A 57,671-nucleotide genomic window follows, 5' to 3' on the forward strand; every position below is an offset into this window, starting at 1 on the left:
GGCTTGCCCGACAAAGCGAAGGTGGAAGCGCTCAAAGCGTGGGAGTGCTGGAAGGTGAACGGCGAATTCAGCCTGGAACTGCTGCGGGCCTTTTCCTCCATGTGTCATGGCAAAGGCTTGCCCGACAAAGCGAAGGTGGAAGCGTTCGTTCAATGGCTACCCTCGGATGAAAATAAGAATATTCTGAAACTTTCTTGCCGAATATTTGCAAGTTTTGGTTTGCCCTCAGGAGAAAAACTGACTGAAAATGAGAAAACACTTCGCCAATGTCTTAATCAGCATGGTTGTACCACTGAACATGGAGACGACAATAGTGATGAAGATCTTTTAGAATCGAGTCAAATGAAAGCACTGGCTCTGTTCTTCTCCGGGCCCGCAACATGGCGCATGAAAATTGCCGAATTCCAACAATATCTGGCTGCCCACAAGAGTCCTCGAAATGACAGAGTGGCTGTTCGTGCTGCGCTGAAATCATTGCTACCGATATTGGCTATCCATGGAGGAACTGGTATCCAGTTCTGGATTGAAAAATATCGTGAAAATCCACGCTGCAAAGGAGTACTCACTAAGGCATTATCCATTCCTGCACCACTGGCTTTAACAAAATTTGCACTAACGCAACTCCCTGAATCTGAGAGGCAGGAATACCTTGAACTTTGCAGAAACCTGAAGCCAGCCCCAACTCAGGAACAGTGGTATGCATTAAAACCACTTTGCCAACAGCTTGGCCAACGATTTGACTTCACGCAATCTAAACGCACGATGCTGGAGATTCTCTGGCAACAATCAGAAGATAACCGCTCAAAATACGCGGATAAGATGGATGAGCTATTCAAAACCTTGCCCACCATCTCACAGTGGCGCGGGTTACATCGGGTGCTTGGACAACACAAAATGCAGCAATTCATGGATGCCTGTCTTGACTATCAGGCTACACCTGAAACCGCTCCTGATGTCACGATTCAGCAACGGTTGCTGGAAGGAATGCTGCTCACAAACCACTCTCTACCTGAACAAGAGAAAATACCGGATCTCTGCTTTTCAAACCGAGCGTCAACAGATGATAAAAGAGGTGTGATGGTCGGTGGTGATCCCGCCATGTCGGGCCAGGAACGCCTGTGGCGCTTTATCACGGCCATGTTAATTGAGCTTGAACAAACAGAATATCAATTCAAGAATCAAAGACTAACCGTTTTGCCAGCCGATGGCGATCCGGTTGTACTCCAAAATCCAGAGTTTACCCTCAGAGATACCGGCTTTGTTATAAAGAACTGGACATTGCAACAGTTAACCGCCTTTTTCAAGGCAACCGAGTTCACAGAACAATGGTATAAAAAGCCTCAGGACAAGCGTAATCCCTATGCGATCAGGCTTGAGGCAAAATTAGCCCAAATGCAAGCGAGAACCAAAGAGCCCAAGAAAGCCAAGCCTAAAAAAATACCACAACTGGTGGCACCCTCTCTGATTATCAGTCTAATCAATTGCAATAAACCATTAAAGCCTGCGGTCTGGTCATCTCTTGAACACTATGCCAGCAGCGGCCAGCTAAACGCCCGTTTATGCACGGCGCTCAGCCCGGTTATCAAAGATGATAAAGACGGCATTGTTCCAGACCTCGTTAAGAAAGCGGTAGTTGCAAAGTTGGAACAGATTGAGGCAGCAAAAACGCCAGTAGTAACATCAATCCCTCAGCAAGGACTTCCAGCAAGGGCAAGCATACCAACTCAAGGGAACCAGGTTTCCAACAGTCGCATTCAAGGGCCGCTATCTGACTTTGACGCGGCAATGGAAGCTCTGGATCGTTTTCGCGAATTGGGAAATGCAGAACTTGAACTGCTGGAACCCCACCGAAGCCGAATGACTTATGTTGAATTAAGCACTGCTATCTGCAAAATGAGCTACGCAGTGGATTCAGAAACACGGAAAGAATGGAATGAAGCCAGCGAGAAAAGGAGAAGAGACCCACTTGGGCTTGATGAAATAGTGGAATGGGATTTTGATTCATTGGCGACATTGGATTCATTGGCGACAGAGTCAGAACTGGTCAACAACGATGACTGGATGGAAGAGTTCCTACAAGGGCTGTGATATGCATTCACACGTTGCCGGTGAAAAACACCTTCTATAACCCATATTCCAGAGGATGACACCAGTTCTTTAAAGGTGAACCCCAAGGTTCTCGCAAGCTTCTCATGTGCAAACACATCTCACAGCCAGACTGCCTGACAAAACAGGTCAGCCTTGTTTGATACCGGCTGCCTGGAACTTTACCGGGCTGACCAGGTCAGTTCTATTGTTGTCATCACCAGACGATTCTCCAACACTGGAAACAGGTAATCCCCGAAGAAACCATGCAGTCACCTTCCTCCTCAGTAACCGCAGACACGGCATCCCCGTTAACATCCACTGAAGCCAGAAGGCACCGGCCAGCAAGCAACCGAAAACAAAAAAGAAAGCGATCCATGTCAGGTTACCAGGTGGAACAGACAACAACGGGCACTGGAACATTTCCACCGCATCAACTGCAATCTGAATCCGGGCCCATCCCATCCATAAAGCGCAGGCGTGTTACTGACAACAGCAGGAGTATTGTGTGTTCTGCAACTTCGCTACCTGCTAATCCGGAGCCAATGGAGACCGAACCGGCCATGCCTGCTGACGCAGCTTCCAGGCTTCCGGGAGTGATCAGTTCCCTATCAAGAAACCTACCAACAGTCAGCGACAACAGGCTATTAACTGGCAATGAACATACCTCAGCGATGGTGCAGGTCATGCCTGAACCAATGAAGGATGTACCGCTCACTACAGAAATTAGTGAAACATCAATTTCAGAATTTTCTGTAAGCCAGCAAAATGAACTGCGAACACATTTAAATAATCAAGAAATTCAAGCAATATTAACGAATGCCGGGACTCTTCTGAAAAACCTCAAAGACAGGAAAATCCAGTTAGCGCGAGACAGGGGAAAGCCGCCCGCACATTCCCTCTTTTCCAAGTTAAAAAACTTCAGCATTGTTAAAGATTCCCAGACTTTCAAAGGCTATTTTGCCAAGGCCAACACGTTCTTTTTAGCTGTCAATCCCCAGCAGATTACCAATACCAGCTGCCTTACCAGCATGCTCTACTCGAAGACTCAGATAAAAAAGTTTGCAGAAGAAAGCGAGGAAAACATTCAGGCGGTTGCTGCTAACCCATGCTTGAAACAGATTGCCTCCATGTGTCATGGCAAAGGCTTTCCCGACAAAGCGAAGGTGAAAGCGTTCGTGGCGTGGGAGTGCTGGAAGGTGAACGGCGAATTCAGCCTGGAACTACTGCGGGCCTTTTCCTCCATGTATCATGGCAAAGGCTTGCCCGACAAAGCGAAGGTGGAAGCGCTCAAAGCGTGGGAGTGCTGGAAGGTGAACGGCGAATTCAGCCTGGAACTGCTGAGGGCCTTTTCCTCCATGATGAGCAGTAGGGGCTTGCCCGACAAAGCGAAGGTGGAAGCGCTCAAAGCGTGGGAGTGCTGGAAGGTGAACGGCGAATTCAGCCTGGAACTGCTGCGGGCCTTTTCCTCCATGATGAGCAGTAGGGGCTTGCCCGACAAAGCGAAGGTGGAAGCGCTCAAAGCGTGGGAGTGCTGGAAGGTGAACGGCGAATTCAGCCTGGAACTGCTGCGGGCCTTTTCCTCCATGTGTCATGGCAAAGGCTTGCCCGACAAAGCGAAGGTGGAAGCGCTCAAAGCGTGGGAGTGCTGGAAGGTGAACGGCGAATTCAGCCTGGAACTGCTGCGGGCCTTTTCCTCCATGTGTCATGGCAAAGGCTTGCCCGACAAAGCGAAGGTGGAAGCGCTCAAAGCGTGGGAGTGCTGGAAGGTGAACGGCGAATTCAGCCTGGAACTGCTGCGGGCCTTTTCCTCCATGATGAGCAGTAGGGGCTTGCCCGACAAAGCGAAGGTGGAAGCGCTCAAAGCGTGGGAGTGCTGGAAGGTGAACGGCGAATTCAGCCTGGAACTGCTGCGGGCCTTTTCCTCCATGTGTCATGGCAAAGGCTTGCCCGACAAAGCGAAGGTGGAAGCGCTCAAAGCGTGGGAGTGCTGGAAGGTGAACGGCGAATTCAGCCTGGAACTGCTGCGGGCCTTTTCCTCCATGTGTCATGGCAAAGGCTTGCCTGACAAAGCGAAGGTGGAAGCGCTCAAAGCGTGGGAGTGCTGGAAGGTGAACGGCGAATTCAGCCTGGAACTGCTGCGGGCCTTTTCCTCCATGTGTCATGGCAAAGGCTTGCCCGACAAAGCGAAGGTGGAAGCGTTCGTTCAATGGCTACCCTCGGATGAAAATAAGAATATTCTGAAACTTTCTTGCCGAATATTTGCAAGTTTTGGTTTGCCCTCAGGAGAAAAACTGACTGAAAATGAGAAAACACTTCGCCAATGTCTTAATCAGCATGGTTGTACCACTGAACATGGAGACGACAATAGTGATGAAGATCTTTTAGAATCGAGTCAAATGAAAGCACTGGCTCTGTTCTTCTCCGGGCCCGCAAAATGGCGCATGAAAATTGCCGAATTCCAACAATATCTGGCTGCTCACAAGAGTCCTCGAAATGACAGAGTGGCTGTTCGTGCTGCGCTGAAATCATTGCTACCGATATTGGCTATCCATGGAGGAACTGGTATCCCGTTCTGGATTGAAAAATATCGTGAAAATCCACGCTGCAAAGGAGTACTCACTAAGGCATTAGCCATTCCTGCACCACTGGCTTTAACAAAATTTGCACTAACGCAACTCCCTGAATCTGAGATGCAGGAATACCTTGAACTTTGCAGAAACCTGAAGCCAGCCCCGACTCAGGAACAGTGGTATGCATTAAAACCACTTTGCCAACAGCTTGGCCAGCGATTTGACTTCACGCAATCTAAACGCACGATGCTGGAGATTCTCTGGCAACAATCAGAAGCAGAAGATAACCGCTCAAAATACGCGGATAAGATGGATGAGCTATTCAAAACCTTGCCCACCATCTCACAGTGGCGCGGGTTACATCGGGTGCTTGGACAACACAAAATGCAGCAATTCATGGATGCCTGTCTTGACTATCAGGCTACCCCTGAAACCGCTCCTGATGTCACGATTCAGCAACGGTTGCTGGAAGGAATGCTGCTCACAAACCACTCTCTACCGGAACAAGAGAAAATACCGGATCTCTGCTTTTCAAATCGAGTGTCAACAGATGATAAAAGAGGGGTGATGGTCGGTGGTGATCCCGCCATGTCGGGCCAGGAACGCCTGTGGCGCTTTATCACGGCCATGTTAATTGAGCTTGAACAAACAGAATATCAATTCAAGAATCAAAGACTAACCGTTTTGCCAGACGATGGCGATCCGGTTGTACTCCAAAATCCAGAGTTTACCCTCAGAGATACCGGCTTTGTTATAAAGAACTGGACATTGCAACAGTTAACCGCCTTTTTCAAGGCAACCGAGTTCACAGAACAATGGTATAAAAAGCCTCAGGACAAGCGCGATCTCTATGCGATCAGGCTTGAGGCAAAATTAGCCCAAATGAAAGCGAGAACCAAAGAGCCCAAGAAAGCCAAGCCGAAAAAAATACCACACCTGGTGGCACCCTCTCTGATTATCAGTCTAATCAATTGCAATAAACCATTAAAGCCTGCGGTCTGGTCATCTCTTGAACACTATGCCAGCAGCGGCCAGCTAAACGCCCGTTTATGCACGGCACTCAGCCCGGTTATCAAAGATGATAAAGACGGCATTGTTCCAGACCTCGTTAAGAAAGCGGTGGTTGCAAAGTTGGAACAGATTGAGGCAGCAAAAACGCCAGTAGTAACATCAATCCCTCTGCAAGGACTTCCAGCAGGGGCAAGCATACCAACTCAAGGGAACCAGGTTGCCAACAGTCGCATTCAAGGGCCGCTATCTGACTTTGACGCGGCAATGGAAGCTCTGGATCATTTTCGCGAATTGGGAAATGCAGAACTTGAACTGCTGGAACCCCACCGAAGCCGAATGACTTATGTTGAATTAAGCACTGCTATCTGCAAAATGAGCTACGCAGTGGATTCAGAAACACGGAAAGAATGGAATGAAGCCAGCGAGAAAAGGAGAAGAGACCCACTTGGGCTTGATGAAATAGTGGAATGGGATTTTGATTCATTGGCGACAGAGTCAGAACTGGTCAACAACGATGACTGGATGGAAGAGTTCCTACAAGGGCTGTGATATGCATTCACACGTTGCCGGTGAAAAACACCTTCTATAACCCATATTCCAGAGGATGACACCCGTTCTTTAAAGGTGAACCCCAAGGTTCTCGCAAGCTTCTCATGTGCAAACACATCTCACAGCCAGACTGCCTGACAAAACAGGTCAGCCTTGTTTGATACCGGCTGCCTGGAACTTTACCGGGCTGACCAGGTCAGTTCTATTGTTGTCATCCCCAGACGATTCTCCAACTGGAAACAGGTAATCCCCGAAGAAACCATGCAGTCACCTTCCTCCTCAGTAACCGCAGACACGGCATCCCCGTTAACATCCACTGAAGCCGGAAGGCACCGGCCAGCAAACAGCCGAAAACAAGGAAGAAAGCGATCCATGTCAGGTTACCAGGTGGAACAGACAACAACGGGCACTGGAACATTTCCACCGCATCAACTGCAATCTGAATCCGGGCCCATCCCATCCATAAAGCGCAGGCGTGTTACTGACAACAGCAGGAGTATTGTGTGTTCTGCAACTTCGCTACCTGCTAATCCGGAGCCAATGGAGACCGAACCGGCCATGCCTGCTGACGCAGCTTCCAGGCTTCCGGGAGTGATCAGTTCCCTATCAAGAAATCTACCAACAGTCAGCGACAACAGGCTATTACCTGGCAATGAACATACCTCAGCGATGGTGCAGGTCATGCCTGAACCAATGAAGGATGTACCGCTCACTACAGAAATTAACAGTGGAACATCAATTTCAGAATTTTCTGTAAGCCAGCAAAATGAACTGCGAACACATTTCAATAATCAAGAAATTCAAGCAATATTAACGAATGCCGGGGCTCTTCTGAAAAACCTCAAAGACAGGAAAATCCAGTTAGCGCGAGACAGGGGAAAGCCGCCCGCACATTCCCTCTTTTCCAAGGTAAAAAACTTCAGCATTGTTAAAGATTCTCAGGTTTTCAAAGGCTATTTTGCCAAGGCCAACACGTTCTTTTTAGCTGTCAATCCCCAGCAGATTACCAATACCAGCTGCCTTACCAGCATGCTCTACTCGAAGACTCAGATAAAAAAGTTTGCAGAAGAAAGCGAGGAAAACATTCAGGCGGTTGCTGCTAACCCATGCTTGAAACAGATTGCCTCCATGTGTAATGGCAAAGGCTTGCCCGACAAAGCAAAGGTGGAAGCGTTCGTGGCGTGGGAGTGCTGGAAGGTGAACGGCGAATTCAGCCTGGAACTGCTGCGGGCCTTTTCCTCCATGTGTAATGGCAAAGGCTTGCCCGACAAAGCGAAGGTGGAAGCGTTCGTGGCGTGGGAGTGCTGGAAGGTGAACGGCGAATTCAGCCTGGAACTGCTGCGGGCCTTTTCCTCCATGATGAGCAGTAGGGGCTTGCCCGATAAAGCGAAGGTGGAAGCGTTCGTGGCGTGGGAGTGCTGGAAGGTGAACGGCGAATTCAGCCTGGAACTGCTGCAGGCCTTTTCCTCCATGATGAGCAGTAGGGGCTTGCCCGACAAAGCGAAGGTGGAAGCGCTCAAAGCGTGGGAGTGCTGGAAGGTGAACGGCGAATTCAGCCTGGAACTGCTGCGGGCCTTTTCCTCCATGATGAGCAGTAGGGGCTTGCCCGACAAAGCAAAGGTGGAAGCGTTCGAGGCGTGGGAGTGCTGGAAGGTGAACGGCGAATTCAGCCTGGAACTGCTGCGGGCCTTTTCCTCCATGATGAGCAGTAGGGGCTTGCCCGACAAAGCGAAGGTGGAAGCGCTCAAAGCGTGGGAGTGCTGGAAGGTGAACGGCGAATTCAGCCTGGAACTGCTGCGGGCCTTTTCCTCCATGATGAGCAGTAGGGGCTTGCCCGACCAAGCGAAGGTGGAAGCGTTCGTGGCGTGGGAGTGCTGGAAGGTGAACGGCGAATTCAGCCTGGTACTGCTGCGGGCCTTATCCTCCATGTGTAATGGCAAAGGCTTGCCCGATAAAGCGAAGGTGGAAGCGCTCAAAGCGTGGGAGTGCTGGAAGGTGAACGGCGAATTCAGCCTGGAACTGCTGCGGGCCTTTTCCTCCATGTGTAATGGCAAAGGCTTGCCCGACAAAGCGAAGGTGGAAGCGCTCAAAGCGTGGGAGTGCTGGAAGGTGAACGGCGAATTCAGCCTGGAACTGCTGCGGGCCTTTTCCTCCATGATGAGCCGTAGGGGCTTGCCCGACAAAGCGAAGGTGGAAGCGCTCAAAGCGTGGGAGTGCTGGAAGGTGAACGGCGAATTCAGCCTGGAACTGCTGCGGGCCTTTTCCTCCATGATGAGCAGTAGGGGCTTGCCCGATAAAGCGAAGGTGGAAGCGCTCAAAGCGTGGGAGTGCTGGAAGGTGAACGGCGAATTCAGCCTGGAACTGCTGCGGGCCTTTTCCTCCATGATGAGCAGTAGGGGCTTGCCCGATAAAGCGAAGGTGGAAGCGCTCAAAGCGTGGGAGTGCTGGAAGGTGAACGGCGAATTCAGCCTGGAACTGCTGCGGGCCTTTTCCTCCATGTGTCACGGCAAAGGCTTGCCCGACAAAGCGAAAGTGGAAGCGCTCAAAGCGTGGGAGTGCTGGAAGGTGAACGGCGAATTCAGCCTGGAACTGCTGCGGGCCTTTTCCTCCATGTGTAATGGCAAAGGCTTGCCCGACAAAGCGAAGGTGGAAGCGCTCAAAGCGTGGGAGTGCTGGAAGGTGAACGGCGAATTCAGCCTGGAACTGCTGCGGGCCTTTTCCTCCATGATGTGCAGTAGGGGCTTGCCCGACAAAGCGAAGGTGGAAGCGCTTACAGCGTGGGAGTGCTGGAAGGTGAACGGCGAATTCAGCCTGGAACTGCTGCGGGCCTTTTCCTCCATGATGAGCAGTAGGGGCTTGCCCGATAAAGCGAAGGTGGAAGCGCTCACAGCGTGGGAGTGCTGGAAGGTGAACGGCGAATTCAGCCTGGAACTGCTGCGGGCCTTTTCCTCCATGTGTCACGGCAAAGGCTTGCCCGACAAAGCGAAGGTGGAAGCGCTCAAAGCGTGGGAGTGCTGGAAAGTGAACGGCGAATTCTGCCTGGAACTGCTGCGGGCCTTTTCCTCCATGTGTAATGGCAAAGGCTTACCCGACAAAGCGAAGGTGGAAGCGCTCAAAGCGTGGGAGTGCTGGAAGGTGAACGGCGAATTCAGCCTGGAACTGCTGCGGGCCTTTTCCTCCATGATGAGCAGTAGGGGCTTGCCCGACAGAGCGAAGGTGGAAGCGCTCAAAGCGTGGGAGTGCTGGAAGGTGAACGGCGAATTCAGCCTGGAACTGCTGCGGGCCTTTTCCTCCATGATGAGCAGTAGGGGCTTGCCCGACAAAGCGAAGGTGGAAGCGCTCAAAGCGTGGGAGTGCTGGAAGGTGAACGGCGAATTCAGCCTGGAACTGCTGCGGGCCTTTTCCTCCATGATGAGCAGTAGGGGCTTGCCCGACAAAGCGAAGGTGGAAGCGCTCAAAGCGTGGGAGTGCTGGAAGGTGAACGGCGAATTCAGCCTGGAACTGCTGCGGACTTTTTCCTCCATGTGTCATGGCAAAGGTTTGCCCGACAAAGCGAAGGTGGAAGCGTTCGTTCAATGGCTACCCTCGGATGAAAATAAGAATATTCTGAAACTTTCTTGCCGAATATTTGCAAGTTTTGGTTTGCCCTCAGGAGAAAAACTGACTGAAAATGAGAAAACACTTCGCCAATGTCTTAATCAGCATGGTTGTACCACTGAACATGGAGACGACAATAGTGATGAAGATCTTTTAGAATCGAGTCAAATGAAAGCACTGGCTCTGTTCTTCTCCGGGCCCGCAAAATGGCGCATGAAAATTGCCGAATTCCAACAATATCTGGCTGCTCACAAGAGTCCTCGAAATGACAGAGTGGCTGTTCGTGCTGCGCTGAAATCATTGCTACCGATATTGGCTATCCATGGAGGAACTGGTATCCAGTTCTGGATTGAAAAATATCGTGAAAATCCACGCTGCAAAGGAGTACTCACTAAAGCATTAGCCATTCCTGCACCACTGGCTTTAACAAAATTTGCACTAACGCAACTCCCTGAATCTGAGAGGCAGGAATACCTTGGACTTTGCAGAAACCTGAAGCCAGCCCCGACTCAGGAACAGTGGTATGCATTAAAACCACTTTGCCAACAGCTTGGCCAGCGATTTGACTTCATGCAATCCAAACGCACGATGCTGGAGATTCTCTGGCAACAATCAGAAGATAACCGCTCAAAATACGCGGATAAGATGGATGAGCTATTCAAAACCTTGCCCACCATCTCACAGTGGCGCGGGTTACATCGGGGGCTTGGACAACACAAAATGCAGCAATTCATGGATGCCTGTCTTGACTATCAGGCTACCCCTGAAACCGCTCCTGATGTCAGGATTCAGCAACGGTTGCTGGAAGGAATGCTGCTCACCAACCACGCTCTACCTGAACAAGAGACAATACCGGATCTCTGCTTTTCAAACCGAGTGTCAACAGATGATAAAAGAGGGGTGATGGTCGGTGGTGATCCCGCCATGTCGGGCCAGGAACGCCTGTGGCGCTTTATCACGGCCATGTTAATTGAGCTTGAACAAACAGAATATCAATTCAAGAATCACAGACTAACCGTTTTGCCAGACGATGGCGATCCGGTTGTACTCCAAAATCCAGAGTTTATCCTCAGAGATACCGGCTTTGTTATAAAGAACTGGACATTGCAACAGTTAACCGCCTTTTTCAAGGCAACCGAGTTCACAGAACAATGGTATAAAAAGCCTCAGGACAAGCGCGATCCCTATGCGATCAGGCTTGAGGCAAAATTAGCCCAAATGAAAGCAAGAACCGAAGAGCCCAAGAAAGCCAAGCCGAAAAAAATACCACACCTGGTGGCACCCTCTATGATTATCAGTCTAATCAATTGCAATAAACCATTAAAGGCTGCGGTCTGGTCATCTCTTGAACACTATGCCAGCAGCGGCCAGCTAAACGCCCGTTTATGCACAGCACTCAGCCCGGTTATCAAAGATGATAAAGACGGCATGGTTCCAGACCTCGTTAAGAAAGCGGTGGTTGCAAAGTTGGAACAGATTGAGGCAGCAAAAACGCCAGTAGTAACATCAATCCCTCAGCAAGGACTTCCAGCAAGGGCAAGCATACCAACTCAAGGGAACCAGGTTTCCAACAGTCGCATTCAAGGGCCGCTACCTGACTTTGACGCGGCAATGGAAGCCCTGGATCGTTTTCGCGAATTGGGAAATGCAGAACTTGAACTGCTGGAACCCCACCGAAGACGAATGACTTATGTTGAATTAAGCACTGCTATCTGCAAAATGAGCTACGCAGTGGATTCAGAAACACGGAAAGAATGGAATGAAGCCAGCGAGAAAAGGAGAAGAGACCCACTTGGGCTTGATGAAATAGTGGAATGGGATTTGGATTCATGGGCGACATTGGATTCATTGGCGACAGAGTCAGAACTGGTCAACAACGATGACTGGATGGAAGAGTTCCTACAAGGGCTGTGATATGCATTAAGAATGCCATTCGCCCCTTGACTGTGGGACGCCGCAACTGGCTGTTTGCCGATACCCCTGATGGTGCCCGGGCCAGCGCCATTTATTACAGCCTGATCGAAAGTGCCAAAGACAATGGACTGGAGCCTTTCGAGTACATTTGTTACGTACTGGAGGAACTGCCGTATGCGGATACGGTTGAGAAGCTGGAAGCACTCCTGCCCTGGAATGTAAAAGTCAGCGGTGCGCTATCCCGTAACACATCTCACAGCCAGACTGCCTGACAAAACAGGTCAGCCTTGCCTGATACCGGCTGCCTGGAACTTTACCGGGCTGACCAGGTCAGTTCTATTGTTGTCATCCCCAGACGATTCTCCAACACTGGAAACAGGTAATCCCCGAAGAAACCATGCAGTCACCTTCCTCCTCAGTAACCGCAGACACGGCATCCCCGTTAACATCCACTGAAGCCGGAAGGCACCGGCCAGCAAACAGCCGAAAACAAGAAAGAAAGCGATCCATGTCAGGTTACCAGGTGGAACAGACAACAACGGGCACTGGAACATTTCCACCGCATCAACTGCAATCTGAATCCGGGCCCATCCCATCCATAAAGCGCAGGCGTGTTACTGACAACAGCAGGAGTATTGTGTGTTCTGCAACTTCGCTACCTGCTAATCCGGAGCCAATGGAGACCGAACCGGCCATGCCTGCTGACGCAGCTTCCAGGCTTCCGGGAGTGATCAGTTCCCTATCAAGAAATCTACCAACAGTCAGCGACAACAGGCTATTAACTGGCAATGAACATACCTCAGCGATGGTGCAGGTCATGCCTGAACCAATGAAGGATGTACCGCTCACTACAGAAATTAACAGTGAAACATCAATTTCAGAATTTTCTGTAAGCCAGCAAAATGAACTGCGAACACATTTAAATAATCAAGAAATTCAAGCAATATTAACGAATGCCGGGACTCTTCTGAAAAACCTCAAAGACAGGAAAATCCAGTTAGCGCGAGACAGGGGAAAGCCGCCCGCACATTCCCTCTTTTCCAAGTTAAAAAACTTCAGCATTGTTAAAGATTCTCAGACTTTCAAAGGCTATTTTGCCAAGGCCAACACGTTCTTTTTAGCTGTCAATCCCCAGCAGATTACAAATACCAGCTGCCTTACCAGCATGCTCAAGTCGAAGACTCAGATAAAAAAGTTTGCAGAAGAAAGCGAGGAAAACATTCAGGCGGTTGCTGCTAACCCATGCTTGAAACAGATTGCCTCCATGTGTCATTGCAAAGGCTTGCCCGACAAAGCGAAGGTGGAAGCGTTCGTGGCGTGGGAGTGCTGGAAGGTGAACAGCGAATTCAGCCTGGAACTGCTGCGGGCCTTTTCCTCCATGTGTAATGGCAAAGGCTTGCCCGACAAAGCGAATGTGGAAGCGCTCAAAGCGTGGGAGTGCTGGAAGGTGAACGGCGAATTCTGCCTGGAACTGCTGCGGGCCTTTTCCTCCATGTGTCATGGCAAAGGCTTGCCCGACCAAGCGAAGGTGGAAGCGTTCGTGGCGTGGGAGTGCTGGAAGGTGAACGGCGAATTCAGCCTGGAACTGCTGCGGGCCTTTTCCTCCATGATGAGCAGTAGGGGCTTGCCCGACAAAGCGAAGGTGGAAGCGTTCGTGGCGTGGGAGTGCTGGAAGGTGAACGGCGAATTCAGCCTGGAACTGCTGCGGGCCTTTTCCTCCATGTGTCATGGCAAAGGCTTGCCCGACAAAGCGAAGGTGGAAGCGCTCAAAGCGTGGCAGTGCTGGAAGGTGAACGGCGAATTCAGCCTGGAACTGCTGCGGGCCTTTTCCTCCATGATGAGCAGTAGGGGCTTGCCCGACAAAGCGAAGGTGGAAGCGCTCAAAGCGTGGGAGTGCTGGAAGGTGAACGGCGAATTCTGCCTGGAACTGCTGCGGGCCTTTTCCTCCATGTGTAATGGCAAAGGCTTGCCCGACAAAGCGAAGGTGGAAGCGCTCAAAGCGTGGGAGTGCTGGAAGGTGAACGGCGAATTCAGCCTGGAACTGCTGCGGGCCTTTTCCTCCATGTGTCATGGCAAAGGCTTGCCCGACAAAGCGAAGGTGGAAGCGCTCAAAGCGTGGGAGTGCTGGAAGGTGAACGGCGAATTCAGCCTGGAACTGCTGCGGGCCTTTTCCTCCATGTGTCATGGCAAAGGCTTGCCCGACAAAGCGAAGGTGGAAGCGTTCGTGGCGTGGGAGTGCTGGAAGGTGAACGGCGAATTCAGCCTGGAACTGCTGCGGGCCTTTTCCTCCATGATGAGCAGTAGGGGCTTGCCCGACAAAGCGAAGGTGGAAGCGTTCGTGGCGTGGGAGTGCTGGAAGGTGAACGGCGAATTCAGCCTGGAACTGCTGCGGGCCTTTTCCTCCATGATGAGCAGTAGGGGCTTGCCCGACAAAGCGAAGGTGGAAGCGTTCGTGGCGTGGGAGTGCTGGAAGGTGAACGGCGAATTCAGCCTGGAACTGCTGCGGGCCTTTTCCTCCATGTGTAATGGCAAAGGCTTGCCCGACAAAGCGAAGGTGGAAGCGCTCAAAGCGTGGGAGTGCTGGAAGGTGAACGGCGAATTCAGCCTGGAACTGCTGCGAGCCTTTTCCTCCATGTGTAATGGCAACGGCTTGCCCGACAAAGCGAAGGTGGAAGCGTTCGTGGCGTGGGAGTGCTGGAAGGTGAACGGCGAATTCAGCCTGGAACTGCTGCGGGCCTTCTCCTCCATGTGTAATGGCAAAGGCTTGCCCGACAAAGCGAAGGTGGAAGCGCTCAAAGCGTGGGAGTGCTGGAAGGTGAACGGCGAATTCAGCCTGGAACTGCTGCGGGCCTTTTCCTCCATGTGTAATGGCAAAGGCTTGCCCGACAAAGCGAAGGTGGAAGCGCTCGTGGCGTGGGAGTGCTGGAAGGTGAACGGCGAATTCAGCCTGGAACTGCTGCGGGCCTTTTCCTCCATGTGTCATGGCAAAGGCTTGCCCGACAAAGCGAAGGTGGAAGCGCTCAAAGCGTGGGAGTGCTGGAAGGTGAACGGCGAATTCAGCCTGGAACTGCTGCGGGCCTTTTCCTCCATGTGTAATGGCAAAGGCTTGCCCGACAAAGCGAAGGTGGAAGCGCTCAAAGCGTGGGAGTGCTGGAAGGTGAACGGCGAATTCAGCCTGGAACTGCTGCGGGCCTTTTCCTCCATGTGTAATGGCAAAGGCATGCCCGACAAAGCGAAGGTAGAAGCGTTCGTGGCGTGGGAGTGCTGGAAGATGAACGGCGAATTCAGCCTGGAACTGCTGCGGGCCTTTTCCTCCATGTGTAATGGCAAAGGCATGCCCGACAAAGCGAAGGTGGAAGCGTTCGTGGCGTGGGAGTGCTGGAAGGTGAACGGCGAATTCAGCCTGGAACTGCTGCGGGCCTTTTCCTCCATGTGTAATGGCAAAGGCTTGCCAGACAAAGCAAAGGTGGAAGCGTTCGTTCAATGGCTACCCTCGGATGAAAATAAGAATATTCTGAAACTTTCTTGCCGAATATTTGTAAGTTTTGGTTTGCCCTCAGGAGAAAAACTGACTGAAAATGAGAAAACACTTCGCCAATGTCTTAATCAGCATGGTTGTACCACTGAACATGGAGACGACAATAGTGATGAAGATCTTTTAGAATCGAGTCAAATGAAAGCACTGGCTCTGTTCTTCTCCGGGCCCGCAAAATGGCGCATGAAAATTGCCGAATTCCAACAATATCTGGCTGCCCACAAGAGTCCTCGAAATGACAGAGTGGCTGTTCGTGCTGCGCTGAAATCATTGCTACCGATATTGGCTATCCATGGAGGAACTGGTATCCAGTTCTGGATTGAAAAATATCGTGAAAATCCACGCTGCAAAGGAGTACTCACTCAGGCATTATCCATTCCTGCACCACTGGCTTTAACAAAATTTGCACTAACGCAACTCCCTGAATCTGAGAGGCAGGAATACCTTGAACTTTGCAGAAACCTGAAGCCAGCCCCGACTCAGGAACAGTGGTATGCATTAAAACCACTTTGCCAACAGCTTGGCCAGCGATTTGACTTCACGCAATCCAAACGCACGATGCTGGAGATTCTCTGGCAACAATCAGAAGATAACCGCTCAAAATACGCGGATAAGATGGATGAGCTATTCAAAACCTTGCCCACCATCTCACAGTGGCGCGGGTTACATCGGGTGCTTGGACAACACAAAATGCAGCAATTCATGGATGCCTGTCTTGACTATCAGGCTACACCTGAAACCGCTCCTGATGTCACGATTCAGCAACGGTTGCTGGCAGGAATGCTGCTCACAAACCACGCTCTACCTGAACAAGAGAAAATACCGGATCTCTGCTTTTCAAACCGAGTGTCAACAGGTGATAAAAGAGGGGTGATGGTCGGTGGTGATCCCGCCATGTCGGGCCAGGAACGCCTGTGGCGCTTTATCACGGCCATGTTAATTGAGCTTGAACAAACAGAATATCAAGTCAAGAATCAAAGACTAACCGTTTTGCCAGCCGATGGCGATCCGGTTGTACTCCAAAATCCAGAGTTTACCCTCAGAGATACCGGCTTTGTTATAAAGAACTGGACATTGCAACAGTTAACCGCCTTTTTCAAGGCAACCGAGTTCACAGAACAATGGTATAAAAAGCCTCAGGACAAGCGCGATCCCTATGCGATCAGGCTTGAGGCAAAATTAGCCCAAATGAAAGCGAGAACCAAAGAGCCCAAGAAAGCCGAGCCTAAAAAAATACCATACCTGGTGGCACCCTCTCTGATTATCAGTCTAATCAATTGCAATAAACCATTAAAGCCTGCGGTCTGGTCATCTCTTGAACACTATGCCAGCAGCGGCCAGCTAAACGCCCGTTTATGCACGGCACTCAGCCCGGTTATCAAAGATGATAAAGACGGCATTGTTCCAGACCTCGTTAAGAAAGCGGTGGTTGCAAAGTTGGAACAGATTGAGGCAGCAAAAACGCCAGTAGTAACATCAATCCCTCAGCAAGGACTTCCAGCAGGGGCAGGCATACCAACTCAAGGGAACCAGGTTTCCAACAGTCGCATTCAAGGGCCGCTATCTGACTTTGACGCGGCAATGGAAGCTCTGGATCGTTTTCGCGAATTGGGAAATGCAGAACTTGAACTGCTGGAACCCCACCGAAGCCGAATGACTTATGTTGAATTAAGCACTGCTATCTGCAAAATGAGCTACGCAGTGGATTCAGGAACACGGAAAGAATGGAATGAAGCCAGCGATAAAAGGAGAAGAGACCCACTTGGGCTTGATGAAATAGTGGAATGGGATTTGGATTCATGGGCGACATTGGATTCATTGGCGACAGAGTCAGAACTGGTCAACAACGATGACTGGATGGAAGAGTTCCTACAAGGGCTGTGATATGCATTCACACGTTGCAGGTGAAAAACACCTTCTATCCCGGATATTTCATAAATAAGAGCAGGTTCCACCCAATCACTTGATATGATTGGGTCGACCAAAAGAAAGCTTCGGAAGAAGCAAGCCGGAACCTGCTATGGCGAAACATACACAAGAAACCCTTCGTTTTCACCCTGTTAATGGTAAAACTGTCAGAGCTGATTTTAACGGAGGAGAGTTGCCCTCCGATTTTGGCGCGCTGTTACTGCGTGAAATGGCCATTCGCAGTGAGCTAATTCCCCGGCTCGTCAAGGCAATCCAGGACAAACGACATCAATTCTGTATTGACCATTCCATGCAGGATCTTCTGACGCAAAGAGTGCTGCAAATGGCCTGCGGTTATCAGGATGCCAATGACAGCAACCATTTGCGTAAGGACCCCATGTTCAAGCTGGCTGTCGGTCGCAGTCCTCTGAATGCCGAGACCCATCTGGCATCAGCCCCCACATTTACACGACTCGGGAAGGGCTTGTCCCGCAGGGGTTAAGGTGGTGGAGTATAAAGACCGTGTTAAGTTACATCTGCCCAGCAGCAACCCAATGAAAGTGTTGCTGCAACGAGTGACAGAGGCTTTTGCTGCTTTGCCTGTCCTCAAACCGGGATAAGAGACACAACTTTTAAGTTGGCAGGCGTTTTATTGAATCAGCTGAAAGAGGTTGAGGGTTCAGTGCCCATGGTGTCAGGCAAATCGGTATGTTTTTTGACAAAAAGCCATGGCGGGACACAATATCACCGCAGAGAAATACGCTGCTACGATCTGACAGGCTATGTTTGTTCAAAAAAAATTAATCATTCGAGCTGTAGCAGCGTTTATGAAATATGCGGGCCAGGCAGATTTATCACGAAAAGCAGGTTATCGGGGAATCAACACATAAAGCTTACCGGGTTCCTGCTGTGGCCCGGCAATCAAGGCTGCATCGTTGCCAGCGCCCATATAGATATCTCCCCGGACGGGACCCTTTATGGCACTGCCGGTATCCTGGGCAACCATCAGCTGCTGGAATTTCTCTCCGGTGGCGGTGAGGCGGGTATCGAGCCATACCGGCAGGCCGAGGGGGATATAAGATGGATCCACAGCCAGTGTTCTTTTCGGGGCAGCAGGCACACCCTGAGCGGTGATGGCACCTTCCTCAGAAAAACTGAAAAAGATGTAGCGAGGGTTCTGGTTGAGCAGCCATTCCCGTTGGTCCGGATGGTTTTCCAGCCATGACTGGATGGTTTGCATGGATACTTCTTCAAGTTCCCCCTTCTGTTTCAGTATCCTCCCAATGGCCACGTAGTTGTGGCCATTATTACCGGCGTAGCCAACATGAATAATGTTACCGTCAGGCAGTTCTACATTCCCTGATCCTTGAATCTGCAGGAAGAACTTATCAACAGGGCTGCTCAGCCACAGGAGCACATCGCTGGCTTTCGCTGTCTGTTGATTGATTTCTGCCCGACTGCCATAGGGTTTCAGGAAGCCTTTCTCAACCCGCCCAACCAGTCCCGGGCCACTGAGTCCAAAGTCAGCCTGGCGAACCTTGACCAGATCGTGGGGCAGTTTCAGTAACGGGATTGGGTAATCTTCCGATGGTTTCAGACTGCCGGGAATAACCGGGGAGTAATAAGCGGTAAACAGGCCTTGTTTCTGGGGAGAGAGCTGGACAGGCGTAAAGTTTTGCTCAAAAAAGGTTTTCAGTTGACGGTCGGGGGTTTGCATCAGCTCCTTACACAGCAATTGCCATTGCTGGTAGTTACCCCAGGGGCTGTTGTCGGTCAGCACCGAACGGTTCAGATGCTGGCAACTGTTCAGCAACGCCGGTCTTACGGCAATGGCCTGTTGCTGGCTCCAGCCCTCCAGCTCACTGAATGTTACCGGCTGTCGTTCCGACGCTTTGGTCAACAGCCCGCAACCACTGAATAACAGAGAGCACAGAAGGGGAATAAACCTGAAAACGTTGCCGGTGACTGACTTGGAAAAACCGGAGGTAGCGTGTTTGAAGTGCTGGAATGCAAAGGTCACGTTGAGTGCTTCTGGTTGAGAACGGTGAATTAGAGGAAGGTGCTGAATCAGCTTGCCTATTAAACCATATTTTTTGGCCTGTTGTGCAGGCAACTGCTTGCACAGTTGCCCAGATAGCCGGGGCGTTCTCAATTTCCCATGTGACCAGAACGCCCCCTGATCACTCTTTATACTACGTCGAGTTGTTAAGAAACAACAGGCTCTGGCATACCACTCATCAATTTGCCCACTTCCTGATCAATGTAATAGAGGAATTTAATATTGAGACTCAGGCAAATGAACCACCATGCCGTCCATTTCATCAGTGACGACAACCTGGCAGCTCAGCCTGCTGGTTGCTCTCGGCTCACGGACAACATCCAGCATTTCCTGCTCCATGCCTTCAGCCGGACCGACCATCTCAATCCACCCTTCATCAATATAACAGTGGCAGGTGGCACAGGAGCAGGCACCACCACACTCTGCGAGGATGCCATCGATCATGTTATCAACGGCACCCTGCATCAAAGTACTACCTGAGTCGATGTCGGCTTCATACTGGTTGCCGTCGTGAGTAACAAACTGAATCAGAGGCATGGGAGTCCTTTATTGTCTTTTTATTGCTGTTTCACTCTATCGGACTCACCACGGAAAGAAAAGTGACCGCCTGCCAGACAAACCGCCCGGACATTATTTGTTGTATATACCGGGCGTTTCAAAGGGTCCATCACAGCCAAGCTCAGGATGCTTGCCCGGATGAGAGAGAAAGAACTCATGCATTCTGGCAAAGTCCGAGGGAATATCTCCGGACATGGACATAGGCGCACCCATAATGACCTTGCGCTGCTGAAAATCGAAGGCAATGGGTACAACCGGAACGTTGGCACCATTCGCTATATGATAAAAACCGGTTTTCCACTTTTGCACCTTTGACCGGGTGCCCTCAGGTGCGATAGCCAGCACGAAGTGGTCACTGCTGTTGATCTCTGCGATGGCCTGATCAACCCGGTTGATGGATTTATCACGCTCAATGGGAATACCGCCAAGCCGATGCATCAACACACTCAGGGGCCAGAAAAACAGCGAGTGCTTGGCAAAAAACCGGACACGTATACGGGTTACCAGCTTAACCGCAACGCCGATAACAAAATCCCAGTTTGATGTGTGATGAGCGACGATGATCACGTATTTATTGAGGTGTTCCGGCAGGTTTCCCTCAATTTTCCATCCGCCAAGTAACCACAGGACAAAGTGCCCCAGGCCTGTCTTGAACCGGTTTTTGGGAAGGTAGTTGCTGGTGAAGGACGATTGCATAGTTAACTTGCTAAAGCAGGAAAGCGCGGCAGTATGTCACTTTTGTTGCACTTCGTCAGTCGGTAAATACCTTGTTAAACTTGTACATGGTTTCAATGAGTTTGACGTGTACAATCTCCGTTCACCCTGAGCGTCCTTCGGCTCCGCTCAGGATGCACGGACGAAGGGTGCTTGGCACGATATCAGAGTCCGGAGTTTCCGCCCTTCGACAGGCTCAGGACGAACGGAGTGCGGAGGCACGACAACCCATCAAACTCATTGAAATGGTGTACCAGGGCGCTTCCCCAGATCAACAATCCTGAAGCCAGCCATTACGGACAGACTGATCAATCTGTTCAAGAACATAACACCACAGTTTGGGGGCCAGGTGCTCCAGATACTGATTCCGTTTCAACACCTGACTGCGGGTAACCTGATACTTTGCCCAGGTACCACCCTCACTGTCCATATTCTGGATTACGGGTAACAGGCAGTCCATGGCTTTGGCGAAGCGGGCATCCGGGCTGTGTACCTGCTCAAATTCAAGCCAGAGCGCCCTGAACTCATCGGCCTGCTCCTGTGGCAATAGCCCGAACAGGCGCTCTGCCGCTGCCATTTCTTTAGTTGCCTGACCGGCCAGCTCGGTAGCCGCAGCAAACGCAAATGTATCTCCGGCATCAATTTCCACAATATCGTGGAGCAGCAGCATCTTGATCACCCGGCCAATATCAACCGGCTCTTCAGCGTACTCTTGCAGGGTCATCGCCTGCACCGCTATATGCCAGCTATGTTCGGCACTGTTCTCCTGTCGGCTGTTATCAGGCTTTACCATGGTTTTTCGATAAACCGCCTTGAGTTTATCCAGCTCCTTGATAAAAGCCAGTTGCTGTCCAAGCCTTGAGGAAATAACAGACATAAATTTTGAACCATATTACTAATATTGCGTCTAAGAACATAAAGCCTAACAGAACACTAAGCCAGCAACTAACCATCGATTTTAAAATCAATCAGTTATAAAAGAAGCTGGTCATTGAGCAGAACCGGCAGAACACTCAAAACATAGTCGAATTAACCACCTGGTATGCCCGATGACCCCATCTATAAACAGCACTCTCTTTGCTCACAGCCACTCTCCTGAGCATGTCTATCACAACGAAGAATCATCTGAAGAGTGCTCGAATACCACCACTGAAGCTTGCTCTCAAAGTAACGCACCTTCAGGAAAAAGTGATGGGCTTGCCGCTAGAACCTGTGAGGTTATCGAAAAAACAGAAACGTTTATGTCCAGGGTAAAACGTCATGGTAAATGGTTGCTGTCAAAAGTTCCCGGGGCACTGTGCACCCCACTGAGAGTCTGTACTACTTTGTTGCATGCGGGCATTTTTGCCGGTTATTACGTCACAGTAATGACCATTACCGGCATTGGAGCGCTTACCGGGGCGATGACGGGAGTAGCTGCAGCAATAAAAGCAAGTATCAGACCCTGCCCGGCAGAAAAATCATTTAAAGAATACACCGTCAGTCATGCACAAAAAGTCTTTACATGGCTGGCTCTGCCCTATGAGACCTTGCCAAAAACGCTTAAGGGCTCAATATTTCCGGCGATAGCCAGTGTCGCACTTTTTATTGTTGAAACGGTGACTATTCCGGGAAAACAGCTCTCCATTCATGTGTATGAAAACATTTGCCACGCCACTTACCAGGCGACCAAACCCTATAAGCCTGTCACTGATATGACCGTAAAGCTGTTTGATACCACTAAGCGATGGATTCAGAATTGAAGCAAAAGCAGGGGGAATTGAATTCCCCCATCATAAGGGCCTGTTGACGTTTCGTTGCGTGCTCAGCGTATCAGGGCGCTCCTATGACGAGGCGCGGCATTGCAGGAAGGCTGGTTGCCTTTCAAAATGTCGCAACGAAGTCATAGGGGCGCCCTGATACGCCCGAAGGGTGGCTCAGAAAGGCGCCATCTGCTTTGTCAGACTTGCTTGGCGTAGAATAACTACGCGCTGCACAAGTCTTTCGCGCATATGACGCCTTTCTGAGCCACTGAGCACGCAACGAAACGTCAACAGGCCCTAACCCTGTTCCAGCAAACGCCGCAGATCAATAATCGCCGCATTCGCACGGGAGACATAATTAGCCATCACCAGAGAGTGGTTTGCCAGCAAGCCAAAACCGGAACCATTCAGTATCATCGGGCTCCAAACCGCATCCTGGGTCGCCTCCAGCTCGCGGATAATTTGTCGGACACTGACCGTGGCATTTTTCTTGTCCAGAACGTCAGCAAAGTCCACTTCTATCGCCCTGAGAAGATGTATCAGAGCCCAGGAAGTGCCCCGGGCCTCATAGAAAACATCATCAATCTGTGACCAGGGTGTTTTTACATCAATCAATACAGCACTGTCGGTGGATTGAGCCGCCTCGCCGGAAAGGTCGGTATTCAAACGCGGTTTACCAACACTGGCACTCAGACGCTGGGAAAGGCTGCCGAGGCGCGTTTCTACGTCCCCCAACCAGCGGGTCAGATTGTCGGCCCGGGCATAAAATTGCGCCGAGTCATTGGGATCGGACAAACGGGTCATATAGCTGTTCAGCTTATCAATGCCCCTCTGGTATTCCCGCTCACTGGAAGGCAGAATCCAGCTTCTGGCATCAAAATTAAACTGCGGCTCGGCCACCGCAAGATCCTGGTCTTCCCTTGACTGCGACTGGGAACGGCTGAAGTCCTTGCGCAGGGCCCGGGCCATATCACGCACCTGAATCAGAACACCCACTTCCCAATTGGGCATATTATCCATCAGTACGCCCGGTGGCATGATGTCATTACGCAGGAAACCACCCGGCTTATTCAGCAGCGTATTCGCCAGGGTATAGAGTGTTGCTGTTGTGGTATAACCAGTGACGACAGCCTGAGCATTATCAGTGGCCAGCTTTTCGGCATTGGCCTTTACTGAGAACAGGTCTGGCTCCTGACTCCAGTACCAGCCAACAAGTGATAGAAACAGAATCAATACGCCAGTGCCAACGGCCAGGGCTTTACCATAGATAAGACCCGACATTTTCTGCATACCCGACTGAAAAGCCGATTTCATCTTTTCCAGCGCCATAATTTCCCCGTTCGTCACCGCTCAGACATTTATCCTGAATATGGCGTTCCAATATGGATGCGCTTCCAAGCGGCCATTATCCTCTAATAATTGTGGTTGTGCGAGTTTCTGTTAGAGCCTGTTGGGGTTTTGTTGCGAGTGCAGTGATAAAAATTCACTGAGTTGAGTTCACCCGATCTTCTCCAGGGCGCATCATGGCAAACAGTGTTTTAACAAACGCCTTTCTCTTGATCTGGTAATCACTCACATAATGAGTTGTTGCCAGCCAGTCGTTCACCCTGTGCTCAAAATCATGAAAACAACTATGGCGGAGCAATTTCATGTGCAGGTTCTCAGTCAGTGCATAAAGGCGTTGTTGCTCTTTTTGCAGCTGATGACTCCAGCTGTCGGGATTGTCTTCAGAGTGCAGAGCGATAAACTGCCTGGCTTTATTCAGGGTAAGCAGGCAGCGAAACAGCAAGCCATAAATGCGTTCCCCGGTATTTTGGGGGTTGTTAAACAGAAGGGTTCGAGGTACGTCAAATACCGGCCCGTTTTGCAATTGCTCAGTCAGCGGGTTCAGGTGCTCAGCGAGGTATTCCAGCGTATCGTTCAGTAACCTGGTTTCCTCAGCAAAGGACAAACACCATACCGGCCTCTCAACACCGGGGACGTGAACGGCTAATTGTGCCGCATTTCCATAAACGACCCTGTCATCAAGACTGACCTGAAGCCCCATCACTTTTATCCCGAAATCCCCGTCCTTAAGATAAATATTGTAGGCGCTTGGCAGCTTAATCTCCTGACATCCCCGGATTGGCGAGATAATGATACTTTTGAGAATTTCAGAGCCCCGGTCGGTGTTCAGCGTCTGCAGCTTATCAAAAAGCAGTCTGGCCGTTTTTTCTGTCGTACAGATAATGTCAATGTCATTAAATACCTGGCAGATGTTCTGTAAAAAACGGGCATAAGAGCCGGTAATCAGAATGGGGGGATGCGTACAGGAAACATTGATTTCCTGAATAATCTCCAGTGCTTTCAACGTTAGCGCATTTAACCGCATAACCGGCATGTGCGGGAATACCGGTCTGCCTGACCATTGCCAGAGAGTTTGCGCCACACTGGCGGTCATTGCCCCGGTGGTGAACTTACTTTCTGCTGCATCCCGGGGCAAACTGCCAGACCGGGAGTTGTATATACCCTGTTGTTTCGATACGGGGTACTGGCAACTGACGACAACAGAAGCCTTTTGTTGACTGGCTGAGGCTTCGTATCCATTAAAGCTGTCACTGTTCCACCATGAGTCCACGGCATTTTCCCGTAACAGTAAACCATCCATTACCAAAGCCTCGGAGCTGCACTCTTCAAACCAGCAGCCTAAAGCATGGCGCAGCTTACTTCCTTCAGGAAAACTCTGAAGGCATTCCAGTACCTGGTATTGATGGATTTCCTGTCCATCAATAGGCTGCCGGGTGATGTAGCAGTGGGCCAGAAAGAAAAAATGCAGGCGTGAGTTCTGAAATGAACTCCTCAGTGCATTGATGGATTCCAGTACCTGTTCTGCCGAAACGCCCTGATGATCAATGGTCAGTTCTTGCTGCATAGCCATAAATTTCAAGAGACATTGCAGTCGGTGTTGCTCATCTTTAACCGGTACGTTGTTTAATATTTGCAAGGCCTCTTGCAGTATACCCTGAGCTTCATTGATATCATCGCACTGCTGAGTTTGCTGCAGCCTTTGCATCAGATACCTGGTTTGCCTTGAGGAATGATCTCCGGGAACTTGATTAAATGCTGCCAATACATCCTTGTTGTCCAGATAGTTGCCATTCAATTTCCTGGCATTCAATGCCAGCTGAGAATAAAAAATAGCGACTTCGAGCAACCCGCCACTGCGTTCATAGTCCTTAACCACCTCTTCCGGTGTGACCTGCTGACCATTCAACAGCAGCCCCCTCAGGCAACATTCCGCTTTAAAGCGAGCCAGCGCCAGAGGTGCTCTGGCTGCCTGAAAATCGTTAACCAGCTCATCCGGTGTGACCTGTCGACCATTCAATATCAGGCCCATCAGGCAACACTCCGCCTTGAAGCGCGCTATCGCCACTTTGCCTTCCGGGCTATTCGGGAAACCCTTGACGACTTCATCCGGTGTGATCTGCTGGCCATTCAACTGCAAACTCCTCAGACAACATTGTTGCTTGAAGCGCACGGCTCCCAGTCTGCCTTCCGGACTATCCGGAAAATCCCTGAACACTTCATCCGGTGTGACCTTCCGACCATTTAACGCCAGCCCCCTCAGGCAACATTGTTCTTTAAAGTGTGCCAGCTCCAGTGGTGCTTTGGCGGCCCGAAAATCCCTGGCCACCGCATCCGGGGTGAACTGCTTGCCATTGGACAACAGCCCCTTCAGGCAACATTGCTCCTTAAAGCACGCTATCCCCAGTTTACCTTCCGGACTATCCGGAAAATTCATAAGCACTGCATCCGGTGTGATCTGCTGGCCATACAACGACAGGCCCCTCAGGCAGCATTTCACTTTGAAGCGCACTATCGCCAGTTTGCCTTCCGGATTACCCGGAAAAATCTTAACCACCTCTTCGGGTGTGACCTGCTGGCCATGTAACCGCATCCCCCTGAAGCAACATTCCTGTTTAAAGCGCGCTATCCCCAGCTTGCCTTCTGAACTGTCCGGGAAGCTATTCAACACCGCCTCCGGTGTGACCGGCTGGCCGTGCAACACCAGCCCTTTCAGACAACATTCCTGTTTAAAGCGCGCTATTCCCAGCTTGCCTTCTGAGCTGCCCGGGAAGCTATTCAACACCGCCTCCGGTGTGACCGGCTGGCCGTGCAACACCAGCCCTTTCAGGCAACATTCCTGTTTAAAGCGCGCTATCCCCAACCTGCCTTCCGGAGTATCCGGAAACTCCCTGAACACAGAATCCGGTGTAACCTGTCGACCATGCAGCAATATCCCCTTCAGGCAACATTGTTCTTTAAAGCGCGCCAGCTCAAGGGTTGCTCTGGTGGACTGCAAATCCCTGACCACCTCCTCCGGTGTCACCTGCTGGCCATTCAATGGCATGCTTCTCAGGCAACATTCCACTTTGAAGTGTGCCAGTTCCAGTGTTGCCCCGACTGCCTGATAGCCCTTGACCACCGCGTCCGGTATGACCGGCTGGCCATTCAACGGCACCCCCTTCAGACAACATTCCGCTCTGAAACGTGCCAGTTCCAGTGTTGCCTTGATTGCCTGATAATCCTTAACCAGCAAATCTGCATTGATTGGTCGGCCATTCAATAACAGCCCCCTCAGGCAGCATGCCGCTTTGAAGCGCGCCATCCCCAGTTTGCCTTCCGGAGTATCCGGGTACTCCTTAACCACCTCATCCGGTGTGATCTGCTGGCCCTTCAATGGCAGCCGCCTCAGGCAACATTCCGCTTTGAAGCGTGCTAGCCCCAGTTTGCCTTCCGGAGTATCCGGGTACTCCTTAACCACTCCATCCGGTATGACCTTCCGGCCTTTCAACGGCAAACTTCTCAGGCAACATTCCGCTTTGAAGCGCGCCAGCTCCAGCGTTACTTTGATAGCCTCAAAATCCCTGACCACCACATCCGGTGCCACCCTCTGGCCTTTGAACACCAGACCTCTCAGGCAACATTCTGCTTTGAAACGCGCTATCGCTAATTTGTACTTATTATTCCGATCCGGCAGCCGGTTGAATTCCTGAATAACCTGGTCTGCGCTCACTTTTCTGGTGCCATGCAAGATGTTCTGCAGGCAAAGCTTTTGCAGGAAGAAGCCGCTTCTCAGAGATGTTGTTTCATTCCCATAGGTGCAGAGCACAGCAGCCGAGGTGATTTGACGTCCTTGTAATGGTTTTTTTTGCCAAAAGGCATTCTCCATACATTTGCCTTTATCCAGGGTGGTAGCTTTATCTCTATAAGACGGATGGTTTAAGACTTTTTTGCTATTAAATGAACTGCCTGCGCGGTCACGGATTCCGCTTGAATGGGCTTGTTGGCCCAACCGACCAACAGGCTTTGGGTAGGAGCAGGCTGATGAGGTTGCGTTCAGAATAGAGCCCTGCACACTTTGACTATAAATACCGCCGTTTGACCTCAAAATGATGATCAGGTTCACGCCTTTCTTATTCTGACTGCATCATCGCCAGCAGTGCCGTAATAAAGTCCCTTCTTTTGAACTCATATTCATTAACATGATGGGTGGTTGATAACCAGTTGTTCACTCTGTGCTCAAAATCACTGCGACAAACATGGCCAGACAATTTTGTTTGCAGATTGGCCGTCAGCATATACAACTGTTGTCGTTGTTCTTGCAGCAACTTATTCTGGATCGGTGTTCCGGGTCTGTCTTCAGAGTGCAGATCGATAAACTGCCTGGCTTTATGCAGACTAAGCAAAGAGCGCATCAGCAAACCATAAATATATTCCCCGGGGTTTTCGGGAGTGTTAAAAAGAATGGTTCGGGGCAGGTAAAATACCTCTCCCTTTTGCAATTTTCTGGTCAGTGGATCAAGGTTTGTCGCGAGATATTCCAGCGTGTTGTTCAGTAATCGGGTTTCTTCGGCAAACGACAGACACCACACCAGCCTCTCAACGCCAGGAACCTGAACAGCGCATCGTGAGGCATTGCCATCGGTGACTCTCGCATCAATACTGACCTGAATCCCCATCGCTTTCATACCCAAATCACCGTCTTTCAGATGAATATTGTAGGCCTTTGGCAGTTGAATCTCCGGACATCCCGGAACGTCCCAGATGACGATGTTTTTGGGAATTTCCGAGGCTTTGTCGCTGTTAAGTGCCTGCAGCCGGTCAAACAGTGTCCTGGCAGGTTCTGCCGCCGTACAGATAATGTCAATATCATTGAATGATGAGCAACGGTTCTGTAAAAAACGCGCGTAGGAACCGGTAATCAGAATGGGGGGATTGCGATAAGAACCATTGACTTCCTGAATAATCTCCAGTGTTTGTAGTGTTAGCGCATTGAACTGCGGATGCCTGTTCAGGAGACCCGGTTCAATGGACCATTGCTTCGGCACCTGAGCCGCACTGGTGGCAACTGTCTGAGTGGCAGAGACTGCGGTTCTGTGGGGACTATTACGCCTTGGGGCTGCGGCCCGTTCCTGTTTGAACAGGAATTCATTCATTATATTGGCTTCAGGGCTGAATCGTGCAAACCAGTGGCCTAAAGCATGGCGCAATTTGCTTCTTTCAGGAAAACCCTGAAGGCACTCCAGAACATGCTCCCTGCGAATTGTTTGTCCATCAACCGACTGTCTCTTGATATAGCAATGGGCCAGGAAGAAGAAATGCGTGCGTTTATTCTTAAATGAGTTCCTGAGTGTTTTCATGGATTGCAGCACCTCTTCTGCCGACACTCGCTGCTGATCAATCAACAGCTCATGCTGCATCGCCATGAATTTCAGGATACATTGCAGCCGATGCTGCTCATCTTTTACCGGTGCGCTGTTTAATATTTGCCAGGCCTGTTGAATGATCTCCTGACCCTCGTTGGTTTCATCGAACCACTGATGTTGTTTCAACCTGTGCATCAGGAACTCAGCCTGCCTGCAAGCATGATCTCCGGGTGCTTCATTAAACGCTGCCAATACTTGCGCGTTATCCAGACAGGAGCCATTCAATTCTCTTGCATTCAATGCCAGCCGGGTCTGAAAAATAGCGCTTTCGAGCAACCAGCCACCGCGTTCAAAATCCTTGACTACGGCATCCGGTGTGACCTGCCGACGATTCAACGCCAGACCTCTCAGGCAACACGCCCCTTGAAAGCGCACCAGCGCCAGTTTTCCCTCCCGACTATCCGGGAAATTACTGACCACTTCATCCGGTACGACCTGCTGCCCCTGCAACATCAGACCTCTAAAGCAACACTGTTCCTTAAAGCGCGCCAACCCTATTCTGCCATCTGAGCTACTGGGGAAACTCTTAACCACTTCATCCGGCGTGACCTGCTGACCATTCAGTGGCAGCTCCATCAGGCAACACATTTCCATGAAGCGTGCTATCGCCAGCCTGCCCTCCGGGCTATCCGGGAAGCCCTTAACCACCTCATCCGGTGTAACCTTCCGACCATGCAACACCAGGCCTTTCAGGCAACAGTCTGCTTTGAAGCGCCCCAGCCCCAGTCTGCCTTCCCGACTATCCGGAAAATCCCTGGCCACTTCATCCGGTGTGACCAGCTGGCCATGCAACAGCAGGCCCAGCAGACAACAGTCTGCTTTGAAGCGCCCCAGCTCCAGTGGTGCCTTAGCGCTCTTAAAATCCTTAACCACCTCATCCGTGGTGACCTGCTGACCATTCAATGCCAGACCTCTGAGGCAACATTCCGCTTTAAAGCGTGCCAGCTCCAGTGGTGCTTTAGCGTCCTTATAACCCTTAACCACCTCCTCTGTTGTGACCAGCCGACCATTCACTGCCAGAGCTTTCAGGCAACAATTCTCTTTGAAGCGCGCCAGCTCCAGAGGTGCATTGATGGCCTGAAACCCCTTAACCACTGCCGCCGGTATGACCTGCTGGCCATTCAACGACCACCCTCTCAGGCAACATTCCGCTCTGAAACGCGCCAGCTCCAGTGTCGCTTTGGTTGCCTGATACTCGACCTGCTGATCATTCATCGACAGCCCCTTCAGGCGAGCCTCTGCGTTGCAGCGCGCCTGCTCCGCTTCTGCCTTGGCGACCTGATAATCATTAACCACTTCATCCGGCGTAACCTGCTGGCCATTTAACGCCACCCCTCTCAGACAACATTTTTCCTTAAAGCGTGCCAGCCCCAGTGGTGCGTTGGCTGCCCGATAATCCTTAACCACCGACTCCGGTAAGACCTGCTGACCATGCAACATCAGGCCTCTCAGGCAACATTCCATTTTGAAGTGCGCCAGCGACATCGTTGCTTTGGCTGCCTGAAACTCCCTGACCACCTCATCCGGCGCAACCTGCTGGCCATTCAGCGTCAGGCCTCTCAGGCAACATTCCTTTTTGAAGTAGGAAAGTTTCAGCGTTGCGTTGACTGCCTGAAACCCCTTAACCACGGCCTCCGGTCTGACCCGGCGGCCATTCAGCAGCAGCTCTGTCAGGCAACAGGTCTCTTTGAAGTGCGCCAGCCCCAGTTTGCCTTCATGACTGGCCGGGAAAGCCTTAGCCACCTCATCCGGTGTCACCGGCTGGCCATTCATCATCTTGCCTGTCAGGCAACAATCCGCTTTAAAGCGTGCCAGCGCCAGCTGGCCCTGCGGACTGTCCGGGAAACCCTTAACCACTTCATCCACTGTGATCTGCTGGCCATTCAATGCCAGGCCCTTTTGGCAACATTGTTCCTTAAAGCGCGCCAATCCCAGTTTGCCCATCAGGTTGTCCGGGAAAGCCCTGATCACCGCCTCCGGTGTCACCGGCTGGCCATTCAGCCGCAGCCCCCTCAGACAACATTCCGCTTTGAAACGCGCCAGCTCCAGCGTGGCATTGATTGCCTGAAAATCCTTAACCACCGTATCCGGTGCAATCTTCTGGCCTCTCAAGGACAGGCCCTTCAGGCAACAGTGTTCCTTAAAGCGCGCCATCCCCAACTTGCCTTGCCGACTCTCCGGGAAATCCTTAATCACCATCTCCGGTGTGACCAGCCGACCATCCAACCTGAGGCCCGTCAGACAACATTCCTCTTTGAAGCGTGCTATCGCTGTTTGGCACTTATCATTTCGCCCTGGCATTCGGCTGAGCTCCCGAACAACATGGTCCGGGGTCACTTTGATATTGCCATGTCGCATGTTTTGTAAGCAAAGTTGCTGCAAGAAGCAGCCGCTTCTAAAAGATGTTTTATCCTTTCCATAAGCGTTAAGCACATCAGCGGTGTTGATTGGACGCCCTTGTAATGGTTTTTTCTGCCAAAAGGCATCCTCAATCCGCCTGCCATCATCCAGCGTGATGGCGGTACCTGTGCGGGAGTGGTGGTTTGAAACCTTTTTGCCGTTGAATTTACTACTGGAGCTGCCAGGAATTCTGCTTGAACCGGCTTGTTGATCCCCGACAGGCTTTGGGCGGGAGCGGGTTGATGTGGTTGCTTTCAGAATCCCCCCCTGCACACGTTAACTACAAATATCGCCATTTGACCTCAAAATGATGATCAGGTTCCCTCTATGGCCGTTGAACAATTCAGAGTAACTCGGGATGCCCCAGATAATATCCCTGACCACCAGCAACACCCAGCTGTTTTAATGCCTCCCACGCCTCTTCCTGTTCAACGCCCTGGGCGAGAACACTCATATCCCGGGACTCAGCCATCATGGACAGTGTTCTTATATACAGTTGATTCTCATAGCTGGACGTCAACTGTCTTGCAAAACTGCCGTCCACTTTCAGGTAATGGGCATTGATCATCTGCAGGAACGTCAGCGCCTGACTGGACACACCAAAATGATCAATAGAAAACTGACAACCGGTTGCCACCAGTGTATCCACCCGTTCTGCAACCCGCTCCCCCACCAGCATAAGCGAGCGCTCAGCCGTTTCCAGAATCAGACGCCTGGCCAGATCCTGACGCAGTCTGAGGGCATCCAGTAACCAGTGATAAAAATCATCATCCATCAGGGAGTAAGGTGAGATATTCAGGCTGTAGGTTCGATAGTCATCCCGGTCATCCATATAATCCGTCAGGGCAAAAAATACCGCCCGATCAAAGGCTCCATGCAGATCATAGCGCTCAACCACTGGCATAAAGGCATCGGCAGACACCACTTCACCAGCCAGCTTTATCCGTGCCAGTACCTCCGTAAACGCTACTTCACCATCCACTCCCTTAATGGGCTGGCCATACAGCTCGATAAGGCCTTTTGCCATTACCTCTTCCAGCGCTTCGACCCATTGAGTGTCACTCCATCCCATGTACGGATAACCAGACTCACCACTGATATCCATCACATCCCAGCAATTTTTAACCCGGGCCTCTTGTTCCAGCAGCTGCTGATCACCATGCTCCAGCAGCAGCTCCGGAGAACAACGCCCCTGGTGGGTCACTGCGACAATATGCAGGTTATTGCTACCTTCCGGTGACGAGAAAAACTCCATGGCCACCAGAACCTTGAATAACCGTTCCGTCACCTTACGGATTTCATCGACATTGCAGGCGGGCACACACACGCTAAAACCGGATCCATTCCAGCGGCCAGAAAAAGCTTCGGGCCAGGCCAACAGGGTTTTGCCCAGCCAATAGCTGACGGTCACCAGCAGGTCATCAACAAACTTTTGTCCATGAGACCGGTTCAGCGCCTCCAGCCCTCGCACCTGAATCATGACCAGACTGGCACCCGCCTCACCGATGTCTTCACTTAACACGGTCTTCATCCGACGCTTAAAGGCCCGTCGATTGAGTAATCCGGTCAATGGATCCTTGACCGACTTGCGACGCAGCTCTTCTGTCAGAGCCACCTGCTCAGAGAACGCCTTTTCCAGCTTCTCTGCCATCCGGTTCATGGCCTGAACCACTTTGCGTAAATCTCTGGTTTTGGGTAACTCGGGTTGTATCTCAAAATGACGGTCACAGATTCGGTTCGCCTGCTGCTCCATCCTTGTTAAAGGCCGGAGTACCACACCCAGCAGCATATTCAATCCGACCATGGCAACTATCAAACCGATACCGAACAGCAGCGCATCTTTGCTCACCTTGGACCAGAGACTGCGGTAGGCATAACCCGGATGACTGGCTACCAGAAGCTGCCCCATGGGCACCCAGCCACTGTTAATCTCGCTGGTGACTGCCGGAGTTTTCAGGTCAATCAGTTTCACAAACCAGTCCGGTACACCTTCCAGCGTTCCCGGGTGTTCACTGTTGACCAGTACGTTGCCCGACATATCGGTAAAACGAATCTGCCGGTAGTAACCACGATCAAAAACCGCATCAATCATCGAGTCCATCCTGGCAATATTGCCAGCCCCGGCGGAAGCAATGGCAACACCAAGGGAGGTGGCCGTATCCTGGGAATGAGAGTTCAACTGTTCCTGGAGGTAATGACGGGCATCATTGACGGACAGCACGAAGCTGCCAGCAAACAACAGAATCAACAGCAAAGTTAAAGATAGTGCCAGTTCACGAAGTAGCGTCATGGTGGCCTCCCTGTCCGTTTTCAGTTCCGGGGAAAGCAGGATAAGCCATCAGCTGCTCCCGTCATTCAGTCGTCCCTGACTGTTCGACTTCTGCAGCCGTCGGCGCAGCTCAGTCCAGGTCTTTATCTTACTGGACTCACCGAGGCGAACCCCTTCACCACGCTGACGGGACAGCCAGAGTCCGTCACCGTTAAAGTTATAAACGGGAACCAGATCTGTGCGATGACTGGCGGGACGAATCTCACTGACCAGGTTGTCCAGAATCAACGGCTCTTCCCCCGGACCGGCGAAGTAACTGAGCACCATGTGAGCCTGATCAAGCTCAACCGCCTTTACATAGGTAATCCTCAGCTTCTCATCGGCCACGCCAAGCTCACGAAGGGTAAAATACTTGGCAATGGAGAAGTCCTCACAATCACCCGCGCCACTGGCCAGCAGTTCCACCGGGGTTGCCCAGAAATCCTCTTCCCCCCAGTGGTCAATATCATGCACAAAGCGCATACGGTTAAAGAAGTCATTCACTTCAACCAGCTTCCGGGGTTCTGGCAGCTTCCTGCTGTAGATCATCAGATTCTGCCAATGGGTCAGCCGTTCAGCGGCAGCGACACCGTAGAGTTCCCGGGCACTATCCACCAGCGCTTTACCCACCACCAGGTCGCCAGCCAGCACCACGGCAACGAACCAGTGTCCCCATTTAAATGGAAGAAGGTGGGAAAGCATCCAGAATATTTCCAGCCGATTCCTGATCTTATATAGAGTCGGCAGTGATCAGCCGGGCCTGTAAGGAAAAACCGTCAAAAGGCGATAACAGGGTTGGCGGCAGAGTAAATCTATGCGTATAATCCAACCGCTTCAGGGCCTATAGCTCAGTTGGTTAGAGCAGCGGACTCATAATCCGTTGGTCGAAGGTTCAAGTCCTTCTGGGCCCACCAGGTATAGCAACGCTTTCAAGATAAGCACTCACTCACTGACTCACTATAAATTCTTATTTGCGCCCACTTTTGCGCCCTCTTTCTGTCGGACTGGTAGCGAATTAAACGGGCATCTATTCGGCTGTTACCTTTCAATTACTCACTTCAAATTCACGCGTCTTGCTCGCGTGGTCGTCGCGCTGATTTCGCGTGCCTGGCTAATTAATTCATTGCTCAATGACAACATTTGCCAACATTCCTTGTAGCCAGCGAAAGTACAAAAACGCACTTTGAGCCAGAAAAGGTACACTTGTGTGCTTTAAACCTTGGGGATTGGATTGACGGGAAAGATGGAGGGGTTAGCCTTGGCGGTATATCTGGGGCTAATGTTCCCGTTCCCCCTCCGGTTGGGCGTTTGTAGCTGGCCAGCCTGTACCAAGGCACAGTTAAGTGTAGCCTGAGGATTCCTGTTTGTTGGCTGTCTTCTGGCTCAAGGGGGCACATATTCCGAGTACCCGGTGTAATGAATGGCTTGCTGGTGGCCTGCTACACAGAATCGGCGTAACAGCTAACCGGCCCTGCTGGTGGCTCCGGGCTCCAGCATTCGCACGGTGCTTTGAAGGTGGGCCAGAATCCTGACCGATCTATTAGCATGGTCTATGCTGTGTGCGGGTGCGGGCTCTGACAGGCTGCACGATGAATGCACCCTTGCTCCCCTGTTGCTCTGGTGCCAGGGGGCTTTATACATCAGTGCTTGCTTATCCTGCCTGGTGTTGGGTAGGGCTTTACTGCAATCATGCCGTAAAGTGCGTAGAAACTCTGCGTAGTGCGTAGATATGGTGCGTACATTACTGCTACCAGTGTGCGTACCGTAATGCGTACCGCTGTGAAATAGTTAACATAACTTAGCATTTTGAATGCGAACCAGAGTGCGAACTTATAGTGCGAACTACCCTCAGTATTCTTTAGCCTTACCACTTCAGACAATCCTTGATTCCATAGCTTCCGACTGAACTTTTCTAAACCGGCTATATGACTTCAGACTGCTTCTGCTGGTGGCTTGCCGGTGCGCAATAGTGCGAACTGCGTACCATTGGGTAATGGCTTAAACCTGCTGCTGACAGGCTCATACATGCCTTTCTCGATATAGAGTTTTCTGGAGTGGTGCGAATTGAGATACCTACAAAACCAAAGCTATCTATCCGTTATGGATTGATTGCCCTGGCTTCAATCTGCCCGGGTCGGGGTAGATTGGCCTTGCTGAAAGATGTGCGGGGTTCTCGTCGATCTGCTTTGTTTAGGTGGGCCCGTTTTCGGGCTGGCGTCGCGATTCGCTACTCCCCAGGGTCTGGGTTAAGGGTGGGAGAAATGTTCCCACCCCCTGCATTGGCATTGAATAACGGGTTAATCAGTCAGGGCCCCGATGTTTTGACGGGTCAGGATTTTGGCTGGTTACACTGGACTCAAAAAAGAAAAGCCTCCATCTGGTTCGACTGACTCCGCTGCAATTGCGGGCAGTGGTTCACCAGCTTGAAGGCCTTAAATGACAAAGGCCCTACCACGAATGATAGAGCCTTGGATCAGCAGTCTTAGATAGCTTGTCATCGCCATTTCCAAGACTGGCTGCACCGGACGTACCTGAATGCAGTCTCGAAAGCCCGATGCTATGCAGAGCGGGAACATGGGTAAATATAGAGCATAACCCAGCATTTTGCCAGTTAAGAAATACCCAAACCGGCTAACAGACATTTCCGTATTGCTTGCATCTGCTCTCTACCCAGTCTGTCCTGATAATACATTCGCTTACCATCGGCTCCCCTGGTGGGTAGTCTGATTTGATCTAACCGGTGAAAGCCTACGGTGTAGAGCATATCGGCTTTTACCCAGCTTTCTTTCTCTTGAAACTCCTTCATCCGGGGCATGCTGGCCTTGGGTAAAAGGTAATGGTAGGGCTCAACCGGGTTCGGTGTTGATGTGCTTATGCAGGCTACTGTTACCAGTCCACCTCTCTTTCTTATGCTGGAGACTACCAGAACAGGCCTTTTCTTAGTCATTTCAGGCTCTTTAAAGCCCTGTGAAAAGTCGCACATGAGAATACTCCCCACTTTGGGGTGATACTTGATTGCCATAAAACTCCGTATCAGAAATGCCGTGTATGTTTGTCATTGGGTGTATCCTGGCTCAATGCGCCCAGCTTCCGGTCTATTGTACTGCAATCCAGTGATAAGGGTTGCTGGTTACTCTCTGCGGATTAGATGTGATGCAGTGCGATAGCCTGAGATGTCGGAAAGTTTTCCGGTATCTGTGACTGGTGGCAAGCAAAAAAAACCGGGCGTAATGCCCGGCTAATGGCTTAATGACTCTCTGATTTTTTCAGTACTGGCTGATTGGGTTCGGTATTCCTAATCCTTTTGTGCTGATCTGTTGCCCTACAGGTATTTTGTAGGATGCTTCCAGTTCCTCCATGGATGCAGGCCAACGCTGATTCTTCGCAAAGAATGCAGCCATAGCGTCGGCTTGCTCATTGTTGATACCAGTACCATAGCGCCCCTGAGCAATGATGTTGGCTTGGTATCTGTCCCACTTGCCCTCAACGTGTTGACCGATCTCGCCCATAACAGAACCGTAACCTTGCTGATTGGTTTGGGCTGCTTCGCCTGCCTGCTGTCGTATGCGGTTGGCTTCTGCCAGAACATCAGCTTTGGTTTTACCTGTTTGATCTGGTGCTGGTAGCTGTTCACTTGTTGACTGGCTTGCTGCGTTGTCACCACCAGCGGCTTGCCTGGCTAACCGGATAATATCGTCATAGCCTGGCTGAGTTGTGGTGGTTTCTGGTTCTGTTCTGTAGCGGGTGGAAAACCCCAATCCATAGCCGCCAAACTGTGGTGCGGTTTGGGTATTTTTGAAGTTCGGATCATAGACTACACCACTGCTGGCCTCCCTTGGCCCATACTCTGCCATAAACGCATCGTAGGCATTCTGCCCTTCCTTAACTGCGTTGTACTCCTCAAAGCCTTTTGACTCTCCGGTGTTCGGGTCGTACTTTGGGCGAGTGTATCGGTTGTTGTCATCCAGAGTGTACCCCATGGACAGAATACCATTATCACTGGTGGCAAGATCCCTTGCTGCGGCCGCACCTTCAGCAAGTTCCTTGCTCTTAAGAATTGCCTCTCTGCCCTGGGTGACTTCTGTTCTTTCGCGGGTGGTGTAGTTGTTCAGGTTGGATAGCTGCCGTTCAACCTCTGTCATGGGTAAACGGCCTAATACTGAATCCTCGGCACCCAGTATGGAGAGAAACTGAGCCCCCTTATCGTCTGTATCCAGCTTGAGCCCTGTGGCGTTGTTGATACTGGAATAAGGTGGCTATGTTTCCCTTATGGGTTGATGGGTCTAAACTGTCGTAAAACCATGTAATGGGAGATTCTGTTATGCAGTCCCAACAGTTTCAAGACCTTCTTAATGCTATACCGTTATTATCCAGCCAGCAGCGAAATACACTTATTAACGCTCTGTCAGAGCAGAATTCTCCTTCCGATATTGCCAAGTCTATCGAAGATAGTTTTGTCCGGGCTCCAAAATGTCCTCACTGCGGGTCAGAAGACCTACAACGCTGGGGGATGCGGAACCAACGACAACGTTTCCGGTGCAAGTCTTGTCGAAAGACCCTGAACTCTTTTTCCAAAACGCCTCTGGCCCGTTTAAGACATCCTGAGCGTTGGCCGCAGTATCTTGAGGGGATGACTTACTCTTTGACGCTTCGCCCGGCTGCCAAGCAATGCGGCGTTTCATTGAAAACATCATTCCGTTGGAGGCATCGATTTTTACAGGCTATTGAGCACGACCAGGCACCGGAGCTTAGTGGCATCACAGAACTGGATGAAACTTTCTTCCGTGAATCCTTCAAAGGTCAGAAGAAAGGTCTTCCAAGAGCTGCCAGGAAGCGGGGTAATGATAAGAAGACAGAGTGTCGCCAAATACCGGTCATGGTAGCCAGAGACCGCGATAATCAGACGGTTGATGGCATTCTGGAGAATCAGAGTGCAGACGAGCTTTGTCGTCATTTGAACGGTCGAATAAATATTGAAGCAGTCGTATGCGCCGATGCAAGCCTTGCACATGAGAAGCTTGCGAGAACCTTGGGGTTCACCTTTAAAGAACTGGTGTCATCCTCTGGAATACGGGTTATAGAAGGTGTTTTTCACCTGCAACGTGTGAATGCATATCACAGCCACTTGAAGCAGTGGATTACAGGGATTTTTCACGGAGTTGCAACAAAATATCTGTCACATTACCTGGGCTGGCGAAGGGCTCTAACTGGCATTAATGCTTTAACAGCTGATCGGTTGGCCAACAAGATTTTGGAATTTATTCACTTTCAACCTTTAAAGGCAACATAGCCGGAATAAGGTGTTTTGTTCAGTAGCTCAAGGGCTTGATCTAAATCCGGTTGCCCCTGCTTTCGGTTGGTGGCATCTCCGCTTAAACCCAGTAATTCCCGCAATAACTAAAATCCCTTTGCTACCAAGGGTTGGAAGCTTGCGGGACAATTTCAGCTACGCAGTCTAGAATAGAGGATATTTTTGGCAAAATACCAACACAGTGTCATATGCCTTCCTCTCATAATCATTCGGTTACCTCTGACCTCATTGATATTGTTTTTGAAAAAGTTCAAGAGATTCCTGACCCTCGCTCACAAAAAGGGCGTTCATCAAATATTTCCATTGCCGATTTTTTTATGTATGGCCTTGGTGTTTTTCATAATAAAAATGCATCATTACTGACCTGCGATGACAAACGAGACCAGCCAACAATTAAAGAAAATGCCAAGAGTTTGTATCACGTTGAACACATACCTTGTGATACCTACCTGAGATCAACTATTGACCTCGTTCAGACAAAACATATTCGTCCACTGTTTCTCGCCTGTCTTGCTTATTGTCAGCGGCGTGGGAAATTGAAACAGTTCCAGTATTTTAAAGAGGGCTACCTGGCTCCCATTGATGGAACACAAACCTTTACGTCAAAGTCCATCAGCTGTAAAAACTGTTGCACAAAAAACGCTGACAACCCTAAAAAAACAACCATTTACTATCATCAGTTATCAACAATCTGTCTTGTAAAGCCAGGATTGAAAACGGTTATTCCATTAATGCCTGAACCGATTACCCAACAAAAAGATGCTTCCAAAAATGACTGCGAAGTGCGTGCCCTTGAACGCATCCTGGAAGACCTTGCCAGGGAACACTATCACCTTAAACTGGTGCTGGGTTTAGATGGTCTCTATTCCAAGGGACCAACCCTTAAACTCATCCGGTCTTATGGTCACCATTTTATCGCTGTTGCCAAGGACACGGATCATAAGGCATTGCTGGAAAGCATTGATGATCTGGACCGGAAAGGCCAAGTTCGGCGATTCACTTATACGGACAAACGGGGGCATCGGCACTCGTTTCGCTACGTAAATGGTGCTCCACTAAATAAGTCACACCCTGAATTTATAGTCAATTACGTGGACTATGTGGAAACGGATCCGGATGGGAAAGTAAAATACTTCAATAGCTGGGTAACCAATCTGCCAATTCACAACCATATGTGTTGCATGAAAATCATGCGAGGAGGACGCGCAAGGTGGTTAATTGAAAATGAAACGTTTAATACACTGAAGAATTTGGGTTACAGTCTGGAACACAACTTTGGTCATGGTGAAGATAATCTGTCAAGCAATCTTGCCTGTCTGATGTTTCTTGCCTTTCTGATTGATCAAATTGTCGAACTTTCCTGCCCCTTATTTAATGAAGCGCTGACGGCTAACAAACGGAAAAAGACGCTTTGGGAGAAACAGAGAAATTTCTTTGAGATTTTCGTGGTTAGTTCTTGGGCGTTATTCATGAAGGGGCTGATATTGCAGGGAGCACCTGAACCAAAAGCAAAAGGCAAGCAAGTTAAACCTGGTGAACAGCCAAAACGAAAAATGATCAGCATCCGGAGTTTATTCCCTGATACGGCATAATTACCAATAAAAAACCATTTTCTTCAGTGTATTTAAGTTAACCTATTGATCAGTTTTTTTTCTGATGGTTCTATTTGTGTCTAATTGTGTCTAAAAAATCAATAAAACAATTAAGGGAAAATCTTCATTTTTCTATTTTTTGCGGGAATTGCTGTGTCAAACCAAGCATGAAAATGGAGCTGAAAACTTATCGACTCTGCGTCGTCTGGCACTCAATATTTTTAAGATGGATCGTGTGGGAAAGGGCAGTATTCGACGCAGGCGCAATGATTGTGCCTGGGATGACTCCTACCTGACTGAACTACTTGAACAGTTCATCTTCACTTCTGTTAATCATGGATGTTGATAGTAAATATTGTGCATTTTATGCTCGAGTGAATGAATTAATGAGAACCATTCTCTTCATGCGTAAGCCCTGCCCGTTAATTTTACAGTATTAACTCACTTCAAGATATTTCTTATCTGATTCAGTTTTTTGATTAGTATTAAATACTCATTATAAAATTCTTTTAGTTTTACACCATCTATTTTTACATATTGCGTCTTATTCTCACGCCACTCATACCTGTCCACAGCAAGAGAAACATGAGTGGAAGCAGTATCAGACTCTTTGGGCATCGCTGTCAGTTTATCTATCTCATAATCGCTCATGATTAAAAATCACTTTAGATATTGATTTTGTTGACAACCTTCTAAAATCCCATCTCCGAAATCAGCAGCCATTTTCATCTTCTGATCCATTGTATCTTGTGTTGGGATGTCGTATATCATATTTATTAATTCTCTTCCAGACTCTGTATTTTGCTTATTAAAATCATTTGAAATACTTTCCTTAGATTTACCAACTTGCCTTAACATCATTATCATGTATGAAGTTCTCGCCAACGAGCCACATGAAGTTGTTTTATCATATTTTTTATAATACTTTCTATTCAAGTAACTCTTATCAGCACTAAGGTTATTAGCGCTTTTAAGCAAATTAACTTCCTCTACATTATCAGCCTTTTTAATAAGAATAGGATTCTTTCCTTTTAAGCTTGGATCTTCACTACACCCATTAAAATATCCATCGGAAAATGTTGCAGCAGAATACAAACGTCCTTTTTCTGTTAGTCTGATTTTTTCAGAAAAAGCAACATGAATAACAGTATCAACAAAGTCTCTATTTATATCGTTGAATCTCTTTAATACTTCTTCTTTAGACTTACCAAACTGCCGATCAAGCATTACACCATAACTTATTGCCGCCCCTATACCACAATATGTATTTTGATCAAACTTTGTATAATAATCCTTAGATAAATAATCAAGCTCTGAATTATAGGTTAATTGCTTTGTAATTTCGTCTGAATACTCACAACTATTACCATCCCAAGTCCAATTTACAATTTTTTGACTTTCAGAAACTTCAAGCTTTGTAGTGCATGAACTTTTTAAGTCATACCCACCAAATATTGTTGTTTTTTTATTACTATAAAGTGTGCTGCCTACAACATTATATTCAGTTTTACTACTAGAAGTTTCAGGAATATGAACACTACTTTTTTTCGAATAAATATATAGCTTATTTCCATTTGGAAGATTCATTATCTGAGCAGGGTAACCCCATATTCTGGAATATGTATTTATATCTTTACCCAACCAACTATTCAATACTGCGGAATAGTTCTCGGACGATCTAATTGCACAACCAGTTATTAACATTGTTGCAACTATTGGTATAACTTTAATCCATTTAACCATTAGCTATTGATCTCTCTTCTACTTCCTGGAAGCCGAGCATCAGCTGTTCTTAGTTGATGTTTAAAACCTCGATTTCCTCTTACAATTTCTTTCCCGTTTTTATCAATGGTAATTATTGTTTCTTTTACAATATTCTTGTATTTACCACTTTCTTCAAACTCGAAACTGACAATATCAGATTTATAAATCCATTGTTGTGATCCAAGTGCTAGAAAGCTATACGTGCAATCATCAATAGTTACGTAATGTGCGTGTAGTGCTTTCGTATTTCCACCCTTACTTGGAGGGCGACTTTTTTCTTTCAAAAAAACAGAATAATTCTGAATTTTTTTGTTCAAAATTTTGTTCATTAATACTACTCAGAGGTAATGAAGCAAGAAGTTTTCAATTTTACCAATAATGCTGAGGTTGCACCATTGGCAGCTAACAGTCGTTTACATGAATCATGTTTCGCATAACATACTCTAGATTCGCTATACGTACCAGCCGCCCCCCCCCATACAAAAAATGTAACTGTTCAGCACCCCTCACATAAATCTGGCATTTTCTGATTTTTATACCATTCTCTTAAGCACTTTTATTTACCAACATTCGCCAACATGGTTCCAGAGCTGCCTACAACTATGTCGACTGAGACGCTCTTGAAAGAGAATGCACAGTTGTGCATAAGAGTTCCCTGTCTGGAAGAACGATGTAGAGAATTGGAAGAAAGGGTTAGCAAGAACAGTCAAAACAGCAGTAAGCCACCATCGTCTGATGGTTATCAAAAACCTTGTAAAAGCAGTGATTCCAGAGATAATCCCGCCGATACCGATGAAGGTGCTGATGCATCAAATAATGACAAACCCAATCCAAAAAGTCTGAGACAGTCTTCCGACAATAAATCCGGTGGACAGAAAGGGCATCAGGGAACTTGCCTCAAGCAGGTCGATAACCCTAATTATATTGAGTTCCTTCAGGTTAAAGAATGCCATAAATGTCAGGTTTCTCTCCTTGATAAGGAGTCGGTCAAATATATTGAGCGACGGTGTTTGAGCCAGGAAAGCTTGGTGAATTTGAAGTAACTGCCTATAAAGCTGAGGTCAAAATCTGCACATGTGGTTGCAAAAATCAGGCTAAATTCCCGGAAGGTGTAACTGCAGCCGTGCAATATGGCCCAGCTACTCAGGCTGTGGCCGTCTATCTTAATCAATATGATTTCGTACCGGATAAGCGTGTGTCAGAGTATTTTAATACGCTCTATAAAGATGAGTGTCAGCGCTGGAACGGTAGCCAATTTTGTGGCCAGGACCCATGAAAACCTGGCCTCTACTGAGGATGCCATTCGTGACGCCTTGCAGGAAACGGCAGTTGCCGGAGTCGATGAAACTGGCATGCGGGCCGAAGGCTCTCTTTATTGGTTACACGTTATGCGGGATGACCAATGGACACTTTACTACCAGGCTGAAAAGCGGGGTCGTGAGGCCATGGATGCGATGGGCATACTACTTACGTTTGTCGGCGTTCTGGTTCATGATCATTGGAAATCCTACTTTTCATATGCGGCAGTTCACGTTCTTTGCAATGCCCATTACCTGAGGGAGCTTTTGGGCATTGTTGACCGGGACGGCAATCAACTGACGTTACGTCTGATGAAATTGCTCAGGCTTTCCTGGCATTATTGCAAGGGCTTTAAGACCATAGGTATGCTACAAATGCCGGGTGTTATCCATGAACGTATTGAGAAGATTTATGACCGCTTACTTCAGCGGGCATTAACGAAAGAAGTCGCCTATATGGAGAAACAGCGGCAAGAGCTCGGCCGTAAGAAAGTCAAAAATACCAAAGCCTACAACCTCTTCAAACGACTCATTGAGTTCAAAACTGAAACACTGCGGTTCATGTCAGATTTTACAATCCCCTTCGACAACAATGGCAGTGAACGGGATATTCGCATGGCCAAGTTAAAGCGGAAAATCTCAGGCTGCTTCAGGAGTGCGGACGGAGGTGCTTTTTTTGCACGGATTCGGAGCTATCTGTCGTCAGCTAGAAAATAGGGTATGGATATATACCAGTCACTACTTAGAGCTGTTCAGAATTACAGCAATATGCCTTTGCTGGGTGCTGAATAGTTACCTGCCATGAAAACTTTTGAGTTTAACCAAAGCTCACTTGATACGGCCTTATCCCTCAATATATGACACGATTTTGCCGGTGATCAGGTACAGACACGGAGCCGCTTTCTGACGGGCGATACTATTATCACCAGCACTGGTGCCGCACCTGAGAAAACCACCTGGCAAATCGGCCTGGGCGCTAATTATATGATTAGCAATAATCTGACCGCATCTGTCAATTACGATCATACCTGGAAGTCTGGTTTTGATGCTGACACTATCAGTGCCAAATTGAGATACGACTTTTAATCATTGATAGTAAATGGAGCTTTGGGTCGTAGCTCCATTGAGTACTTTTATACTTCAACGCTCGAGTGGATTAGCATATTCCGGCTTAATGCCAAGCGCTTCAAGGTAATCTGGCAGGTTGAGTATGCAGAGGAAATCGCTCCAGGGTAAAAAAATAAACTTATTCTGGAGAAAGTGTCGTATATCTTCAGCTTCCGAGGAGTATACAAAAGCGGCCAGCCAGTTCACATCACTCAGGCTTTGCATGTGAGCCTCATATAACGCATCGCTGCTGATCTCTATTTCTGTGGGCAACTGTCCTGTGGCACCATCAATACCCTGCCGGGCTTTTGCCAGATTATGGATATTCATGCATCCCTTTGCTGTTGAATCTAATGCCTTGGGGTTAATCCCTGCTTGAATCATCCCCCGCCGGAAATGGGAGTCTCTTTTGATCAAGTAGTACAAAAGACATGCCTGATAACAGGGGATTGGCAGGTTTTTATCCTCTTTGGTCAAGCTTTTTCTGAGAATCTCTTTTTGAGGCTCAGCCAGAAAACCGGCAGCCCATGGGGACATCAATATCATGTTGACCAGCCCGGAGTCTGGGGAGGTCATTTGCTTCAGGGCCCGGAACATACTTTGTTGCAGTCTGTCTCGCTCTGCACACAGTGCGTACTCATCACCGGGCAGCATTCTGTTAGCCTCAATCTCAATAATGGTCTTCTGATTAGCGAGGTTGAATTTTTGTGGTTGCAGTGGAAACAATCCCGGAGCGTATGCATTAGCTATTTGCTGGCCAAACTTCGTCAGGGCATTGATTATTTTCTCTGCTGCTCCATCGTGGGCAAATAATGCTGAGTTTTCACGAATGTAGGCGTCGCGCGCCCTGCATCTGAACGACGAGAGTTGTTTAGTGCCCACCTTGATCGTCATCCCCCGGTGGTGATCATATCCTTCTGGCATGGTAATCGCCAGATCCCGACGTTCAAATGCGAGATTACTGGCCAGGTTTTTTGCTGACTCGTCGTCCCAACCCTCTGTAATCAGCTTTTCCAGGCTTTTGATACAATCTCCCACACTTTGAATGCGGTCGTAGGACGCTTTTATGCCTGTTCGCCCATTTGCCATACGGACATTGATCAAATCGGCGATCATCAGGTTAATGATGAATTTTTTTGACCTGTCATCAACAGCACAATCTGACAGGTCGTATTTGTTCAAAAGAACATTCTGAAATAATTCATAGTTGATAATTGCGGCATGTAATTGAGTAGTAGCAACTTTTGCCTGCAACTCCTCCAGGCACTTCTCTTCTTCAAAGCCAAGCCAGGATGCATCATAGTAAAACTCCAGTTTCCCATTGTTTGACGCCTGTCCTGGCGTTTGTGCATGTTTCCGGGATGTTGTCTGAGCCAACACAAGAGTATCAGGTGCTAAAGGATTCATCGTTGTCGGCGCTCCTGCCATTCACGTTATTTGATTGACATACAGAGTTACAACTTTTATTGACTGGGTGTTCGTGCATAAGTTCAATTTTTTTCACTGCTGACAAAGCTAATCGTTCAGGTTATAAAATATCCAAATCCAGTTGCAGGAACTAAAAAAAATCAACGGCTGAGAATTAAACAGAAAACTTAGATTTTATACCTAAAAGACGCTGACAATCTTTTTTGTTATATTGTCAAACCATTAAACAAACCAAAGACCAGCACAACCTGGTAAACGACTCGGACTGAGTTGATGTAAACGAGAGCAAGCTGTGACGTCACTGAATAACACAATAATTAGCCATGGAAGCGTTATTGCACGTCAACTGACGTCCTCCAGATTTTTCAGGCTCAATCACCTCAGAACACTCTGTCAGGTTATTCTGATTATCCTGCTTGCCAGACAGCTGGCTATGATCACATGGCAGCTTCTGCCAGATAACCCGACCGGGCACTCAACAGTCCAAAGTATCAAGGCACAGATCCCGACAGCCCGAACTACGGCCAACAACAATCCGCTTTCTGCGCTGGAAAACCTGCAGCTGTTTGGTAAACCACCCGCCCCACAGCAAACTCCTGTTCCGGAAGATGTCCCCGTGTCACGCCTGGCGGTGCGCATCACCGGCCTGGTTGCCAGCAGTAACCCGGATGAATCTCTGGTCATTATTCGTTCCGGATCTTCTGATGCCACCTATCGGCCCGGCGACACGCTGAAAGGGACACGGGCAAAAGTGGACAGGATTTATGCTGACCGGGTCATCATTCGTAATGGTGAGCGGTACGAATCACTGCTGATGTACCCGGATGAAGCCAGAAAAGGCCCCGCTATTCAAACAACCTCAGCAAACCGTCCCAAAAGCCGTGCTGTTGCCGATATTCGCCGAAAGCTTCAGGATAAACCGGACTCCTGGACAGAGATCGTGACCATTTCACCCATGCGCAGAGACGGGAAATTGCAGGGATACCGGGTCAATCCGGCCAAATATCCGGACTATTTTTCTCAGCTTGGCCTTAAAGCCAACGATATGGCTGTGGCTATCAACGGTTATGACCTGACAAACACCAGTGAAGCCATGACAGTCATTGGACAACTGTCTTCAATGACTCAGCTCTTATTAACCATTGAGAGGGATGGCCAGCGTTTTGAGATTGACCTGTCTTCCTGATTATTAAGATATACAAAGGTGCCGCTATGTTTTCATCGTCGGTGTGCGCAGGGGAAATCCGTGCACTGATATCCAGGACGCGTTTTTTATCCCTGCGTTGGCCGCAGGCGCTATTAACAGCCATACCGTTTGCGCTGGCGTTGCCTTTATCACCCGCTGTACTGGCCAGCAGTTCTTCTGCACCGAACTATAACTCTCTGGGAACGGGCAGTTATGCATCCGCCCATTCCCTGTATTCCGCCAGTTTTGACAAGGCGGATATTAAAGAGTTTATCCGCACGGTCAGTGCCAACCTGAACCGCACCATCATTATTGATCCCGGTGTTCGGGGTGAGGTGACTATCCGGGCTTATGAGCAACTGAACCGGCAACAGTACTATCAGATGTTTCTGTCGGTACTGTCCGTTCATGGGTTCGCGGCGGTTGAAGATGCAAATGGCCTGGTCAAAATCATACCGGACAAAAATGCCCGCACCTCGTCGATACCGGTGGTGGCTGGTAAAAAGCTGGGTGAACAGGTCGCCCATGGTGGTGATGAGATGGTCACCTGGGTTCTGCCGGTAAACCATGTACCTGTCCGTGAGTTGTCTCCTATTCTCCGACAGCTGGTTGATAATTCAGGCAGTGTCGTACATTACGACCCGTCGAATATTCTGATTCTCAGTGGCCGGGCCAATAACCTTGAGCGTGTTGCCGAGGTGGTTCGCCGTGTTGATCAGGCAGGCATGCGCAATATTCAGATTGTCCAGCTGTTCCATGCCTCCGCCAGTGAGATGGAACGGATTCTGATGTCTATCTACGCCGGACAGGGCCAGAAAGCCAACGGTATGCCCCCCGTCATTGTCAGCAACGAGGCCAGCAACCAGATCATTCTCTCTGCCGATACCCAGACCCTGCAACGCATGAAAAGCCTGTTGCTGCAAATGGATGCCGAGCGTAAGTCCACTGGCAATATCCGTGTCTTCTATCTCCACTATGCCAAAGCAGAAGACCTGAAAAAGGTGCTGGACGGCGTTGGTAAAATGCTGATTGCCTCTGGTAACCGCAGTAAAAGCGCATCCGGTGATTACAGCATTGAAGTCCATGAGCAGACCAACGCGCTGGTGGTCACCGCACGCCCTGATGTGATGCAGGCCATGGAATCTGTGATTGAGCAGCTGGATATCCGCCGTGCCCAGGTGATGGTGGAAGCCATTATTGTTGAAGTGGCGGATGGGGATGGCATTAACCTGTCATTCCAGCTGGCCAATGCCGATGGCACCAGCCTGATGCAGTTCCAGGATGGTTCAAGCGTTCCTATCGGGGAAATTCTGATGGGGATGAAAGAGGCTGAAGATGAAAAAGGTTCCACAATTATCAATGATGATGGAACAACAATAAATCCTGATAAACCAGGGGATTACACCGCCCTTGCCGCAGCACTGGCAAAGGTCTCCGGCGCAGCCTTCAGTGTCACCTCCGGTGACTGGACCGCACTGCTTCAGGCCGTCACCACATCCAGCCAGTCCAATGTGCTGGCGACGCCAAGCCTGCTGACTCTGGATAATGAAGAAGCCTCCTTTATTGTCGGTGATGAAGTGCCCACACTCACTGGCTCCACGCCCAGCTCCGGTAACGATAACCCATACCAGACCATTGAGCGTAAAGAAGTGGGTGTCAAGCTGACGGTCACGCCACAGATCAATGCCGGAGATGCCGTAAAACTGACCATTGAGCAGGAGGTCTCCAGCGTTAATGGCCGCACTCCCGTTGATGTGACCTTTGCCACCCGCAAGGTAAAAACATCGGTGATGGTGAAAACCGGGGATACCGTTGTTATAGGCGGACTGCTGGATGAAAACGTCCAGGAAAGTGTTTCCAAAGTACCGCTGCTGGGTGATATACCCGTCCTTGGTCATCTGTTCCGTTCGACCTCCAGCAAAAAGGTGAAGAAGAACCTGATGGTCTTCCTTCGTCCGACCATTATTCGGGATGATCTGACCATGAACGCCATCAGTGGCCAGAAGTACGACCTTATCCGTGCTTACCAGCTGGACAGGCAGGCCCGGGGTATTTCATTGATGCCCGGTTTCGACACCCCGGTGCTTCCGGAACAGCCAACGGCCCGGGATTTCCTTGATGAACTCAGACGTCAGATGGATGAAGAGTCTGCAGAAGCTGAAAAGGCTGTCGAGCTGGAAAAAGCCTCAACTCAGGCATCCATAAAACCAGTTCGTCGTACCGGTGGGGAAAGGTAATGACCGAAGCAGCCCTGAGCCCTGATACAGCTTTGAGCCATGGAGCATCCCAACGGGAAGAGCAAGCACTGAGTGAAGCGCTGGCCCTGACCATTGAGAAACGGATGAGGGATTCGGTAACCCCCAGGCCAGAGTCTGTCAGCCCGGAAAGAAAACGCAACTTGCCGTTCTCTTTCGCCCGTCGCTTTAACTTGCTGCTCGCATACAACGACCAGGGCAAGGCTCAGGTCTGGTACAAAGGGCTGCCGTCTACTGCAGCACTGCAGGAGGTCAGACGTTTCGCAGGCGTATCACTGACCCTGACAGCCCTGGACGATGATGAGTTTGAGCAGAAACTGGCCAACCATTATCAACAGGACTCCTCCGTTGCACGACAACTCATGAACGACATCGGCAATGATGAAGGTCTTCAGGCCCTGGCAGAAGAACTGCCAGAAGATGAAGACCTGCTGGAAGCCGACGACGGTGCACCGATTATCCGCCTGATCAATGCCATGCTCAGCGAGGCCATCAAGGAAGGTGCCTCTGACATCCATATTGAAACCTTTGAGCGAAACCTGACCGTTCGTTTTCGTGTTGATGGTGTTTTACGGGAGATCCTCCGTCCCCAGCGCAAGCTGGCAGCCGTGCTGGTGTCCCGGGTAAAAGTCATGGCCAGGCTGAACATCGCGGAGAAGCGTATTCCCCAGGATGGTCGTATATCCCTTCGTCTTGGTGGCCGTGCCGTCGATGTTCGTGTCTCAACCCTGCCTTCTCGCCACGGTGAACGGATCGTTATGCGTCTGCTGGATCGCAACAGTGTCCGGCTGGACCTGGCCAGTCTTGGCATGGAAGGCACACTTTGCCAACAGTTTCGGGAGCAGTTGCATAAACCCCATGGCATCCTTCTGGTCACCGGCCCTACCGGTTCCGGCAAGAGTACCACGCTCTATGCGGGGCTGAGTGTTATTAACAACAGTGAGCGCAACATTCTCACGGTTGAAGACCCTGTGGAGTACGAACTGGAGGGGATTGGCCAGACCCAGGTTAATCCAAAGGTGGATATGACCTTTGCCCGGGGGCTGCGGGCAATTCTACGACAGGACCCGGATGTGGTCATGATCGGTGAGATCCGTGACCTGGAAACCGCCGAAATTGCCGTACAGGCGTCGTTAACCGGACACCTGGTACTCAGCACACTGCACACCAATACCGCCGTCGGTGCCGTCACCCGCCTCCGGGATATGGGGGTTGAGCCCTTCCTGCTGGCCTCAAGCCTGCTGGGAGTACTGGCCCAGCGTCTGGTCAGAACACTCTGCCCGGACTGCCGACAACAGCGCCCTGCCACCGACCTTGAAATCAGCCTGATGGGGCTTTCAGCAAACCATTTGCTGTGGCAATCCACCGGTTGTGAGGCGTGTCATAACACGGGTTACCGTGGCCGAACCGGCATCCATGAACTGTTTCTGGTCAATGACCGGGTGCGCCAGCTGATTCATGATGGTGCCGGTGAACAAGTCATTGAACAGGAAATACGTCATTCGTCGAATAGTATTCAAACGGATGGTTTCAGAAAAATTCTCAGCGGCATCACCACTCTGGAAGAGGTGATGCGTGTCACCAGGGAATAACAGCCTATGAGCGTATTTGCTTACGAAGCCCTGGATGCCAAAGGGAAAAAAAGTAAAGGCGTCATAGAAGCCGACTCACCTCGTCAGGTGCGGCAAAAGCTGCGGGTTTCCGGGCTCAATGCCATCGCCGTCAGTGCAGCCACTGGCCAGGAAACGTCGGATACGACCCAAAATAAACGTTCATCATCGAGCAGCCTGTTTCGCTCCTTGTTGCAAAGACAGGCAACCGATGCGGAAGTCGCACTGCTGACACGGCAACTGGCGACGCTGGTTGCTGCGGGCATCCCCCTGGAAGAGTGTCTGCAGGCACTGGTAAGACAGCTGCGCAAACCGCACCTGAAATCCATCGTCACCACGGTTCGTTCAAAAATTCTTGAAGGGCAATCGCTGGCGGACAGCCTGGCCTGCTACCCGAAAACCTTTGACCGGCTTTACCGTTCCATGGTGGCGGCTGGGGAGAAATCAGGCCACCTGGATGGCGTGTTGGAAAGGCTGGCCGACTTTACCGAGCACCGCCAGAAAATCAAAGGGCAACTGATTCAGGCCATGATCTACCCGGCCATCCTGACACTGGTGGCCATTGGTGTTGTGGCGGCATTGTTGGTGACCGTGGTCCCCACGGTGGTTGAACAGTTTGCCCATATGGGGCAACAGCTGCCCACCATGACGCTCACTCTGATCAGCATCAGTGACTTTGTTCGTGCCTATGGACCGGGCATTGCCATGGCGCTACTTGTCACCCTGGTAATACGCCAACAGATCCTGCAGCGAAGCCGAACCTGCCGACTGGTACACGACCGCTGGCTACTAAAATTGCCGCTGATTGGCAGTGTTCTCAGCGGGGTCGATGGTGCCCGTTTTGCCAGAACCCTGAGCATACTGACCAGCAGTACCGTGCCACTACTGGAAGGGATGGGAATTGCAGCAAAGGTGCTGGTGAATCAACACATGCAGACGTCACTGCTCAAGGCCGCTGAGCGGGTCAGGGAGGGGTCTTCCCTCTGGCAGTCACTGGAGCAGACCGAACTGTTCTCCCCCATGATGCTTTACATCATTGCCAGCGGTGAAAAGTCCGGTGAACTCACCGGCATGCTGGCCAGGGCGGCAGATAATCAGGATCAGCAATTTGAATCCCAGGTAAATATCGCACTGGGCATTTTCGGCCCATTGCTGATTGTTTCCATGGCCGGTGTCGTACTGTTTATCGTTATGGCCATTTTGACGCCAATGCTGGACCTGAACTCACTGGTAGGCGGTTGATGTTTGTGTACCTTCAGGCCCCGGTGGGAATTCATATCGTACTTACATTCTGGAGCCAGACTTCAGAGTAAACTTTGTGGTAAAAACCAGTATCAGACCATTAGGAAAACCCAATGAACCCTCTTAATAAAAGACAAAAGCAGTCAGGTTTTACCCTGCTGGAAATCATGGTGGTGATTGTCATTCTTGGCGTACTGGCCAGTATGGTTGCCCCCAACATTATCGGCAATAAAGATAAGGCCGATCTGCAAAAAGCGGTGAGTGATATCGTTGCCCTGGAAAATGCACTGGATATGTACAAGCTGGAAAATAACAACTACCCCTCCACCCAGCAGGGACTGGCAGCGCTGGTCAGCAAACCGTCTGGCAGCCCGGAGCCCAGATCGTACCGTGACAATGGCTACATTCGTCGTCTGCCAAAAGACCCGTGGGGTAACGATTATCTGATGCTGAGTCCGGGGGAACACGGTCCTGTGGATATTTTCTCCGCTGGCCCGGATGGTCAGCCAGGCACCGATGATGATACCGGTAACTGGAACCTGGATAGCTAACCACGCCCAATGGCTAACGACGTTACACACTCCGAAACAGGACAGCGAGTAAACCAGCACGGTTTCACACTGCTGGAAATCATGCTGGTGATGGTACTCCTGGGGTTAGCCATATCCGCCATTCTTCCATCATTGATACCTGACGACAGTGGTGCACTTATGCAGAAAGAGGCCCGACGTCTGATCATGCTGGCTCACACCTCGCAGGAAAAAGCACTGCTCCATGGTATGGATATGGGGCTGCAACAGACGACCGAAGGCTATCAATTTCTGGTTTATAAGCAGGGGAAATGGCAGCCAGTCAGCGAGGACCGGACCCTCTCACCGGTCGCATTGAATAAGGCCCTGCGGTTGGCCATTTTGCCTGGTGAGTCGGTTTGGCGAGAAACACTGGAACAGGATAAAGGTTTTACCTTTGACACTGACGATAAAGCGTCTTTATCAGACTCCGAACCTAAGGCTGAACCAGATCTGTTCTTCTGGGCCTCCGGAGAGATTTCACCGGCAGAGTTAAAGCTCTTTTCTGCGGATGACCCCAGGCACGCCCTGTCTATCAATATCGAAGAACATGGCGAAATCGCCCTGATGGAAGGAGTTCAACGGTGATGCCTTCCAGAGTCTCTGCGGCACAGGGTTTTACTTTACTGGAAGTACTGCTGGCCCTTGCACTGCTGGCCATTGCCGGGATGTCGGTACTGTCCATGAGCGGCGAAAGTGTGCGCAACACGCCGATACTGGAACAACGCACCCTGGCAAGACTGGTGGCGGATAATCAGATGACAGACATTCATCTGACACAGCAGTGGCCAACACTCAGCTGGCAACGGGCAGAGCATGAACTGGCTGGACAGCAGTGGTTTGTCCGTTTTCGCAGTATCAAAACCGCTGATAACGATTTCCGGGCGATTGATGTTGAAGTACGCGGTGAACAGGGCGAACAAAGTCCGGTACTGGCGACACTGAGAAGCTATATGGTCAAACAGGGATGATGCAGATCAAACGACAGCTAAAGGGCTTTACCCTGTTGGAAATGCTGGCGGCCATCGCTATTTTCAGCATCATCAGCCTCAGTGCCTGGCAGATTTTTCAGGGCGTGATGACCGCCCATGATGTTGTACTGACTAAAAATGAGCGCCTGCGACAACTGCAATACACGCTGTTGCTGATTGACCAGGACCTGCAACAAATTGCCGACCGGGGAACCCGGGTAGATAACCGGGTCACGGCGCAAAGCCTGTTCAGCGACTCGCAGATGCTGGACAGTGACGATGAAGCACTGGCACTTGTGCGCCATGGCTGGCACAACCCGGACTACCGGTTACCCAGGCCGGAATTGCAGCGGGTCTTTTATCGGCTCCGTGATAACCGTCTGGAGCGCCAGTATCATCATGTCCTCGATCCTGCATCCATCAATGTCGAGCCGGTTACCCAGATCTTATTAACCGATATCAACTCATTGAAATTCAGTTTTTACATCAATGGTCAGTGGCGGGACTCTCTGTTATTGGCTGAAGGCTCTTTACCGGAAGGACTGAAAATTGAGTTTGATATGAGCGACTTTGGACGTATAGAGCGACGCTATATACTGCCAGCATCCTGGCAGCCTGCATTATGACCGGTTTAAATAATGATTCACCACAGAGACACAGAGATACAGAGAAAGGTTTTCTTGTCTCCGTGTCTCTGTGCCTCCGTGGTAATTGCTGTTCCAGACACAAAGGCAGTAGCAAAGCCCATTACCCTGATCGCCAGCAAGGCATTGCCCTGCTGAGCGTATTGCTGATGCTGACACTGCTGGTTTTACTGGCCAATGAGTTAACGCTCTCCTTCCGCACCCAGTTGACCAGAACCCAATCCATGCAGCAACGGGAGCAGGCGCGCTGGTATGCCTTTTCCGGGGAAAGCCTGGCGATCAAAACACTGAAACAGAACTTTGAAGATGATCCGGACATCACCCATCTCGGGCAGTACTGGGCCACCAACAATGTAGTATTACCGGTTGAAGGCGGCCAGATTGCCGGTCAACTGAAAGACTCACAATCCTGTTTTAATATCAATGCCCTGGCCAAGCCGCTTACAGAAGCGAACGACACATTACAGCAGTCACCTGAAAGTCAGGTATTTTCTGCCCTGCTGCAATACCTGGAAATACCACAGTGGGAGTCAGACAGCATTACCCGGGCAACCCGAAACTGGGTCAGCAGTGAAGCTCTTCGGGAAGGCGAAAGTGACCTGGATTACCTCGCCCGGCCACTCCCTTATTTAAGCAGCAAAACCCTGATGCGCGATATCAGTGAATGGCGTGCCGTGGCGGGAGTATCAACGTCCGTCGCCCAAAAAGTTATGCCTTACCTCTGTGCCCTGCCCAGTACCGAGCTGGCCATCAATGTGAATACCATTCCTGTTGACCAACCGGAAATACTGGCCGCGCTCTATATTGATCAGCTGCCCGTTGATCAGGCACGCAATATTCTGGAAACCCGGCCACGGGAAGGATGGGATGCGGTGGCCGATTTCACCAGCCAGCCATTGCTGGCCAACTTCAGCAGTACTGACGCAGGCAAACGTCTGACCATCGTCAGCTACTATTTTGAAATGCATGCAATAGCCAATTACGGCGCAAGCGAAGTCAGACTGAACACTCTCCTGGCTCGCTCCAAAGACAACCAATTAACGGTCATTCGCCGTAAATTTGGAGGAGTTTAATGAATCCTCACCTGCTATTGAGGTTACCGGAGCATCACGAACAACCGGTTTATTGGCAGCTTTGCCCGGCGGATATCGCCACTGAAACGCTGCAGGACAACCATGAAGAACACGCTATTGCCCATGGTTTCTGGCCAACAGTATCGGATTTTATTGCACAATATGCCGACACAACCGTCAGCAGCGGGACATTGTCCGGTCAGCCAATTGCTACGATGGCCGTTACCATTCTGGTGCCATCAGCCCGGGTGACACTGCATACTCTGACTATTCAGGGACGACTGACCCCCGCTGTTCGCCAGTCCCTTCCCTGGCGTCTGGAAGAAGAGCTGGGTGATGATGTTGAAGACCTGCACGTTGCCGTTCTCCAGCATGGGGACAGTCAGGCTCATCTGGCCGTCATCAAACAGGCCGATATGGCACAGTGGCAAGGCTGGCTGACCAATGCCCGAGTGATAACCAAACGCTGGGTACCCGATGCCCTGATGCTCCCCATCGAAGAAAACCAGTGCCGTTTATTGCAGATTGATGATTTGACCATTGCCCGATATGGCCAGTGGCAGACAGCCGTCTGTGAGTCACAGTGGTTAACGCTGTTTATGGATGGCCTGAAAAAGGAGCATCCTGAACTGACGTTTTTGGAAACAGAGCAACATGCCTCGGCACCATTAACACTGCTGACCCCTCAGGCCGGTAATTCACCACTCAACCTGCTGCAGGGGCAATGGCAGCCTGCCTCACCCTGGCACCAACGACTGCTGCCATGGTGGGCCACCGCCCTGATGGCCTGCCTGCTGCTGATTCTGGTAACCACTCACTCGGTGCTGGAAACCCATCAACTGGAACAGACTGCGGCATCTTATCAACAGCAGGCCAACAATATTTACCGGCAGCTGTTTCCGGGTGAACGGGTTGTCAGGCTGCAATCCCAGATGCGGCAGAAGTTGGCCGCGTTACAGCAACCAGAAGAAACCTCACAGAGTATGCTGGCCATGCTGGCCCAAATTACCCCGGTGCTGAATGCATTCCCCGAGCTGCAAGCCAGTTCCATGGCTTTCACTGTCAACACCAGAGAAGGTGCACGACAAAGTCTGCGTATTCAGGCACAAGCCAGTGACTTCGAGGTGTTCACCCGTTTCCGGGAACAGTTTGAACAAGATCTTAACCGGGGCGAAGGGCTGACCATTGCCATAGAAGCCCTTGAACGTACCGGAGATACAGTGACTGGCATGCTGGTTATTTCAGGAGGTGTGTCCTGATGAGCTTCCTTACCAATACCATAAACAGCGCCAGCCCTTTCTGGCAAAGCATGATTGCCCGCTGGCGGCAGCTTTCCCGGCGGGAGCAGTGGCTCACTGCCACGGCACTGGTCACATTGTTTATCTGGCTGATCTGGCAGGGCCTGATGACACCGCTTACTGAACAACAGGCACTGGCAGAGAAGAAAGTGGCTGCCAGCCGCGCACAGCTGACGCAGATACAACAGCAGGCGGAGCAGGTCCTCAGTTTGAGAGCTTCAGGTGCCACTGCCCGCCCTGTCAGCAATACGCCTATGGACCAGACCATCCACCAGCTGGCGGGCAGATATCAGCTGGTAATCCAGCGGGTTCAGCGAGCCAACGGCCAGGGCGAAACGCTGGATATTGATCTGGCCAATGCCCGCTTCGATAAACTGATAGGCTGGCTGACAACATTGGAACAACAGCATCGGATCAAGGTGGCCAACATACAACTGGAAGCCACGGATACCAGTGGTTTTGTTGAAGTACGTCGCCTGCAGCTTGAACGTGGTTGATCAGAATATGACACAGGGAAAAATGGGTAAGGTTATACTGCTTTCGACGCTTGGTCTGGTCAGCTACAGCGGTTTTCTGATAGCCAATATGTCGGCGGCAACCGTTTGGCAATACCTGCCAACC

The 57,671-nt window shown here is 50.1% G+C and carries 38 protein-coding genes, 1 tRNA gene and 4 pseudogenes (1 of these 43 running past the window's edge); 25 read left to right on the forward strand and 18 right to left on the reverse strand.

Annotated features, from left to right (window positions below; genetic code table 11):
- Positions 1-2,088: hypothetical protein (locus ACO6UX_RS00005; protein WP_422443697.1), on the forward strand; the 2,088-nt coding region annotated here is incomplete at its 5' end.
- On the opposite strand, the pseudogene ACO6UX_RS00010 reads toward ACO6UX_RS00005, so the two are convergent.
- Positions 2,085-2,198: pseudogene (locus ACO6UX_RS00010) on the reverse strand (IS1595 family transposase); the annotation flags it as partial. The gene ACO6UX_RS00005 and the pseudogene ACO6UX_RS00010 sit on opposite strands and share 4 nt — an antisense overlap.
- Before the next feature lie 264 nt (positions 2,199-2,462).
- Between ACO6UX_RS00010 and ACO6UX_RS00015 the strand changes: the two are divergent.
- Positions 2,463-6,218, forward strand: coding sequence for a hypothetical protein (locus ACO6UX_RS00015; protein ID WP_422443699.1), 3,756 nt, complete (start codon positions 2,463-2,465; stop codon positions 6,216-6,218).
- On the opposite strand, the pseudogene ACO6UX_RS00020 reads toward ACO6UX_RS00015, so the two are convergent.
- A pseudogene (locus ACO6UX_RS00020) lies at positions 6,215-6,328 on the reverse strand (IS1595 family transposase); the annotation flags it as partial. The gene ACO6UX_RS00015 and the pseudogene ACO6UX_RS00020 overlap by 4 nt on opposite strands.
- 69 nt (positions 6,329-6,397) lie before the next feature.
- Entirely contained in the window at positions 6,398-6,592 is a 195-nt protein-coding gene (locus ACO6UX_RS00025; RefSeq protein WP_422443701.1) for a hypothetical protein, read from the reverse strand.
- Here ACO6UX_RS00025 and ACO6UX_RS00030 point away from each other — a divergent pair.
- The 4 genes and pseudogenes from ACO6UX_RS00030 (at position 6,591) to ACO6UX_RS00045 (ending at position 17,674) form a co-directional block, all read left to right on the forward strand.
- Entirely contained in the window at positions 6,591-11,729 is a 5,139-nt protein-coding gene (locus ACO6UX_RS00030; RefSeq protein ID WP_422443703.1) for a hypothetical protein, read from the forward strand. The two genes, ACO6UX_RS00025 and ACO6UX_RS00030, sit on opposite strands and share 2 nt — an antisense overlap.
- Positions 11,729-12,001, forward strand: a pseudogene (locus ACO6UX_RS00035) (transposase domain-containing protein); the annotation flags it as partial. The gene ACO6UX_RS00030 and the pseudogene ACO6UX_RS00035, both read left to right, overlap by 1 nt.
- 236 nt (positions 12,002-12,237) lie before the next feature.
- A complete protein-coding gene (locus ACO6UX_RS00040; protein ID WP_422443705.1) occupies positions 12,238-17,148 on the forward strand; it encodes a hypothetical protein in 4,911 nt (1,636 codons plus the stop codon).
- Positions 17,149-17,284: 136 nt separating this feature from the next.
- A complete protein-coding gene (locus ACO6UX_RS00045) occupies positions 17,285-17,674 on the forward strand; it encodes a transposase (RefSeq protein WP_422443707.1) in 390 nt (129 codons plus the stop codon).
- Positions 17,675-18,040: 366 nt separating this feature from the next.
- Here ACO6UX_RS00045 and ACO6UX_RS00050 read toward each other — a convergent pair whose 3' ends face one another.
- The 4 genes from ACO6UX_RS00050 to ACO6UX_RS00065 form a co-directional block, all read right to left on the reverse strand.
- Complete coding sequence (locus tag ACO6UX_RS00050) at positions 18,041-19,192, reverse strand: murein transglycosylase A (RefSeq protein ID WP_422443709.1); 1,152 nt, start codon at positions 19,190-19,192, stop codon at positions 18,041-18,043.
- 255 nt (positions 19,193-19,447) lie between these two features.
- Positions 19,448-19,768, reverse strand: coding sequence for a 2Fe-2S iron-sulfur cluster-binding protein (locus tag ACO6UX_RS00055; RefSeq protein ID WP_422443711.1), 321 nt, complete (start codon positions 19,766-19,768; stop codon positions 19,448-19,450).
- A 93-nt stretch (positions 19,769-19,861) separates the two neighbouring features.
- Positions 19,862-20,485, reverse strand: a complete 624-nt coding sequence (locus ACO6UX_RS00060) for a 1-acyl-sn-glycerol-3-phosphate acyltransferase (RefSeq protein ID WP_422443713.1) — start codon at positions 20,483-20,485, stop codon at positions 19,862-19,864.
- A gap of 289 nt (positions 20,486-20,774) precedes the next feature.
- The gene (locus ACO6UX_RS00065; protein ID WP_422443715.1) at positions 20,775-21,380 is read right to left on the reverse strand and encodes an HD domain-containing protein; all 606 of its coding nucleotides are present in this window, start codon (positions 21,378-21,380) and stop codon (positions 20,775-20,777) included.
- 172 nt (positions 21,381-21,552) lie between these two features.
- Here ACO6UX_RS00065 and ACO6UX_RS00070 point away from each other — a divergent pair, with 172 nt between their 5' ends.
- Positions 21,553-22,245: a hypothetical protein gene (locus ACO6UX_RS00070; protein ID WP_422443717.1), complete on the forward strand. Its 693-nt coding sequence runs from the start codon at positions 21,553-21,555 to the stop codon at positions 22,243-22,245.
- 297 nt (positions 22,246-22,542) lie between these two features.
- Here the strand turns inward: ACO6UX_RS00070 and ACO6UX_RS00075 are convergent, their stop codons facing one another.
- The 5 genes from ACO6UX_RS00075 to ACO6UX_RS00095 form a co-directional block, all read right to left on the reverse strand.
- On the reverse strand, positions 22,543-23,574 hold the full coding sequence (locus ACO6UX_RS00075) for a DUF2333 family protein (RefSeq protein WP_422443719.1): 1,032 nt from the start codon (positions 23,572-23,574) through the stop codon (positions 22,543-22,545).
- Between the two features lie 154 nt (positions 23,575-23,728).
- Entirely contained in the window at positions 23,729-27,457 is a 3,729-nt protein-coding gene (locus ACO6UX_RS00080) for a hypothetical protein (protein ID WP_422443721.1), read from the reverse strand.
- A 244-nt stretch (positions 27,458-27,701) separates the two neighbouring features.
- Complete coding sequence (locus ACO6UX_RS00085) at positions 27,702-31,667, reverse strand: hypothetical protein (RefSeq protein WP_422443723.1); 3,966 nt, start codon at positions 31,665-31,667, stop codon at positions 27,702-27,704.
- Positions 31,668-31,737: 70 nt separating this feature from the next.
- Positions 31,738-33,684 (reverse strand): bifunctional diguanylate cyclase/phosphodiesterase, encoded by a 1,947-nt coding sequence (locus ACO6UX_RS00090; RefSeq protein WP_422443725.1) that lies wholly within the window; start codon positions 33,682-33,684, stop codon positions 31,738-31,740.
- Positions 33,685-33,732: 48 nt separating this feature from the next.
- Positions 33,733-34,404 carry a transglutaminase-like cysteine peptidase gene (locus tag ACO6UX_RS00095; RefSeq protein ID WP_422443727.1) on the reverse strand — a complete coding sequence of 224 codons (672 nt, stop codon included), beginning with the start codon at positions 34,402-34,404 and terminating at the stop codon, positions 33,733-33,735.
- 135 nt (positions 34,405-34,539) lie between these two features.
- Here ACO6UX_RS00095 and ACO6UX_RS00100 point away from each other — a divergent pair.
- A tRNA-Ile gene (locus ACO6UX_RS00100) sits at positions 34,540-34,616 on the forward strand.
- A 1,697-nt stretch (positions 34,617-36,313) separates the two neighbouring features.
- Here ACO6UX_RS00100 and ACO6UX_RS00105 read toward each other — a convergent pair.
- Both ACO6UX_RS00105 and ACO6UX_RS00110 read right to left on the reverse strand, forming a co-directional pair.
- Positions 36,314-36,724 carry a type II toxin-antitoxin system PemK/MazF family toxin gene (locus ACO6UX_RS00105; protein ID WP_422443729.1) on the reverse strand — a complete coding sequence of 137 codons (411 nt, stop codon included), beginning with the start codon at positions 36,722-36,724 and terminating at the stop codon, positions 36,314-36,316.
- A gap of 244 nt (positions 36,725-36,968) precedes the next feature.
- Positions 36,969-37,844, reverse strand: coding sequence for a hypothetical protein (locus tag ACO6UX_RS00110; protein ID WP_422443731.1), 876 nt, complete (start codon positions 37,842-37,844; stop codon positions 36,969-36,971).
- Between the two features lie 179 nt (positions 37,845-38,023).
- Here ACO6UX_RS00110 and ACO6UX_RS00115 point away from each other — a divergent pair, with 179 nt between their 5' ends.
- Positions 38,024-38,992, forward strand: coding sequence for an IS1595 family transposase (locus ACO6UX_RS00115; RefSeq protein ID WP_422443732.1), 969 nt, complete (start codon positions 38,024-38,026; stop codon positions 38,990-38,992).
- A 209-nt stretch (positions 38,993-39,201) separates the two neighbouring features.
- Positions 39,202-40,605, forward strand: coding sequence for a hypothetical protein (locus ACO6UX_RS00120; protein WP_422443734.1), 1,404 nt, complete (start codon positions 39,202-39,204; stop codon positions 40,603-40,605).
- A gap of 441 nt (positions 40,606-41,046) precedes the next feature.
- Here ACO6UX_RS00120 and ACO6UX_RS00125 read toward each other — a convergent pair whose 3' ends face one another.
- The 3 genes from ACO6UX_RS00125 to ACO6UX_RS00135 all read right to left on the reverse strand — a co-directional run bounded on the left by ACO6UX_RS00125 (position 41,047) and on the right by ACO6UX_RS00135 (position 42,686).
- Positions 41,047-41,256, reverse strand: coding sequence for a hypothetical protein (locus ACO6UX_RS00125; RefSeq protein ID WP_422443736.1), 210 nt, complete (start codon positions 41,254-41,256; stop codon positions 41,047-41,049).
- A gap of 9 nt (positions 41,257-41,265) precedes the next feature.
- Positions 41,266-42,246: a hypothetical protein gene (locus tag ACO6UX_RS00130; protein WP_422443738.1), complete on the reverse strand. Its 981-nt coding sequence runs from the start codon at positions 42,244-42,246 to the stop codon at positions 41,266-41,268.
- A gap of 101 nt (positions 42,247-42,347) precedes the next feature.
- On the reverse strand, positions 42,348-42,686 hold the full coding sequence (locus ACO6UX_RS00135; protein WP_422443740.1) for a hypothetical protein: 339 nt from the start codon (positions 42,684-42,686) through the stop codon (positions 42,348-42,350).
- Positions 42,687-42,971: 285 nt separating this feature from the next.
- On the opposite strand from ACO6UX_RS00135, the gene ACO6UX_RS00140 reads away from it, so the two are divergent.
- The 3 genes and pseudogenes from ACO6UX_RS00140 to ACO6UX_RS00150 all read left to right on the forward strand — a co-directional run.
- Positions 42,972-43,412, forward strand: coding sequence for a DUF6444 domain-containing protein (locus ACO6UX_RS00140; protein WP_422443742.1), 441 nt, complete (start codon positions 42,972-42,974; stop codon positions 43,410-43,412).
- Positions 43,413-43,541: 129 nt separating this feature from the next.
- Positions 43,542-44,384, forward strand: coding sequence for an IS66 family transposase (gene tnpC, locus ACO6UX_RS00145; protein WP_422444720.1), 843 nt, complete (start codon positions 43,542-43,544; stop codon positions 44,382-44,384).
- 156 nt (positions 44,385-44,540) lie between these two features.
- Positions 44,541-44,753: pseudogene (locus tag ACO6UX_RS00150) on the forward strand (autotransporter outer membrane beta-barrel domain-containing protein); the annotation flags it as partial.
- 54 nt (positions 44,754-44,807) lie between these two features.
- On the opposite strand, the gene ACO6UX_RS00155 reads toward ACO6UX_RS00150, so the two are convergent.
- A complete protein-coding gene (locus ACO6UX_RS00155) occupies positions 44,808-46,181 on the reverse strand; it encodes a hypothetical protein (RefSeq protein WP_422443744.1) in 1,374 nt (457 codons plus the stop codon).
- Positions 46,182-46,494: 313 nt separating this feature from the next.
- Between ACO6UX_RS00155 and gspC the strand changes: the two genes are divergently transcribed.
- The 12 genes from gspC to ACO6UX_RS00215 form a co-directional block, all read left to right on the forward strand.
- The gene (gspC, locus tag ACO6UX_RS00160; RefSeq protein ID WP_422443746.1) at positions 46,495-47,388 is read left to right on the forward strand and encodes a type II secretion system protein GspC; all 894 of its coding nucleotides are present in this window, start codon (positions 46,495-46,497) and stop codon (positions 47,386-47,388) included.
- Positions 47,389-47,414: 26 nt separating this feature from the next.
- Positions 47,415-49,625, forward strand: a complete 2,211-nt coding sequence (gspD, locus tag ACO6UX_RS00165) for a type II secretion system secretin GspD (RefSeq protein ID WP_422443748.1) — start codon at positions 47,415-47,417, stop codon at positions 49,623-49,625.
- Positions 49,626-49,729: 104 nt separating this feature from the next.
- A complete protein-coding gene (gene gspE, locus ACO6UX_RS00170; RefSeq protein WP_422444722.1) occupies positions 49,730-51,235 on the forward strand; it encodes a type II secretion system ATPase GspE in 1,506 nt (501 codons plus the stop codon).
- 6 nt (positions 51,236-51,241) lie between these two features.
- Positions 51,242-52,495, forward strand: a complete 1,254-nt coding sequence (gene gspF, locus ACO6UX_RS00175; protein ID WP_422443750.1) for a type II secretion system inner membrane protein GspF — start codon at positions 51,242-51,244, stop codon at positions 52,493-52,495.
- Between the two features lie 113 nt (positions 52,496-52,608).
- On the forward strand, positions 52,609-53,046 hold the full coding sequence (gene gspG, locus ACO6UX_RS00180) for a type II secretion system major pseudopilin GspG (protein WP_163372384.1): 438 nt from the start codon (positions 52,609-52,611) through the stop codon (positions 53,044-53,046).
- Positions 53,047-53,055: 9 nt separating this feature from the next.
- Complete coding sequence (gspH, locus tag ACO6UX_RS00185; RefSeq protein WP_422443752.1) at positions 53,056-53,652, forward strand: type II secretion system minor pseudopilin GspH; 597 nt, start codon at positions 53,056-53,058, stop codon at positions 53,650-53,652.
- Positions 53,652-54,035, forward strand: a complete 384-nt coding sequence (gene gspI / locus ACO6UX_RS00190; RefSeq protein WP_422444724.1) for a type II secretion system minor pseudopilin GspI — start codon at positions 53,652-53,654, stop codon at positions 54,033-54,035. The genes gspH and gspI overlap by 1 nt, the downstream gene beginning before the upstream one ends.
- Positions 54,032-54,661: a type II secretion system minor pseudopilin GspJ gene (gene gspJ / locus ACO6UX_RS00195; protein ID WP_422443754.1), complete on the forward strand. Its 630-nt coding sequence runs from the start codon at positions 54,032-54,034 to the stop codon at positions 54,659-54,661. Before gspI ends, gspJ begins: the two co-directional genes overlap by 4 nt.
- Entirely contained in the window at positions 54,658-55,752 is a 1,095-nt protein-coding gene (gspK, locus tag ACO6UX_RS00200) for a type II secretion system minor pseudopilin GspK (protein ID WP_422443756.1), read from the forward strand. The genes gspJ and gspK overlap by 4 nt, the downstream gene beginning before the upstream one ends.
- Positions 55,752-57,011, forward strand: a complete 1,260-nt coding sequence (gspL, locus tag ACO6UX_RS00205) for a type II secretion system protein GspL (RefSeq protein ID WP_422443758.1) — start codon at positions 55,752-55,754, stop codon at positions 57,009-57,011. The genes gspK and gspL overlap by 1 nt, the downstream gene beginning before the upstream one ends.
- Entirely contained in the window at positions 57,011-57,547 is a 537-nt protein-coding gene (gene gspM, locus ACO6UX_RS00210; protein ID WP_422443760.1) for a type II secretion system protein GspM, read from the forward strand. The genes gspL and gspM overlap by 1 nt, the downstream gene beginning before the upstream one ends.
- 22 nt (positions 57,548-57,569) lie before the next feature.
- Positions 57,570-57,671, forward strand: partial view of a type II secretion system protein N gene (locus ACO6UX_RS00215; protein WP_422443762.1) — the start only. Its footprint extends 684 nt past the window's final position; 102 of the gene's 786 nt are visible here — the first part of the coding sequence; its start codon is at positions 57,570-57,572; the stop codon falls past the right edge of the window.

This window comes from Endozoicomonas sp. ALB091, assembly GCF_049310265.1.
GTDB lineage: Bacteria > Pseudomonadota > Gammaproteobacteria > Pseudomonadales > Endozoicomonadaceae > Endozoicomonas.

Bases quoted from the DNA above. Each gene is read 5' to 3' on its own strand.
- ACO6UX_RS00015 (WP_422443699.1), top strand. From the start codon at position 2,463: ATGTCAGGTTACCAGGTGGAACAGACAACAACGGGCACTGGAACATTT.
- ACO6UX_RS00030 (WP_422443703.1), top strand. From the start codon at position 6,591: ATGTCAGGTTACCAGGTGGAACAGACAACAACGGGCACTGGAACATTT.
- ACO6UX_RS00025 (WP_422443701.1), bottom strand. From the start codon at position 6,592: ATGGATCGCTTTCTTCCTTGTTTTCGGCTGTTTGCTGGCCGGTGCCTT.
- ACO6UX_RS00040 (WP_422443705.1), top strand. From the start codon at position 12,238: ATGTCAGGTTACCAGGTGGAACAGACAACAACGGGCACTGGAACATTT.
- ACO6UX_RS00045 (WP_422443707.1), top strand. From the start codon at position 17,285: ATGGCGAAACATACACAAGAAACCCTTCGTTTTCACCCTGTTAATGGT.
- ACO6UX_RS00055 (WP_422443711.1), bottom strand. From the start codon at position 19,768: ATGCCTCTGATTCAGTTTGTTACTCACGACGGCAACCAGTATGAAGCC.
- ACO6UX_RS00060 (WP_422443713.1), bottom strand. From the start codon at position 20,485: ATGCAATCGTCCTTCACCAGCAACTACCTTCCCAAAAACCGGTTCAAG.
- ACO6UX_RS00065 (WP_422443715.1), bottom strand. From the start codon at position 21,380: ATGTCTGTTATTTCCTCAAGGCTTGGACAGCAACTGGCTTTTATCAAG.
- ACO6UX_RS00070 (WP_422443717.1), top strand. From the start codon at position 21,553: ATGACCCCATCTATAAACAGCACTCTCTTTGCTCACAGCCACTCTCCT.
- ACO6UX_RS00075 (WP_422443719.1), bottom strand. From the start codon at position 23,574: ATGGCGCTGGAAAAGATGAAATCGGCTTTTCAGTCGGGTATGCAGAAA.
- ACO6UX_RS00080 (WP_422443721.1), bottom strand. From the start codon at position 27,457: ATGGAGAATGCCTTTTGGCAAAAAAAACCATTACAAGGACGTCAAATC.
- ACO6UX_RS00090 (WP_422443725.1), bottom strand. From the start codon at position 33,684: ATGACGCTACTTCGTGAACTGGCACTATCTTTAACTTTGCTGTTGATT.
- ACO6UX_RS00095 (WP_422443727.1), bottom strand. From the start codon at position 34,404: ATGCTTTCCCACCTTCTTCCATTTAAATGGGGACACTGGTTCGTTGCC.
- ACO6UX_RS00105 (WP_422443729.1), bottom strand. From the start codon at position 36,724: ATGGCAATCAAGTATCACCCCAAAGTGGGGAGTATTCTCATGTGCGAC.
- ACO6UX_RS00110 (WP_422443731.1), bottom strand. From the start codon at position 37,844: ATGACAGAGGTTGAACGGCAGCTATCCAACCTGAACAACTACACCACC.
- ACO6UX_RS00115 (WP_422443732.1), top strand. From the start codon at position 38,024: ATGCAGTCCCAACAGTTTCAAGACCTTCTTAATGCTATACCGTTATTA.
- ACO6UX_RS00120 (WP_422443734.1), top strand. From the start codon at position 39,202: ATGCCTTCCTCTCATAATCATTCGGTTACCTCTGACCTCATTGATATT.
- ACO6UX_RS00125 (WP_422443736.1), bottom strand. From the start codon at position 41,256: ATGAGCGATTATGAGATAGATAAACTGACAGCGATGCCCAAAGAGTCT.
- ACO6UX_RS00140 (WP_422443742.1), top strand. From the start codon at position 42,972: ATGTCGACTGAGACGCTCTTGAAAGAGAATGCACAGTTGTGCATAAGA.
- tnpC (WP_422444720.1), top strand. From the start codon at position 43,542: ATGATTTCGTACCGGATAAGCGTGTGTCAGAGTATTTTAATACGCTCT.
- ACO6UX_RS00155 (WP_422443744.1), bottom strand. From the start codon at position 46,181: ATGAATCCTTTAGCACCTGATACTCTTGTGTTGGCTCAGACAACATCC.
- gspD (WP_422443748.1), top strand. From the start codon at position 47,415: ATGTTTTCATCGTCGGTGTGCGCAGGGGAAATCCGTGCACTGATATCC.
- gspE (WP_422444722.1), top strand. From the start codon at position 49,730: ATGAGGGATTCGGTAACCCCCAGGCCAGAGTCTGTCAGCCCGGAAAGA.
- gspF (WP_422443750.1), top strand. From the start codon at position 51,242: ATGAGCGTATTTGCTTACGAAGCCCTGGATGCCAAAGGGAAAAAAAGT.
- gspG (WP_163372384.1), top strand. From the start codon at position 52,609: ATGAACCCTCTTAATAAAAGACAAAAGCAGTCAGGTTTTACCCTGCTG.
- gspH (WP_422443752.1), top strand. From the start codon at position 53,056: ATGGCTAACGACGTTACACACTCCGAAACAGGACAGCGAGTAAACCAG.
- gspI (WP_422444724.1), top strand. From the start codon at position 53,652: ATGCCTTCCAGAGTCTCTGCGGCACAGGGTTTTACTTTACTGGAAGTA.
- gspJ (WP_422443754.1), top strand. From the start codon at position 54,032: ATGATGCAGATCAAACGACAGCTAAAGGGCTTTACCCTGTTGGAAATG.
- gspK (WP_422443756.1), top strand. From the start codon at position 54,658: ATGACCGGTTTAAATAATGATTCACCACAGAGACACAGAGATACAGAG.
- gspL (WP_422443758.1), top strand. From the start codon at position 55,752: ATGAATCCTCACCTGCTATTGAGGTTACCGGAGCATCACGAACAACCG.
- gspM (WP_422443760.1), top strand. From the start codon at position 57,011: ATGAGCTTCCTTACCAATACCATAAACAGCGCCAGCCCTTTCTGGCAA.